This window comes from Alicycliphilus sp. T452, assembly GCF_054512775.1.
In genome coordinates, this window is the sequence record NZ_JBTNEH010000001.1 from 112697 (window position 1) to 166213 (window position 53517).

At 69.5% G+C, this 53517-nt stretch carries 57 protein-coding genes (1 of these 57 running past the window's edge); 19 read left to right on the top strand and 38 right to left on the bottom strand.

Going from position 1 to position 53517, the window contains the following annotated elements; genetic code table 11:
- Positions 1-93 precede the first annotated feature (93 nt).
- Genes ACX12L_RS00495 through ACX12L_RS00510 form a run of 4 tightly spaced genes read right to left on the bottom strand, consistent with a single transcriptional unit; the run spans position 94 to position 3594 of the window.
- A complete protein-coding gene (locus ACX12L_RS00495; protein WP_459260763.1) occupies positions 94-1392 on the bottom strand; it encodes an NAD(P)/FAD-dependent oxidoreductase in 1299 nt (432 codons plus the stop codon).
- Positions 1389-2135 (bottom strand): amino acid ABC transporter ATP-binding protein, encoded by a 747-nt coding sequence (locus tag ACX12L_RS00500; protein WP_459260765.1) that lies wholly within the window; start codon positions 2133-2135, stop codon positions 1389-1391. The genes ACX12L_RS00495 and ACX12L_RS00500 overlap by 4 nt, the downstream gene beginning before the upstream one ends.
- Positions 2132-2797, bottom strand: a complete 666-nt coding sequence (gene ehuD / locus ACX12L_RS00505) for an ectoine/hydroxyectoine ABC transporter permease subunit EhuD (RefSeq protein ID WP_459260767.1) — start codon at positions 2795-2797, stop codon at positions 2132-2134. The genes ACX12L_RS00500 and ehuD overlap by 4 nt, the downstream gene beginning before the upstream one ends.
- A gap of 26 nt (positions 2798-2823) precedes the next feature.
- Positions 2824-3594 (bottom strand): ABC transporter substrate-binding protein, encoded by a 771-nt coding sequence (locus tag ACX12L_RS00510; protein ID WP_459260769.1) that lies wholly within the window; start codon positions 3592-3594, stop codon positions 2824-2826.
- 204 nt (positions 3595-3798) lie between these two features.
- Between ACX12L_RS00510 and ACX12L_RS00515 the strand changes: the two genes are divergently transcribed.
- The 3 genes from ACX12L_RS00515 to ACX12L_RS00525 all read left to right on the top strand — a co-directional run bounded on the left by ACX12L_RS00515 (position 3799) and on the right by ACX12L_RS00525 (position 6134).
- Positions 3799-4593: an IclR family transcriptional regulator gene (locus ACX12L_RS00515; RefSeq protein ID WP_459260771.1), complete on the top strand. Its 795-nt coding sequence runs from the start codon at positions 3799-3801 to the stop codon at positions 4591-4593.
- Between the two features lie 38 nt (positions 4594-4631).
- Positions 4632-4985, top strand: coding sequence for a cupin domain-containing protein (locus ACX12L_RS00520; protein ID WP_459260773.1), 354 nt, complete (start codon positions 4632-4634; stop codon positions 4983-4985).
- 96 nt (positions 4986-5081) lie between these two features.
- A complete protein-coding gene (locus ACX12L_RS00525; RefSeq protein ID WP_459260775.1) occupies positions 5082-6134 on the top strand; it encodes an adenosine deaminase in 1053 nt (350 codons plus the stop codon).
- A 5-nt stretch (positions 6135-6139) separates the two neighbouring features.
- Here ACX12L_RS00525 and ACX12L_RS00530 read toward each other — a convergent pair whose 3' ends face one another.
- The 9 genes from ACX12L_RS00530 to ACX12L_RS00570 form a co-directional block, all read right to left on the bottom strand.
- Positions 6140-7447, bottom strand: a complete 1308-nt coding sequence (locus tag ACX12L_RS00530) for an acyl-CoA thioesterase/bile acid-CoA:amino acid N-acyltransferase family protein (protein ID WP_459260777.1) — start codon at positions 7445-7447, stop codon at positions 6140-6142.
- The gene (locus tag ACX12L_RS00535; RefSeq protein ID WP_459260779.1) at positions 7447-9015 is read right to left on the bottom strand and encodes an ABC transporter substrate-binding protein; all 1569 of its coding nucleotides are present in this window, start codon (positions 9013-9015) and stop codon (positions 7447-7449) included. The genes ACX12L_RS00530 and ACX12L_RS00535 overlap by 1 nt, the downstream gene beginning before the upstream one ends.
- A 123-nt stretch (positions 9016-9138) precedes the next feature.
- Entirely contained in the window at positions 9139-10134 is a 996-nt protein-coding gene (locus tag ACX12L_RS00540; RefSeq protein ID WP_459260781.1) for an ABC transporter ATP-binding protein, read from the bottom strand.
- Positions 10131-11105, bottom strand: coding sequence for an ABC transporter ATP-binding protein (locus tag ACX12L_RS00545; protein ID WP_459260783.1), 975 nt, complete (start codon positions 11103-11105; stop codon positions 10131-10133). The genes ACX12L_RS00540 and ACX12L_RS00545 overlap by 4 nt, the downstream gene beginning before the upstream one ends.
- A complete protein-coding gene (locus tag ACX12L_RS00550; RefSeq protein WP_459260785.1) occupies positions 11102-12001 on the bottom strand; it encodes an ABC transporter permease in 900 nt (299 codons plus the stop codon). The genes ACX12L_RS00545 and ACX12L_RS00550 overlap by 4 nt, the downstream gene beginning before the upstream one ends.
- Positions 11998-12972, bottom strand: a complete 975-nt coding sequence (locus ACX12L_RS00555; RefSeq protein ID WP_013722776.1) for an ABC transporter permease — start codon at positions 12970-12972, stop codon at positions 11998-12000. Before ACX12L_RS00555 ends, ACX12L_RS00550 begins: the two co-directional genes overlap by 4 nt.
- Positions 12969-13976, bottom strand: coding sequence for a LysR family transcriptional regulator (locus tag ACX12L_RS00560; RefSeq protein WP_459260786.1), 1008 nt, complete (start codon positions 13974-13976; stop codon positions 12969-12971). The genes ACX12L_RS00555 and ACX12L_RS00560 overlap by 4 nt, the downstream gene beginning before the upstream one ends.
- 182 nt (positions 13977-14158) lie before the next feature.
- The gene (gene kynB / locus ACX12L_RS00565) at positions 14159-14806 is read right to left on the bottom strand and encodes an arylformamidase (RefSeq protein ID WP_459260788.1); all 648 of its coding nucleotides are present in this window, start codon (positions 14804-14806) and stop codon (positions 14159-14161) included.
- Between the two features lies 1 nt (position 14807).
- A complete protein-coding gene (locus tag ACX12L_RS00570; RefSeq protein WP_459260790.1) occupies positions 14808-15131 on the bottom strand; it encodes a YkgJ family cysteine cluster protein in 324 nt (107 codons plus the stop codon).
- Between the two features lie 120 nt (positions 15132-15251).
- Between ACX12L_RS00570 and ACX12L_RS00575 the strand changes: the two genes are divergently transcribed.
- The 3 genes from ACX12L_RS00575 to ACX12L_RS00585 are packed head-to-tail and all read left to right on the top strand — an operon-like array spanning position 15252 to position 17723.
- Complete coding sequence (locus tag ACX12L_RS00575; RefSeq protein WP_459260792.1) at positions 15252-15551, top strand: FeoA family protein; 300 nt, start codon at positions 15252-15254, stop codon at positions 15549-15551.
- The gene (gene feoB, locus ACX12L_RS00580) at positions 15548-17476 is read left to right on the top strand and encodes a ferrous iron transporter B (RefSeq protein ID WP_459260794.1); all 1929 of its coding nucleotides are present in this window, start codon (positions 15548-15550) and stop codon (positions 17474-17476) included. The genes ACX12L_RS00575 and feoB overlap by 4 nt, the downstream gene beginning before the upstream one ends.
- Before the next feature lies 1 nt (position 17477).
- Positions 17478-17723 carry a hypothetical protein gene (locus ACX12L_RS00585; RefSeq protein ID WP_459260795.1) on the top strand — a complete coding sequence of 82 codons (246 nt, stop codon included), beginning with the start codon at positions 17478-17480 and terminating at the stop codon, positions 17721-17723.
- 59 nt (positions 17724-17782) lie between these two features.
- Here the strand turns inward: ACX12L_RS00585 and ACX12L_RS00590 are convergent, their stop codons facing one another.
- Positions 17783-18130, bottom strand: coding sequence for a YkgJ family cysteine cluster protein (locus ACX12L_RS00590; RefSeq protein WP_459260796.1), 348 nt, complete (start codon positions 18128-18130; stop codon positions 17783-17785).
- Between the two features lie 98 nt (positions 18131-18228).
- Between ACX12L_RS00590 and ACX12L_RS00595 the strand changes: the two genes are divergently transcribed.
- Positions 18229-18438: a hypervirulence associated TUDOR domain-containing protein gene (locus tag ACX12L_RS00595; protein WP_459260798.1), complete on the top strand. Its 210-nt coding sequence runs from the start codon at positions 18229-18231 to the stop codon at positions 18436-18438.
- Positions 18439-18444: 6 nt separating this feature from the next.
- A complete protein-coding gene (locus tag ACX12L_RS00600; RefSeq protein WP_459260800.1) occupies positions 18445-18987 on the top strand; it encodes a DUF488 domain-containing protein in 543 nt (180 codons plus the stop codon).
- A gap of 160 nt (positions 18988-19147) precedes the next feature.
- Here the strand turns inward: ACX12L_RS00600 and argF are convergent, their stop codons facing one another.
- Together argF and ACX12L_RS00610 are read right to left on the bottom strand one after the other, a co-directional pair.
- Positions 19148-20068 carry an ornithine carbamoyltransferase gene (argF, locus tag ACX12L_RS00605; protein WP_459260802.1) on the bottom strand — a complete coding sequence of 307 codons (921 nt, stop codon included), beginning with the start codon at positions 20066-20068 and terminating at the stop codon, positions 19148-19150.
- 16 nt (positions 20069-20084) lie between these two features.
- Positions 20085-21281, bottom strand: coding sequence for an acetylornithine/succinylornithine family transaminase (locus ACX12L_RS00610; RefSeq protein ID WP_459260804.1), 1197 nt, complete (start codon positions 21279-21281; stop codon positions 20085-20087).
- 237 nt (positions 21282-21518) lie between these two features.
- Between ACX12L_RS00610 and ACX12L_RS00615 the strand changes: the two genes are divergently transcribed.
- On the top strand, positions 21519-21833 hold the full coding sequence (locus tag ACX12L_RS00615; protein ID WP_201397786.1) for a DUF3579 domain-containing protein: 315 nt from the start codon (positions 21519-21521) through the stop codon (positions 21831-21833).
- A 121-nt stretch (positions 21834-21954) separates the two neighbouring features.
- Here ACX12L_RS00615 and rpsT read toward each other — a convergent pair whose 3' ends face one another.
- Positions 21955-22254: a 30S ribosomal protein S20 gene (rpsT, locus tag ACX12L_RS00620; RefSeq protein ID WP_013518273.1), complete on the bottom strand. Its 300-nt coding sequence runs from the start codon at positions 22252-22254 to the stop codon at positions 21955-21957.
- A 104-nt stretch (positions 22255-22358) separates the two neighbouring features.
- Here rpsT and murJ point away from each other — a divergent pair, with 104 nt between their 5' ends.
- Positions 22359-23924, top strand: coding sequence for a murein biosynthesis integral membrane protein MurJ (gene murJ / locus ACX12L_RS00625; protein ID WP_459260807.1), 1566 nt, complete (start codon positions 22359-22361; stop codon positions 23922-23924).
- A 16-nt stretch (positions 23925-23940) separates the two neighbouring features.
- A complete protein-coding gene (locus tag ACX12L_RS00630; RefSeq protein ID WP_459260808.1) occupies positions 23941-24789 on the top strand; it encodes a SirB1 family protein in 849 nt (282 codons plus the stop codon).
- 1 nt (position 24790) lies between these two features.
- On the opposite strand, the gene ACX12L_RS00635 is transcribed toward ACX12L_RS00630, so the two are convergent.
- From ACX12L_RS00635 to ACX12L_RS00650, 4 genes are all read right to left on the bottom strand, one after another.
- Positions 24791-25186 (bottom strand): universal stress protein, encoded by a 396-nt coding sequence (locus ACX12L_RS00635; protein ID WP_459260810.1) that lies wholly within the window; start codon positions 25184-25186, stop codon positions 24791-24793.
- A gap of 202 nt (positions 25187-25388) precedes the next feature.
- The gene (locus ACX12L_RS00640) at positions 25389-26474 is read right to left on the bottom strand and encodes an AI-2E family transporter (protein ID WP_459260812.1); all 1086 of its coding nucleotides are present in this window, start codon (positions 26472-26474) and stop codon (positions 25389-25391) included.
- Between the two features lie 21 nt (positions 26475-26495).
- Positions 26496-27536 (bottom strand): phosphoribosylformylglycinamidine cyclo-ligase, encoded by a 1041-nt coding sequence (gene purM / locus ACX12L_RS00645; RefSeq protein ID WP_459260814.1) that lies wholly within the window; start codon positions 27534-27536, stop codon positions 26496-26498.
- A gap of 153 nt (positions 27537-27689) precedes the next feature.
- Positions 27690-29642, bottom strand: coding sequence for a gamma-glutamyltransferase family protein (locus ACX12L_RS00650; protein ID WP_459260816.1), 1953 nt, complete (start codon positions 29640-29642; stop codon positions 27690-27692).
- A 331-nt stretch (positions 29643-29973) separates the two neighbouring features.
- On the opposite strand from ACX12L_RS00650, the gene hda reads away from it, so the two are divergent.
- Genes hda through folK form a run of 4 tightly spaced genes read left to right on the top strand, consistent with a single transcriptional unit; the run spans position 29974 to position 33429 of the window.
- The gene (gene hda, locus ACX12L_RS00655) at positions 29974-30672 is read left to right on the top strand and encodes a DnaA regulatory inactivator Hda (protein ID WP_459260989.1); all 699 of its coding nucleotides are present in this window, start codon (positions 29974-29976) and stop codon (positions 30670-30672) included.
- Positions 30669-31343 carry a histidinol-phosphatase gene (locus tag ACX12L_RS00660; protein WP_459260818.1) on the top strand — a complete coding sequence of 225 codons (675 nt, stop codon included), beginning with the start codon at positions 30669-30671 and terminating at the stop codon, positions 31341-31343. Before hda ends, ACX12L_RS00660 begins: the two co-directional genes overlap by 4 nt.
- Positions 31340-32914 (top strand): polynucleotide adenylyltransferase PcnB, encoded by a 1575-nt coding sequence (gene pcnB, locus ACX12L_RS00665; protein WP_459260819.1) that lies wholly within the window; start codon positions 31340-31342, stop codon positions 32912-32914. Before ACX12L_RS00660 ends, pcnB begins: the two co-directional genes overlap by 4 nt.
- Positions 32911-33429 (top strand): 2-amino-4-hydroxy-6-hydroxymethyldihydropteridine diphosphokinase, encoded by a 519-nt coding sequence (gene folK / locus ACX12L_RS00670; protein WP_459260821.1) that lies wholly within the window; start codon positions 32911-32913, stop codon positions 33427-33429. Before pcnB ends, folK begins: the two co-directional genes overlap by 4 nt.
- Positions 33430-33523: 94 nt before the next feature.
- Here the strand turns inward: folK and ACX12L_RS00675 are convergent, their stop codons facing one another.
- From ACX12L_RS00675 to ACX12L_RS00690, 4 genes are all read right to left on the bottom strand, one after another.
- Complete coding sequence (locus ACX12L_RS00675; RefSeq protein WP_459260823.1) at positions 33524-34495, bottom strand: tripartite tricarboxylate transporter substrate binding protein; 972 nt, start codon at positions 34493-34495, stop codon at positions 33524-33526.
- A gap of 49 nt (positions 34496-34544) precedes the next feature.
- On the bottom strand, positions 34545-35528 hold the full coding sequence (locus ACX12L_RS00680; protein ID WP_459260825.1) for a Bug family tripartite tricarboxylate transporter substrate binding protein: 984 nt from the start codon (positions 35526-35528) through the stop codon (positions 34545-34547).
- 57 nt (positions 35529-35585) lie between these two features.
- On the bottom strand, positions 35586-36596 hold the full coding sequence (locus ACX12L_RS00685) for a uroporphyrinogen decarboxylase family protein (RefSeq protein ID WP_459260827.1): 1011 nt from the start codon (positions 36594-36596) through the stop codon (positions 35586-35588).
- A gap of 211 nt (positions 36597-36807) precedes the next feature.
- On the bottom strand, positions 36808-37725 hold the full coding sequence (locus ACX12L_RS00690) for a LysR family transcriptional regulator (RefSeq protein ID WP_459260829.1): 918 nt from the start codon (positions 37723-37725) through the stop codon (positions 36808-36810).
- Between the two features lie 116 nt (positions 37726-37841).
- On the opposite strand from ACX12L_RS00690, the gene ACX12L_RS00695 reads away from it, so the two are divergent.
- Positions 37842-38990: a PLP-dependent cysteine synthase family protein gene (locus tag ACX12L_RS00695; protein ID WP_459260831.1), complete on the top strand. Its 1149-nt coding sequence runs from the start codon at positions 37842-37844 to the stop codon at positions 38988-38990.
- 6 nt (positions 38991-38996) lie between these two features.
- On the opposite strand, the gene ACX12L_RS00700 is transcribed toward ACX12L_RS00695, so the two are convergent.
- On the bottom strand, positions 38997-40058 hold the full coding sequence (locus ACX12L_RS00700; protein WP_459260833.1) for a CDP-6-deoxy-delta-3,4-glucoseen reductase: 1062 nt from the start codon (positions 40056-40058) through the stop codon (positions 38997-38999).
- Between the two features lie 68 nt (positions 40059-40126).
- Here ACX12L_RS00700 and ACX12L_RS00705 point away from each other — a divergent pair, with 68 nt between their 5' ends.
- The gene (locus tag ACX12L_RS00705) at positions 40127-41071 is read left to right on the top strand and encodes an NAD-dependent epimerase/dehydratase family protein (RefSeq protein ID WP_459260835.1); all 945 of its coding nucleotides are present in this window, start codon (positions 40127-40129) and stop codon (positions 41069-41071) included.
- Here ACX12L_RS00705 and ACX12L_RS00710 read toward each other — a convergent pair.
- The 5 genes from ACX12L_RS00710 to ACX12L_RS00730 all read right to left on the bottom strand — a co-directional run bounded on the left by ACX12L_RS00710 (position 41059) and on the right by ACX12L_RS00730 (position 45985).
- Positions 41059-41691 (bottom strand): DUF4124 domain-containing protein, encoded by a 633-nt coding sequence (locus ACX12L_RS00710; protein ID WP_459260837.1) that lies wholly within the window; start codon positions 41689-41691, stop codon positions 41059-41061. The two genes, ACX12L_RS00705 and ACX12L_RS00710, sit on opposite strands and share 13 nt — an antisense overlap.
- 32 nt (positions 41692-41723) lie before the next feature.
- Positions 41724-42248, bottom strand: coding sequence for a hypothetical protein (locus ACX12L_RS00715; RefSeq protein WP_459260838.1), 525 nt, complete (start codon positions 42246-42248; stop codon positions 41724-41726).
- Between the two features lie 202 nt (positions 42249-42450).
- Positions 42451-43419: a tripartite tricarboxylate transporter substrate binding protein BugE gene (locus tag ACX12L_RS00720; protein ID WP_459260839.1), complete on the bottom strand. Its 969-nt coding sequence runs from the start codon at positions 43417-43419 to the stop codon at positions 42451-42453.
- 68 nt (positions 43420-43487) lie between these two features.
- Positions 43488-44729, bottom strand: coding sequence for a CaiB/BaiF CoA transferase family protein (locus ACX12L_RS00725; protein ID WP_459260840.1), 1242 nt, complete (start codon positions 44727-44729; stop codon positions 43488-43490).
- A 59-nt stretch (positions 44730-44788) separates the two neighbouring features.
- On the bottom strand, positions 44789-45985 hold the full coding sequence (locus ACX12L_RS00730) for an acyl-CoA dehydrogenase (protein ID WP_459260841.1): 1197 nt from the start codon (positions 45983-45985) through the stop codon (positions 44789-44791).
- A gap of 171 nt (positions 45986-46156) precedes the next feature.
- Between ACX12L_RS00730 and ACX12L_RS00735 the strand changes: the two genes are divergently transcribed.
- A complete protein-coding gene (locus ACX12L_RS00735) occupies positions 46157-47107 on the top strand; it encodes a LysR substrate-binding domain-containing protein (RefSeq protein WP_459260842.1) in 951 nt (316 codons plus the stop codon).
- On the opposite strand, the gene ACX12L_RS00740 is transcribed toward ACX12L_RS00735, so the two are convergent.
- Positions 47102-47824 carry an LrgB family protein gene (locus ACX12L_RS00740; RefSeq protein ID WP_459260843.1) on the bottom strand — a complete coding sequence of 241 codons (723 nt, stop codon included), beginning with the start codon at positions 47822-47824 and terminating at the stop codon, positions 47102-47104. The genes ACX12L_RS00735 and ACX12L_RS00740 overlap by 6 nt on opposite strands.
- Positions 47824-48195, bottom strand: a complete 372-nt coding sequence (locus ACX12L_RS00745) for a CidA/LrgA family protein (RefSeq protein ID WP_459260845.1) — start codon at positions 48193-48195, stop codon at positions 47824-47826. Before ACX12L_RS00745 ends, ACX12L_RS00740 begins: the two co-directional genes overlap by 1 nt.
- Before the next feature lie 208 nt (positions 48196-48403).
- On the opposite strand from ACX12L_RS00745, the gene ACX12L_RS00750 reads away from it, so the two are divergent.
- Positions 48404-48631, top strand: coding sequence for a hypothetical protein (locus ACX12L_RS00750; RefSeq protein ID WP_459260846.1), 228 nt, complete (start codon positions 48404-48406; stop codon positions 48629-48631).
- A 164-nt stretch (positions 48632-48795) separates the two neighbouring features.
- Here ACX12L_RS00750 and ACX12L_RS00755 read toward each other — a convergent pair whose 3' ends face one another.
- The 5 genes from ACX12L_RS00755 to ACX12L_RS00775 all read right to left on the bottom strand — a co-directional run.
- The gene (locus ACX12L_RS00755; RefSeq protein ID WP_459260847.1) at positions 48796-49092 is read right to left on the bottom strand and encodes a hypothetical protein; all 297 of its coding nucleotides are present in this window, start codon (positions 49090-49092) and stop codon (positions 48796-48798) included.
- Between the two features lie 155 nt (positions 49093-49247).
- Positions 49248-49850 (bottom strand): PEP-CTERM sorting domain-containing protein, encoded by a 603-nt coding sequence (locus ACX12L_RS00760; RefSeq protein ID WP_459260848.1) that lies wholly within the window; start codon positions 49848-49850, stop codon positions 49248-49250.
- A 330-nt stretch (positions 49851-50180) separates the two neighbouring features.
- Complete coding sequence (locus ACX12L_RS00765; protein WP_459260849.1) at positions 50181-51698, bottom strand: class I adenylate-forming enzyme family protein; 1518 nt, start codon at positions 51696-51698, stop codon at positions 50181-50183.
- 211 nt (positions 51699-51909) lie between these two features.
- A complete protein-coding gene (locus ACX12L_RS00770) occupies positions 51910-53121 on the bottom strand; it encodes a CaiB/BaiF CoA transferase family protein (RefSeq protein WP_459260850.1) in 1212 nt (403 codons plus the stop codon).
- A 29-nt stretch (positions 53122-53150) separates the two neighbouring features.
- On the bottom strand, positions 53151-53517 hold the end of the coding sequence (locus ACX12L_RS00775) for a Bug family tripartite tricarboxylate transporter substrate binding protein (RefSeq protein WP_459260851.1). The gene runs 635 nt beyond the window's last position; only the last 367 of its 1002 coding nucleotides appear in the window; its start codon lies off the right edge, out of view — the gene reads right to left on this strand; its stop codon occupies positions 53151-53153.

Sequence of the window (53517 nt, forward strand, 5' to 3'; positions counted from 1 at the left end):
GCTGCTCATGCCCGTGCCTGAACTGTGCCAGTTGGCCGGCATTGCCCTTTCGGGGGGCCGTGACTCGCGCAGCGGCGGAGCGTGGGGGCATTTTCATGCGCCCAGCCGATCCAGCAGGCTGTACCAGGCCACGCCGGCCGCGATGTAGAAGCGCTGCAGCCCATGCAGGGGAATGGGTTGCACGGGCGTGACCGGGAACGGGCAGGCCGCTGCGCTGCCGCCGGCTACCAGCGCCGCTGCGTGCCTGCCCAGGCTCGTGGCCATGGCGATGCCGCGGCCGTTGTAGCCCAGCGCCATGGTGATACCCGGCGCGGGCTGGTGCAGGTGGGGCATGAAGTCGCGCGTGACGGCGATGCGGCCAGCCCAGCGGTATTCGTACTGCAAGGGGCCGAGTTGCGGGAACATCAGCGCGACCGCGCGTTCAAGGTGCGAAAAGTCCTGCGGGCCCTGCGGGTCGGCGAAATGGCCGCGCCCGCCCATGAGCAGCCGGCCCTGTGCGTCCTTGCGGAAGTACAGAAGCAGCCGCTGCGAGGTCGAGCCCGTCTCGCCGCCGGGCAGGATGCCGTCGCCCGCCGGACCGAGCGGGCGCGTGGCCACGATGAAGCTGTTGGCCGCGAGCACGGTGCGTGCCAGCCCGGGCCACAGGCCGTCGGTATAGCCGTTGGTGCCCAGCACCACCTGCTGCGCCTGCATGCGGTAGCCCTGCGCCGTGGTGGCGATCCAGTGCGTGCCCTGGCGCTCCAGCGCCACCACGGGCGAACCGCCGTGCACCTGCACGCCCAGGCCCTGGGCCGCGCGGGCGAGGCCGCGCGCATAGGCCAGCGGCTGGACGCCGCCCGCGCGGCCGTCGAGCCAGCCGCCCGCGAAGGCCGGCGTGCCGATGCGCGCGGCCACGGCGGCACGGTCGAGCATCTCCACGCGCACGCCGCGTCGCTCCCACTGGCGCGCGCGCGCATGCATGCCGTCGACGGCATGCTGCGTGTAGCCCACCTGCAGCCAGCCCGCGCGCACCGGGGCGCAGTCGATGGCGTGGCGCGCGATGAGGCCGTACACCAGGTCTGCCGAGCGGGATACGGCGTCGATCAGCGGCTCGGCGCGCTCGGCGCCGTAGAGGCGCACCAGGTCGTCGGGGTCGTACTTGAGCGTGGGGTTGACCTGCCCGCCGTTGCGCCCCGAGGCGCCCCAGCCGGGCGCGTGCGCGTCGAGCACGCACACGCGGGCGCCGCTCTCTGCCAGGTGCAGCGCGGTGGACAGTCCCGTATAGCCCGCGCCGACGACGAGCACGTCGGTGGAAACCGATGCGCCGAGCGCGGGGGTGTCTGGCGCCGCGGGCGCCGTGGCGGCCCACAGCGATGGAGCCGCGGGGTGCGATGCGATGGAGCGGGTGTTCATGCCGCACCTCCCGCCGGTGCATGCAGCACGCGGCGCAGAAAGTCCTGCGTGCGCGCATGGCGCGGCGCGCCGAGCACCTGCGCGGCGGGCCCTTCCTCAACGATGCTGCCGCTGTGCAGGAAGCACACGCGGTCGGCCACTTCGCGCGCGAAGCCCATTTCGTGCGTCACCACGATCATGGTCATGCCTTCGTCGGCGAGCTGGCGCATGACTTCGAGCACGTCGCCCACGAGCTCGGGGTCGAGCGCCGAGGTGGGTTCGTCGAACAGCATGGCCTCGGGCTTCATGGCGAGCGCCCGCGCGATGGCCACGCGCTGCTGCTGGCCGCCCGAGAGCTGTGCGGGCCAGGCCTGGGCCTTGTCGGCCAGGCCCACCTTGCGCAGCAGCTCCAGCGCCTCGGCGCGAGCCTTGGCGGGCGCCTCGCCCTTCACGTACACGGGGCCTTCCATGACGTTCTCGATCACCGTGCGGTGCGGAAACAGATTGAAGCGCTGGAACACCATGCCCATGCGGCTGCGCAGCCTGTGGATGGAAGACGCGCGGTTGTCCACGCGCTCGCCGAAGGCGCGCACCTCGCCGCCCTGGTACGACTCCAGGCCGTTGATGCAGCGCAGCACCGTGGACTTGCCCGAGCCCGAGGGGCCGATGAGGCACACGACCTCGCCGCGCTCCACGCGCAGGCTCACGCCCTGCAGCACGCGGTGCTCGCCATAGGCTTTTTCGAGGCGGTCAATCTCGATCATGGCGTCTTCCTCCCCGTACCGAAGCGGCGCTCCAGCCGCCGCAGGCCCCAGACCAGCGGCAGGCTCATGGCAAGGTAGAGCAGGGCGACCAGGGTGTACACGGTCATGTTCTGGAAGGTGGACGAGGCGATGAGCTGGCCCGCGCGCGTCATCTCGGCCACGGTGATGGTGGAGACCAGCGACGAGTCCTTGAGCATCATCACCAGCGTGTTGCCATAGGGCGGCAGCGCGATGCGGAAGGCCTGCGGCAGGATCACGCGGCGCATGAGCAGCGCGGGGCGCATGCCCATGGCGAGCGCGGCTTCGCGCTGGCCGGGGTCCACGGCCTCGATGCCGGCGCGGAAGTTCTCGGCCTGGTAGGCCGAGTAGGCGATGCCCAGCCCGATCACGCCGGCCTGGAAGGCCGTGAGCTGGATCCCGATGTCGGGCAGCACGAAGTAGATGTAGAAAAGCTGCACGATGATGGGCAGCCCGCGGATCACGTTGATGACGGTGGATGCGCACACCGAGATGGCGCGCGCGGGCGAGAGCTTGCCGAGCGCGAGCACCAGCCCGATCATGCTGGACAGCAGGAACGACAGCACGGTGACCTGCGCCGTGACCACCGCTCCCTGCAGCAGGATGGGCAGGAACTCGCGCGCATGCTGCAGGAAGGCTTGCATGGCGTGTTACGGGACGGTGGCGGGGCTCAGATGCCCCATTTCTTGACGATCTGCGCGAGCGTGCCGTCGGTCTTGATCGCGGCGATGGCCTTGTTCAGGCGTTCGAGCGTGGCCGTGTCGCCCTTGCGCACCACGAGGCACACGTCGCCCACGTTCGAGGGCTTGTAGCCCTCGGCCAGCTTCACGCCCTGGAAGGTATTCTGGCGGATCTGGTAGGCGATGATGGGCTGGTCGCCCAGGCCCGCCTTGATGCGGCCGAGCGCGAGGTCGCGCGTCATGTCGGCCACCGAGTCGTAGCTGCGCACCTCCTTGAAGATGCCCTTCTTCTGCAGCATGTCGAGGAACACCGTGCCCACCTGGGCGCCGACGATCTCGCCCTTGAGGTCGTCGAGCGTGGCGTAGGCCTTGGCATCGTCGGCCTTGACGATCAGGCCCTCGCCGTAGGAATAGACGGGGTCGCTGAAATCCACCACCTGCTGGCGCGCCGGCGTCTTGAGCATGGCGGCCGAAACGATGTCGATCTTGTTCGACGTGAGCGAGGGAATCAGCGCCGAGAACACGGTCTGCTGCACGCTCACCTGGAAACCGCCTGCCTTGGCCGCGGCCTGGATGGTGTCCACCATCATGCCCTGGATGCTGTTGGTCTTCACGTCCAGGAAGGTGAACGGAATACCCGTGGCCGTGGCGCCCACGTTGTAGGTGGCGGGCGCGGCGCCTTGCGCCGCGGCGAGCGTGACGGCGCCGGCGGCACAGAAGCCCAGGGCGATGCGATGAAGGCGGCGGATGAAGCGGTGCATGGTGTTGACTCCTGTGACGACCAAGGGGGGAAGGCCTTCCGGGGCGCCGGGGATGGGTCTCGGTGCGTTTCCGTGGGGCAAGGTGCTGCAAGAAAGCGGCAATGATCAATTCAAATAAATCTTTAATGAATAGATGAAAACCACTAAAAGATTCAATTGAATCGATATTCGATATTTGAATGTGCAAAAGCTATACTCCGGCCCATGAATACGCCTGCGCTGCCCGATGAAGAGACGAACCCCCTGTTCAACCAGTCGCTGGAAAAGGGGCTGGCGGTGCTCTGCTCCTTCAGTGCGCAGCGGCGCAGCATGACGCTGGCCGACGTGGCGTCGGCGGCGGGCATCAGCAAGAGCTCGGCGCAGCGCATGGTGTTCACGCTTGAGCAGCTCGGCTTCGTGCGCAAGCACCCGCAGACGCGGCGCTACCAGCTCACGCCGCGCGTGATGCGCATCGGCTACAACTACCTCGCGGCCAATCCGGTCATCGACCTGGCCAACCCCTATCTCTCGGAGCTCACCAACGCGACGACCGAGACCAGCTGCCTCACCGAGGCCGACGGGCTGGAGATGGTCTACGTGGCGCGATTCATCAGCGCGCAGTTCGTGCCGGTGCACATGCCCATCGGCAGCCGCATCCCCATGTACTGCACGGCCTCGGGCCGTGCCTGGCTCAGCGCATTGCCGGACGGCGAGGCGCTGGAGCTGCTGCGTGCGAGCGAGCGCGTGGCCCATACCCGCCACACCATCACCGACGAGGCCGCCATCCTGGCCGAGCTGAACCAGGCGCGCCAGCGCGGCTTTGCCGTGAATCGCGAGGAACTGTTCCTGGGCGACATGACGCTGGGCGCGCCCGTGATCGGCAGCCACGGCCGTCCGGTGGCAGCCGTGCACATCGTGGCCCCCACGAGCCGATGGACGCCCGAGGAAGCAGAGCGGCGCCTGGGCCCCGCGCTGCTGGCCTGCGCGCGGTCGCTGAGCAATTCGGTGCGCGCGCTCTGACCGCGCCGCGCTTTCATCCCCGTCGAAGGAGTCACGCCATGGGAATCCAGGTCATCGCGCAGAGCGCCACCACGCCGCAGCTGCAGGACTGGGGGCCGGTCACGGTGCCGTTGAGCACGCCCGCCTGCGCCCTGCGAGGGCTGGAGGTGCGCATGGACGGCCGGCCCGATAGCGACATGGGGCTGTGGGAATGCACGCCGGGGCGCTTCCAGCGGCAGGTGGCCTCGGGCGAGGTGATGCACATCCTCGCGGGGGCAGGGCGCTTCATGCCCGAGGCCGAGGGCGCCGCGCCGGTGGAGTTCCGCGCGGGCGACACGCTGTTCTTTCCGCCCGACACGCGCGGTGTGTGGGAAATCCGCGAGACGGTGCGCAAGCTCTACGTGATGGCCTGACACTCATAGGGTGTTGCGCCTCGCCGCCGTCAAGGCATCATCGACCTGCTGCCGCCGCCGTCGTCTGGCCGGCGGCATCACCTTCGGAGTCCGCTGATGGTCAAGCTGCCCCCCATTCCCCCCGAACGCCTGCCCGGCCTGCTGGCCGCTAGCCCCAAGGCCGAGCTGCACATCCACATCGAAGGTTCGCTCGAACCCGAAATGATCTTCGCCCTGGCCCGGCGCAACGGCGTCGCGCTGCCCTATGCCAGCGTGGAGGAACTGCGCCGTGCCTACGCCTTCACCGACCTGCAGAGCTTCCTGGACATCTACTACGCGGGCGCCAGCGTGCTGCTGCACGAGCAGGATTTCTACGACATGGCCCGCGCCTACCTTGCCCGGGCGGCTATGGACAACGTAGTGCACGCGGAGATCTTCTTCGACCCGCAGACGCACACCGCGCGCGGCGTGGCGATGGAGACGGTGATCAACGGCCTGCACCGCGCCTGCACCGATGCGCGTGCCGAGCTGGGTATCTCGGCATCGCTGATCCTGAGCTTCCTGCGCCACCTGAGCGAGGACGACGCCTTTGCCACGCTGGAGCAGGCCATGCCGTTCCTGGACCGCGTCATCGGCGTGGGCCTGGACAGCAGCGAGCTGGGCCATCCGCCCGAGAAGTTCGCGCGCGTGTTCGCGCGCTGCCGCGAACTGGGCCTGCACGTGGTCGCCCATGCGGGCGAGGAGGGGCCGCCGGCCTACATCTGGGGCGCGCTCGACGTGCTCAAGGCCGAGCGCATAGACCACGGCGTGCAGGCCGTGCACGACCCGGCGCTCATGCGCCGGCTGGCCCGGGAGCGCGTGCCGCTCACCGTGTGCCCGCTGTCCAACCAGAAGCTGTGCGTGTTTCCCGACCTGTCCCGGCACAACCTCAAGCAGCTGCTCGATGCCGGGCTCGTGGCGACGGTGAACTCCGACGACCCGGCCTATTTCGGCGGCTACGTCAACGACAACTTTGCCCAGACCTTCGCCGCGCTGCCCGCGCTCACGGCGCGCGACGCCTGGCAGCTTGCCGGCAACAGCTTCGAGGCCAGCTTTGCCCCGGCGGCCGACAAGCGCGCATGGCAGCACCGGCTGGAGGAATGCTTCGAGCGCCATGCCGAACCCGGCTGACCGGATTACGACGGCTGCGAGGCCGCCCGCGCAGCCACGGCATCGCGCAGGAACTGCAGTACGCCGGCCCACGATTGCTCGTCGGCCCGGGCGTTGTCCGCCGGGTTGCCGCCGCCGGTACTGACCTTGCCCGAGACCGGGTGCGCATAGACGAGCTGTGTGGTCGGCACGCAGGGAAAAAGAATCGCGTGCCCGGCATTCTCGAAATCGAGCCATTGCACGTCGTGCGGGTGCCGCACTTCGGCGAGCTTGTCGCGCACCATGCGCGAGAAGACGCTGGAGGGCCAGGAGCCATCGTCCGTGCCCGAGAGCAGCATGACGGGGCCCTCGATCGCCTCCACCGGAATGCGCGCACGCGCCAGCGCCCCGGGGTCCTGCAGCGCCGTGCGGATCGCGCGCTCATGGCGGTGCGGCTCGGGGCCTTCGTCGAACGGGGCCCAGCTGGCGGTGCGGTTGTTCTCCCACAGGTGCGCGAGCGGCTTGCCGTTCAGCAGCCAGGTCGGACCCTCGCGGCCGATCTTCGGGTCGCAGGCGTTCTGGCCGCTGTGCACGAAGGCGCTGGGCACATAGGCGACCACGGCGGAGACCTGCCTTGCGAAGGTCGCGCCCAGCAGCAGCACCAGCTCGCCGCCGCGCGACTGGCCGCTCACCGCGACGAAGTCGTGCAGCGGCCGCACCTCGCGGCGGATCCATTGCAGGCCCTTCTGGAAATATTCCAGCGGCGTGTTCGAGATGTAGTCGGACAGGCCCGGCGCCTTGAAGTACGCGAGCGCCAGCGCCGCGAAGCCCCGCGACGCATACAGCGCCGCGCGCGGCTCGTTGATGCCGCCGCCCGAGCCGTTCAGGACCATCACCGCCGGATGCGGGCCCGGCCCCGGCGGCAGGTACAGCGTGCCGACCAGGCCGTCCTCGCGCAGCTCGCGGCGGGTCACGCCGTCGGCGGCCAGGCGCTGCACCAGCGTGGCCCTGGCCTGCGCACCGCCCGCGCTGGCGGTGATCTCGGTCACCAGCGGCTCGGCCACCGGCTGGTTGAAGAGCTCGCGGCTCTTCGAGCCCACCGGCGCCTGCGACCAGACGAGGCCCATGCCGCTCGCGCCCGAATAGCTGCCGGACACGGGTGCGTCGCGCGCCGTGTCCACCACGCCGTCGGCGCCGGCCTCGAAGCTGGCTTCGCTGCGCCATTGCACGCCGCTGCGCCGCGTGCTGGCGGCAACCGTCACGGGCTGCCCCGGCGCCAGGCGCTCCACGCGGATGCTGCGCGGCACGTCGATCAGCGCATCCGCCGGGGTGACGCAGAGGATAGGCGCGGCCATTACTTGCCGTCCCTGGTGACCATCATCGCGGCGGTGCGGTCGCTGGTCATCGGGGTCACCTTCAGGCCCTTCTTCGCGGCCCATACGTTGCGGTAGTGGAACAGCGGGATGATGCCCGCGTCGTCCGACACCACCTTGGCCGATGCGCGCAGGATGGCCTCGCGCCTGGCCGTGTCGAACTCGGCCGTCGATTCGGCCAGCGCCTTGTCCACCGCCGGGTTGCTGTAGTGGCCCCAGTTCGATGCGCCCAGGCCCTTGGCCTTGTCCACCGTGGCGAGCACGTTCACCAGCGCGTAGCTGGCCTCGCCGGTGCCGTTGCCCCAGGCCAGCATGCTCATCGCGTATTCGTTCTTGTTGGCCCGGCCGGAGTACACCGACCACGGCACCACCTCCACCTGGGTCTTGACGCCGATGCGCGTCCAGAACTGCGCCACGGCCTGCGCGGTCTCGGGGCCCTGCGGGTAGCGGTCGTTGGGCACGTGCATGGTCAGCTTGAAGCCTTCGGGGAAGCCGGCGTCGGCCAGCAGCTTCTTGGCCTGGGCGGCGTCGAAGGCGATGTTCTTGATCTCGGGGTTGTAGCCGTAGGTGCCTTTGGGCATCCACTGGTTGGCCTCGGTGGCGGTGTCCTGCAGGATGCGGTCGGTGATGGCCTTGCGGTTGATGGCGATGCTCAGCGCCTGGCGCACGCGCTGGTCCAGCAGCGGGTTCTTCGGCAAGGGGTTGCCGGCGTTGTCGGTGAGGTAGGGGCTCTGCGCCGGGTTGAAGCTGGGTTGCAGCAGCATCACGCGCAGGCCGTCGTACGGGAATACGGTGATGTTGGATGACTGCTTGAGCCTGGCGAGGTCGGACACCGACACCTTGTCGATCACGTCCACGTCGCCCGCCAGCAGCGCGGCGGTGCGCGCGGCGGCGTTGTTGATGTAGCGGTAGTTCACCTTCTCCCAATACGGCTTGCCATCCCAGTAGGCGTCGTTGCGCGTCATCACCACGCGGTCGCCCGGCGTGTACGAGACGAACTTGTACGGCCCGGTGCCGACCACGGCCCTGCCGGCGTTGTAGTCGTCCGTCGCGGCCTTCTCGCCCACATGCTTGCTGACGATGTGCACCGAGGCCAGGTTCAGCGGCAGGTCGGGGTTGGGGATGTTGGTCTTGATGACGAGGGTGTGCGGGTCCTTGGCGGTGACCGACTCCACCGTGCGCAGGTAGCCGGCGAAGGTGGCCACGCTGCCCGGCACGTTGCGCGCGCGCTGGTACGAAAAGATCACGTCATCGGCGGTGAAGGGCTTGCCGTCGTGCCACTTGACGTCCTTGCGCAGCTTGAACTCCCAGGTCCTGGGGTCCAGGTTCTTCCAGCTCTCGGCCAGGCCGGGCTGCAGCCGGTTGGCCTTGTTCTCCACCAGCAGGTCCCAGAAATGCAGGTCCACCGAGCGGTCGCCCGCGTGGTTGTTGAGCTGCGGGTCCAGCGACGACAGCGGGTCGGCGAAGCCGATGCTCAGCGTCTGCGCGTGGGCGGCCGCGCCGGCGGCGAGCAGCGAGGCGGTCAGGGTGGAAAGAATCAAGCGTTTCATGGCGATCTCCTGGTCAGAATGCGGTCAAATCAAAAAACATAGCTGCTGGCGCTTGCCATGCAATACTTTCAATATAAAAACTGCCTGAAATCCTTTGTTGACATGCCGTAGCAGCTCACTTTTTCAGGAGCCATCGTTCAAATGGCACGCGCTGAGATGGCGGATGGCGATGCCCTTGAGCTGCGGCGCCTCCACCTTGCAGCGCGGCATGGCATGCGGGCAGCGCGGGTGAAAGTGGCAGCCCGGCGGCGGGTGCAGCGGGCTCGGTATCTCGCCCTGGATGGCGCTGTAGGCCTTGTGGCGCGCGCCCATCTTGGGTACCTCGGCCAGCAGCGCCTGGGTGTAGGGGTGGTTGGGGCGGCCGAACAGTTCCTCCACCGGCGCGGTCTCGATCACGCGGCCCAGGTACATCACCACCACGCGGTCGGACAGGTGTTCGACCACGCCCAGGTCGTGGCTGATGAACAGGTAGGTCAGGCCCAGCTCCTGGCGCAGGTCCATGAACAGGTTCAGGATCTGCGCCTGGATCGACACGTCCAGCGCCGCCACCGCCTCGTCGCAGACCAGCACCTGCGGCTGCACCGCCAGCGCGCGCGCAATGCCGATGCGCTGGCGCTGGCCGCCGCTGAACTGGTGCGGGTAGCGGTGGCGCAAGGCCGGGTCGAGCCCGGCGCGGCGCATCTGCGCGCACACGTAGTCGTCGAAGCCGGCCGCATCGACCAGGCCGTGGATGCGCGCCGCCTCGCCGACGATCTCGTCGACCCGCATGCGCGGGTTCAGGCTGGCGTACGGGTCCTGGAAGATCATCTGCACGCGCATGCGCGCCGCGTGGCGCTGGCGCGCGTCCATGTCGGCCATGCGCCGGCCGCCGACCAGCACCTCGCCGTCCGACGGCGCGAGCAGCCCCGCGGCCAGGCGCCCCAGCGTGGATTTGCCGCAGCCCGACTCGCCCACCAGGCCCACGACCTCGCCTTCGGCCACGCGCAGGTCGACGCGGTCGACGGCGCGCGTCACCGCGGGCGGCCTGGCCAGACCCAGCCTGTCCAGCAGGCCGGGCTTGCGTTCGCCAAAGCGCTTGCTGACCTGGCGCAGCTCGATGGCTGCGGGTGTCTCGGTCATGCGGCCTCCATCGGGTAGAAGCAGCGCACCAGGCGCTGCGGCCTGGGCTCCGTCAGGCCGGGCTGCTGCGCGCAGGCCTCGCCCGCGCGCGGGCAGCGCGCGGCGAAGGCGCAGCCCGCGGGCAGGTCCAGCAGGTTGGGCGTCATGCCCGGAATCTGCCTGAGGCGCTGGCCCCGGCGGTTGTTGCTCGGCAGGCTGCCGATCAGCCCCGCCGTGTAGGGGTGCAGCGGCGCGTCGAGCACCGCGTCCACCGGGCCGTGCTCGACGATGCGGCCGGCGTACATCACCGCCACCTCGTCGGCCAGGCCCGCGACCACCGACAGGTCGTGCGTGATCCAGATCAGCGCCGTGCCCTGCTGGCGCGCGAGCTTCTGCACCTCGGACAGGATCTGCGCCTGGATGGTCACGTCCAGCGCCGTCGTGGGCTCGTCGGCAATGATCAGGTCGGGCCGGTGCAGCATGGCGATGGCAATGGCCACGCGCTGGCGCATGCCGCCCGAGAGCTGGTGCGGGTAGGCCAGCAGCCGCTCGTCGGGGCTGGGGATGCCCATCAGGCCCAGCGTGTCGCGGGCGCGCTCGCGCGCGGCCGCGTGGCTCACCCGCTCGTGCGCGCGCACCGCCTCGATCATCTGCGTGTCGACGCGCAGCACGGGGTTGAGCGTCATCATCGGGTCCTGGAAGATCATCGCGATGCGGCTGCCCTGCAGCGCGCGCATCTCGCGCGGCGGCAGCTTCGTCAGGTCGCGCCCCTGGAACAGCACCTCGCCGCCCACCACGCGGCCCGGCGGATCGACCAGCCCCATGATGGAAAAGCCCGTGACCGACTTGCCCGAGCCGGACTCGCCCACCAGCCCGAGGATGCGGCCGCGCGCCAGCGTGAACGACACGCCGTCCACCGCGCGCAGCACGCCGGCGCGGGTGTGGAAATGGGTTTGCAGGTTGCGCACCTGCAGCGTGGGGACGGTCGTCATTGCCGGCGCGTCCTCGGGTTCAGCACGTCGCGCAGCCGGTCGCCCACCAGGTTGATGGCCACGATGGTGACGAGCAGCGCGATGCCGGGGTAGAAGCTGATCCAGTACTCGCCCGAGAGCATGTACTGGTAGCCGTTGGCGATCAGCAGGCCCAGCGAGGGCTCGGTCACCGGCACGCCCAGGCCCAGGAAGCTCAGCGTCGCCTCCAGCGTGATCGCGCGCGCGATCTGCAGCGTGCCGATCACGATCAGCGGCGGCAGGCAGTTGGGCAGGATGTGGCGCAGCATGATGCGCCAGCCCGGGATGTCGAGGCAGCGCGCCGCCTCCACGTACTCGCGCCGGCGCTCCACCAGCGCCTGGCCGCGCGCGGTGCGCGCGTAGTAGGCCCATTCGAGCAGCACCAGCGTCAGCACCACGTTGCCCACGCCCTTGCCCAGGTAGGCCAGGATCATCATCGCCACAAGGATCGAGGGGAAGGACAGCAGCAGATCGACCACGCGCATGATGAGCGCGTCGGTCTTGCCGCCCGCATACGCGGCCAGGAGGCCCAGCAGCGTGCCGAGCACGCCAGCGATCAGCGCCGAGCCCACGCCCACCAGCAGGCTGATGCGCAGGCCGTACAGGATGCCCGAGTACAGGTCGCGCCCCTGTCCGTCCGCGCCCAGCCAGTAGTGGAACGTGCCCTCGCCGTTGAGCGCGCCCGGCGCCAGGCGCGCGTCCATCACGTCGAGCTGGTTCAGGTCGTAGGGGTTCTGCGGCGTGATCCACGGCGCCAGCAGCGCCGCCGCGATCAGCAGCACCGCGACGCCCAGGCCCAGCACCGCGGTTTTCGACGCGAAGAACTCGCCGGCGTTGCGCCGCCAGGGCGATTCGTGCTTCAGGGCCACCGTCTTCATGCCGCGCCCTCCAGCCGCACGCGCGGATCCAGCACCTTGTACAGGATGTCCACGATCAGGTTCAGCGTGACGAACAGGCACACCACCACGACGAGGTAGGCGACGATGACGGGCCTGTCCAGTGCGTTGATGCTGTCCAGGATCAGCTTGCCCGCGCCGGGCCAGGCGAAGATGCTCTCGGTGACCACGGCGAACGCGATGGTCGAGCCCAGCTCCAGCCCCAGCACCGTCACCAGCGGGATCAGCGTGTTGCGCAGCACGTGCACCAGCACCACGCGCATCGGCGACAGGCCCTTGGCGCGCGCGAACTTGACGAACTCCATCGGCATCACCTCGCGCACGTTGGCGCGCGTGAGCCGCATCACCAGCGAGGTCTTGAACAGCGACAGGTTGATGGCAGGCAGCAGCAGGTGCCGCAGGCCGTCCAGCGTGGGCCACGACCACTGCGCGCCCAGCAGCTGCACCGTCTCGCCGCGGCCGCTGGCCGGCAGCCAGCCCAGGCCCACGCTGAAGGCCATGATCAGCATCAGCCCCACCCAGAACGTGGGCAGCGAGAAGCCGACGATGCTGCCCGCCATCAGCAGCTTGGACAACGGATGCTCGGGGAACAGCCCCGCGAACAGCCCCAGCGGCACGCCGACGGCCACCGCGATGAGCAGCGCGGCGATGGCCAGCTCCAGCGTGGCCGGCAGGCGCTGCAGTATCAGCGTGACGGCCGGCACGTTGTAGACGAAGCTCGTGCCCAGGTTGCCGTGCAGCGCGCCGTTCACGAACGCCAGGTACTGGCGCCACAGCGGCTGGTCCAGCCCCAGCTCGGCGATGATGCGCGCGCGCTCCACCTGGTCCACGTCCTGCCCGATCAGGATGTCCACCGGGTTGCCGATGGCGTGCAGGCCCGCGAAGACGATGATGGTCATCAGCACGACGACCACCGCGGCCTGGGCCAGGCGGCGCAGGAGCCAGCCGGTCATGCCGCGCCCCCCGTCTGCATGGGCGCGGCCGGCACCGGAACGCCTGGCCTGGCAAGGTCTTGCGCCGCCTGCTGCAGCAGCGCGCCATGCGCGGCGGCATCGTGCAGCACGAAGCCGGGCAGCAGCGCCGCGGCCGCATCGGCCAGCGCCGCCATCAGCGCATCCATGGAAGGCCGGGCCGGCGCGGCCTGCCGCGTGACCACGCCGAACAGAAAGGGAATATCGGTGTCGAGCGCGCGGGTGACCACGCCGGCGAGCGGCACGCCATGGGCCGTCACCGGCTCCAGCACGGCCACGCCCAGGCCCGCCCGCACCATCATCATCGCGTTCAGCGACGAATTGGTCTCGATCAGCCGCGGCATCGCGCCGCCGGCCTCGGCGAACTCGGCATCGAGCCGGTGGCGCAGCCGGTAGGGATTGGTCATGGTCACGATCTGCCGCTGCGCCAGCGCCGCCAGCGGCACCCGCTCCAGTCGCGCCAGCGGATCGGATGCGGGCAGCACCGCCACGCAGGCGGCCTGGCCTATCCAGTGCACCTGCAGGCCCCGATGCTCCAGCGGCAGGCTGGTCACGCCCAGATGCGCGGCGCCGCACAGCACGTCATGCACCACGCGTTCGGGCGCCGCGCTGCGCAGCTGTATGGCGCCCATGGCGCCGCCGTCCTCGATGCGGGCCAGCGCCTGCGGCACCAGCCCCGCGGCCAGGGCGGTCGTGGCCACCACGCGCACCGGCCGGCGCAGCCCCTGTTCGATCTCCTTGGCGCGGCGGCGTATCTGCTGCAGCCCGGTGAGCGCATGCTCCACGTCCTCGTACAGCAGAAAGCCCTGCTCTGTGGGCGTGACGCGCGGCCCGTTGCGCGCAAAGAGCTCGTAGCCGATCTCGGCCTCCAGCTCCTGCACCAGCCGGCTGACGGCCGGCTGCGAACGCCCGAGCAGCAACCCGGCAGCGGTGACGCTGCCCGTGGACATCACGGCGGCAAAGGCTTCGAGCTGGCGCAATTCCATGGCGGTCTATGCAAAGTACGCATTCTTCGCCAGGAATCATATGTTTTACAAATATTAAGTGGGCATAAGTTCATACCCTTACCCGGCCCCATGGCTGGCAGCCAGCCGCGGCGCAGAAACTATTTTTTTGATAGCTGCCAGCGCTTGATGGAAGAGCATTACGTGCCAGTTTTGCTTGAAATTCATGCCAGCGCGCGCAGCACGGCGCGCACGGGCGAGGCATCGGCCGTGGCGAGCTTGAGCGGCAGGGCGATGAGCTCGTAGTCGCCCTCGGGCACGGCGTCCAGCACCAGGTTCTCCAGTACGCGCAGGCCGCGCCGGCGCAGCACCTGGTGGCTGGGCAGCAGCCGGCTGCCGGCGGGATCGACGCTGGCCGTGTCGATGCCCACGAGCACCACGCCGGCGTCGGCCAGGCGCTCCAGGGTCTCGGGGGCGCAGGCGGTCAGGCCGGCGTCCCAGCGGTCCACGGGCATGCGCGCGTAGGTGCGCAGCAGCACGCGCGGGGGCAGGCCGGCGGTCACCGCATGAGCGATGTGGCGCCATTGCACCAGCGGGCCGCAGCCCATGGCGTGGACCACGCGGCAGGGGCCGATGAAGGCGTCCAGCGGCACGGCGCCTATGGCCGCGCCGTCGTTGTCGTAGTGCAGCGGCGCGTCCGCATGCGTGCCCACGTGCGGCGACAGCGTGAGGCAGCTCACGTTCACGGGGCTGTCCGGGCCGATGGTCGCGCTCCACTGCTGGCGGTAGGGCGCGTCGCCCGGATACACCGGGCTGGCCGCATGCACGGGCGCGGAGATGTCCCACAGCCGGGGCGGGATTGTCCGCGCCATGTCAGAGCACCGGGCCGTCGAGCGGCGGCAGCTGGTGGCGCAGGCGCGCGCGGTTGCAGGCCTCGCTGCCGGCCTCGAACTCGCGGCAGGGCGAGGGGCGCCATTCATAGATGCCGCAGGCCGCGCGCTGGCCCACCTGGCCCGTGAGCGCGGCGCAGCGCGGCCGGGCGTGGTCGGTGCCGCGCATGCGGGCGGTGTGCTCCGTCACCTCCACCGCCAGGCCCCGGGGCACGCTGCCGCCCATGTCCTCGGTCTCGTGCACCGAGAAATCGACGCGGAAACTGGCGCAGCAGGCGCCGCAGCTCAGGCAGGGGTGGAGTGTCATGGTGGCAGGGCGGGCCAAAGACCGTGATTGTGCAGGGTCACGCGCACCATGGCGGATCGGGTTCCGGGGCGGTGTTGCACTAAAATGAGAATTACTTCTATTCATTGAATCCCTAGACACATGCAACAGACAGGCAATGGCATTGCCCATGGCCAGCCGCAAGGGCTGGACACCCTGCCGCGCGGCGTGGCGGCCACCGTGGCCGGGCTGCGGCAGGCGCAGGATGCGCGTGCGCGCGCCATGGTCCTGCGCCTGATGGAGATCGGCTTCCTGCCCGGCGAGCCGGTCAGCGTGATCGCCAAGGGCTTTCCCACGGCCGATCCGCTGGCCGTGCGCGTGGGGCAGGCCACCTTCGCGCTGCGCCGCCACGAGGCGGCGCAGATCCTGGTGCATGTGGGCGCCGCGGAGGGTGCGGCATGAGCAGGACCCAGGCGGCAGCGGCTGCATCGTTCACCCACATCGCGCTGTTGGGCAACCCGAACTGCGGCAAGACGGCGCTGTTCAACGTGCTCACGGGTGCGCGCCAGAAGGTGGCGAACTACGCCGGCGTGACGGTGGAGCGCAAGGAGGGCGTGTTCACCACCGCCGGCGGGCGGCGCGTGCGCGTGCTGGACCTGCCCGGCGCCTACAGCCTGCATGCCCAGAGCCTGGACGAGGCCGTCACGCGCGACGTGGTCACCGGCCGGCGCCCCGGCGAGAGCGTGCCCGAGCTGCTGGTGTGCGTGACCGACGCCACCCACCTGCGCCTGAACCTGCGCCTGGTGCTGGAGGCGCGGGCGCTGGGCCTGCCCATGGTGCTGGTGCTGAACATGAGCGACATGGCCAGGCACCAGGGCATAGAGATCGACCGCGAGGTGCTGGCGCGCGAGCTGGCCATGCCCGTGGTGGCCACCGTGGGCGTGCGCGCCAACGGGGCCGACGAGCTGCTGCGCTGGCTGGACCAGGCCGAGCCGCCGCGCGCCGCGCCGCAGCCGGCCGCCGCAGCCGCGCAACCGGCCGCTCTGCCCCCCGTCGACGCCCTGGAGGATGACCAGCCCCAGCGCGTGCAGCGGCTGCACCAGGAGGTGCGCCGCATCATGGACCTGGCCGTGCGCGAGCCCGCGCTGCGCCTGCAGCGCGACGACCGCATCGACGCCGTGGTGCTGCACCCGCTGTGGGGCACGCTGCTGTTGGCGGTGACGCTGTTCCTGATGTTCCAGGCCGTGTTCAGCTGGGCCGAGGTGCCCATGGGCTGGATCGAGGGCGCCACGGCCGCCGCGGCCGAGTGGCTGGGCACCCACATGGCCGAAGGGCCGCTTCGCAGCCTGCTGGCCGACGGCGTGATCGCCGGCGTGGGCGGGGTGGTGGTGTTCCTGCCGCAGATCCTGATCCTGTTCTTCTTCATCCTGGCGCTGGAGGAGTCCGGCTACCTGCCGCGCGCGGCCTTCCTGCTGGACCGCGTAATGGGCGTGGTGGGCCTGTCGGGGCGCTCGTTCATCCCGCTGCTGTCGAGCTTCGCCTGCGCCGTGCCCGGCATCATGGCCACGCGCTCCATCCCCGACTGGCGCGACCGGCTCGTCACCATCCTGATCGCGCCGCTCATGACCTGCTCGGCGCGCCTGCCGGTATACGCGCTGCTGATCGCGGCCTTCATCCCCGAGCGCACCGTGGCCGGCCTGTTCAACCTGCAGGGCCTGGTGCTGTTCGGCCTGTACCTGGGCGGCATCGTGAGCGCCATGCTGGTCGCCGCCGTGGCGCGGCTGGCCCGGCGCGGCGGCGGCGCCACGCCGCTGCTCATGGAGCTGCCGGCCTATCGCTGGCCCAGCGTGCGCAACCTGGCCCTGGGCCTGTGGGAGCGCGCGGGCATCTTCCTGCGCCGCGTGGGCGGCATCATCCTGGCCGTCACCGTGCTGCTGTGGTTCCTCTCGACCTACCCGGCGCCGCCCGAGGGCGCCGTGGGCCCGGCCATCGAATACAGCCTTGCGGGGCGCCTGGGCAGCATGCTGGAGACGATCTTCGCGCCCATCGGCTTCAACTGGCAGATCAGCGTCGCCCTGGTGCCCGGCATGGCCGCGCGCGAGGTGGCGGTGAGCGCCCTGGGCACGGTCTACGCCATCGCCGCCTCGGCCGACGACACGGCCGCGCAGCTCGCGCCCATGCTGGCCAGCCAATGGTCGCTGGCCACGGCGCTGTCGCTGCTCGTGTGGTTCATCTTCGCGCCGCAGTGCGTCTCGACGATAGCGGCCGTGCGGCGCGAGACCAACAGCTGGCGCTGGCCGCTGGTGATGACGGTCTACCTGTTCGCGCTGGCCTACGGCGCCAGCTTCATCACCTACCGCATCGCGCTGGCATTCCACGGAGGCTGACATGCTGCAGGAACTCATCGTCGCGCTGATCGTCGTCGTCGCCGTGGCCTACGTGGCCTGGCGCTACCTGCCCGCCGCCTGGCGCCAGCGCCTGGGCCGCGTGCACCCAAGCCTGGCGCAGGGGCCAGGCGGCTGCGGCAGCGGCGACGGCTGCAGCAGCTGCGGCGGGTGCTCCGCGGCGCAGGGGCCGGCGGCGGAGCCGCCCGTGCCGGGCCGGGCAGAGCGCAGTTTCCACGCTTCCAAATAAGTAGCTGGAAGCGCTTGCCAGGTGGGCGCTGGAGCCCGTTTTTCTTCGAATTTCAAGCGTCACGCCGCCAGCGGGAACTCGTCCCAGGGCGTATCCAGCGGCGGCAGGCCATGGCGCTGGCGCGCCTCGTTGCAGCGCTGTGAACCCATCTCGAAGCTGCGGCAGGTGGACGAGCGCTGCGCGTAGATGCTGCAGACCGACTGTTCGCCGCAGCGCCCGACGAGCGCCACGCAGCGCACCGGGCGCTGGCCCGTGCCGTTCATGCGCCAGCGGTTGCCGCTGACCTCGTGCGCCAGCGCGTCGGGCACGCTGCCGCCCATGGATTGCAGTTCGTAGACGGGGAATTCGACGCGGTACTCGTGGCAGCAGGCGCCGCAGGTCAGGCAGGGATGCAGGGGTTCTGGCATGGTGCAAGGGCTGATGGGCGGCCCGTGGCCCCATCGGTATAGTGCGAGGGGCGGGGCGGCCTTGTGAGCAACGCATGAATGCCCCGGGAGGTGCACAAATGAGCGAGCGATTCAAGGTGGGCGACCACGTGAGCTGGAACTCGGAGGCCGGGCGCGTGTCCGGGCGCATCGTCGCGGTGCACACCAGCGACTTCGACTACAAGGGCCACACCCACCGCGCCACGCCGGACGACCCGCAGTACGAGATACGCAGCGACAAGACGGAGCACATCGCGGCCCACCGCGGCAGCGTGCTCAAGCGGCTGTGACGCGCCGTGGCGCAGCCGTTCTTCACCATAGGCCACTCGAACCGCAGCCTGGAGGACTTCATCGCCCTGCTGCGCGAGGCGCGGGTGGCGTGCCTCGTCGACATCCGCAAGATGCCGCGCTCACGCGCGCAGCCGCAATTCGATGGCGACGGCCTGGGCGCCGCGCTCGCGGGGCACGGCATCTCCTACCTGCACCTGGCCGCGCTGGGCGGGCTGCGCGGCAGGACGGCCGGTGTGCCGCCCGGGCGCAACGGCCTGTGGCGCAACCCGGGCTTCCACCGCTATGCCGACCATGCGGGCACGCCGGCGTTCCACGAGGGGCTCGGGCAATTGCTGGCGCTGGGGCAGGACCGGCGCTGTGCCCTCATGTGCGCCGAGGCCGTGTGGTGGCGCTGCCACCGGCGCATCGTGGCCGACCATCTGCTGGCCCGGAGGCAGGCCGTGTTCCACATCATGGCGCCCGGGCGGGTGGAGCCGGCGCGGCTGACGCCGGGGGCCGTTGTGGATGCGGATGGGGACGTGCGCTATCCCCCGGCCTCTTTACCGTAGCGCCTTACGCAATCCGGCCGAGCAAAAGGTACTCCATGAGTGCCTTTTGCACGTGGTTTTGGCTTCGGCGCGCGGCCTGCGGCCGCTTCACATCCGCTGCGCGGATATGAGCCTGCGCCGAAACAGGCTGCTGGCGCCTAAGGCGCCACCGGCTTGCATTTCATGCAATCCGGCCGAGCAAAAGGTACTCCATGAGTGCCTTTTGCACGTGCATCCTGTTTTCCGCCTCGTCCCAGACGACGGATTGGGGGCCGTCGATCACGTCCGCCATCACCTCCTCGCCGCGGTGGGCGGGCAGGCAGTGCATGAACAGCGCGTCGGGCTTGGCCACGGCCATCATCTCGGCGTCCACGCACCAGTCGGCGAAGGCCTTGCGGCGCGCCTCGTTCTCGGCCTCGTAGCCCATGCTGGTCCACACGTCGGTCGTCACCAGGTCGGCGTCGCGGCAGGCGTCCATGGGGTTGGCGAAGACCTTGTAGCAGCCGGGGCGGTGGGGCTTGCCGCCGAAGGCGAGCTTCTCGTCCACCTCGTAGCCGCCGGGCGTGCTCACGTGCACCGTGAAGCCCAGCAGGTCGGCCGCCTGCAGCCAGGTGTTGGCCATGTTGTTGCCGTCGCCCACCCAGGCCACGGTCTTGCCGGTGATGCTGCCGCGGTGCTCTATGTAGGTGAAGATGTCCGCCATGATCTGGCAGGGGTGGAATTCGTTGGTCAGGCCGTTGATGATGGGCACGCGCGAGAACTCGGCGAAGCGCGCGATCTTGTCCTGCCCGAAGGTGCGGATCATGACCAGGTCGGTCATGCGGCTGATGACGCGCGCGCTGTCCTCGATGGGCTCGGCGCGGCCGAGCTGGCTGTCGCCCGTGGTCAGGTGCACCACGCTGCCGCCCATCTGGTACATGCCCGCCTCGAAGCTCACGCGCGTGCGCGTGCTGGCCTTCTCGAAGATCATGGCCAGCGTGCGGTCGGCCAGAGGGTGGTACTTCTCGTAGCTCTTGAACTTGCCCTTGATGATGGCGGCGCGCGAGAACAGGTAGTTGTATTCGTCGGCGCCGAGGTCGGCAAACTGCAGGTAGTGCTTCATATGTGGTGGCTCTCTGTCATTCGGCCAGGAAGGCCTGCACCAGCGGAGTGAGCAGGGCGACGATTTCGTCCGCCTCGGCGCGCGTCAGCGTGAGGGCGGGCACCAGGCGGATCACGCGGTCGGCCGTCACCGACAGCAGCAGGCCGGCCTGCGCCGCGCGGTCGATGAGCACGCCGCAGGGGCGGTCCAGCTCCACGCCGATGATCAGGCCCTGGCCGCGCACCTCGTTCACGCCGGCGGTGGAGCCCAGCGCCTGCTGCAGCCCCGCCTTCAGGTGCGCGCCCACGTCGGCCGCGTTCTGCAGCAGCCCTTCCTCCTCCATGATGCGGATGGTCTCCACGCCGGCGCGCATGGCCAGCGGGTTGCCGCCGAAGGTGGAGCCGTGGTTGCCGGGCTTGAGGACTTCGGAGGCGGCGCCGTGCGCCAGCACCGCGCCCACGGGCACGCCCGAGCCCAGGCCCTTGGCCAGCGTCATCACGTCGGGCACGATGCCGGCCCACTGGTGGGCGAACCACTTGCCGGTGCGGCCCATGCCGGCCTGCACCTCGTCGAGCATCAGCAGCCAGCCGTTCGCGTCGCAGAGCTTGCGCACCTGCTGCAGGTATTCCACGCGCATCGGGTGCAGGCCGCCTTCGCCCTGGATGGGCTCCATCAGCACGGCGACGACGTTGGGGTTGCCCTCGGTGGCCTCCTGCAGCGCCTCGATGTCGTTGGGCGCCACGCGGATGAAGCCCTCCAGCAGCGGGCCGAAGCCGTTGCGCACCTTGGGGTTGCCCGTGGCCGTCATGGTGGCGATGGAGCGGCCGTGGAAGGCATGGTCGTAGACCACGATCACGGGCTTCTCTATCCCCTTGTCCACGCCGTACTTGCGCGCGATCTTGATGGCGCACTCGTTGGCCTCCAGCCCCGTGTTGCAGAAGAACGCGTTGGTCATGCGGGCGCGCTCGGTCAGCAGCCGGGCGAGCTCCTCCTGCCCGGGCACGTGGTAGTAGTTGGAGGTGTGGATCAGCTTGGCGATCTGCTCCTGCAGCGCGGGCACCAGCCTGGGGTGGTTGTGGCCCAGCGTGTTCACGGCGATGCCGCCCAGGCCGTCGAGGTACTGCTTGCCGTTCACGTCCCACACGCGCACGCCCTGGCCTCGTTCGAGCGCGATGGGCACGCGGCCATAGGTGTTCATCACGTGGGGCGAGGCAGCCTCGATCAATGCGGTCATGCGGACTTCTCCTGACAAGAGCGGAACAATCACGTGCCCTGGCGGGCCGGAAAAGGAAGACCCGATTCTAGGGGGTGGCCCCGCGCCCACCATTGAAGAATGCGCATCACAGTCATGCGTGCGCGGGCCCATGGGGGCAGGGCGGGCGGGGGCTTGGAGGGCCAGCTCTTATATAAGAGTTAGAATCGGCCCCACGCGAGCGCACAAGGCCCGCGCCCCCTTCACGACCCGAACCCGATGGTTGCTCCCACCTCCAAAGAAGTCTTCATCCAAGGCATTACCCACGATGGGAGAACCTTCCGGCCCAGCGACTGGGCCGAGCGGCTGGCCGGGGTCATGAGCCAGTTCCGCCCGGGCGGCGCGCGGCCCGGCAGCCACCTGAGCTATTCCCCCTGGTGCGTGCCCACGGCGATGAACGGCGTGAAATGCGTGGTGGTCAACCGCGAACTGCAGGCCTACGAGCCCATGGCATGGGACTTCGTGCTCAACTTCGCCAAGGACAACAACCTGCAGGTCGTCGAGGCCTGCCTGCTCCCCGATCCCCCGGCCTGACGCCCCTGTCCCGTGGCCCATGAACAAAAAAACCGCCCGAAGGCGGTTTTTCTGCTTTGCTGACAGCGCACCCGTTGCAAACGGCGGGCGGCGGGGCCGCCCGGGCTGTTGCCTGAAAGGGTCAGGCGGCCAGGGCCAGGGCTTTCACCTTGGCGGACAGGCGGCTCTTGTCGCGAGCGGCCTTGTTCTTGTGGAAGATGCCCTTGTCGGCGATGGTGTCCAGCACGGACTGGGCCTTGGCGAACAGTTCGGTCGCCTTGGTCTTGTCGCCGGCCAGGACGGCCTTCTCGACGTTCTTGACGGCGGTGCGGTACTTCGAGCGCAGCGAGGTGTTGGCTGCGTTCAGCTTGAGGCCTTGGCGGGCGCGCTTGCGGCCCGATGCCAGGCGGGGGTTCTTTTTCTTCGGCTTTCCAGATGCCATGGTATGTGTTCCTTGTGTCTGAGGATGTTGTCAGCAAAGCCGACCATTATAGTTCACGCTCCGTTTCAAGGCCAGGGCTGCGCCAAACGCATACACTCGCGCGGGTGTCTCTGTTCAAAGCCGCCTCCACCGTATCGCTCCTGACCCTGGCCTCGCGTGTGACGGGCCTGGTGCGCGATCTGCTCATGGCCTCGATCTTCGGGGCCAACGTTCTCACCGACGCGTTCAACGTCGCCTTCCGCATCCCCAACCTGTTTCGCCGCCTGTTCGCCGAGGGAGCCTTCAGCCAGGCCTTCGTGCCGGTGCTGGCGGCGCACAAGGCGCAGCATGGCGAGGATGCCACGCGCGACCTGGTGGACGCCGTGGCCACGGCCCTGTTCTGGGTGCTGCTCTTGACCTGCGTGCTGGGCGCGGTGGGTGCGCCCGTGCTGGTGTGGGCCCTGGCCAGCGGGCTGCGCCAGACGGCCGAGGGGTTCGACGCCGCCGTGTTCATGACGCGCTGGATGTTCCCCTACATCGGCTTCATGTCGCTGGTGGCGCTGTCGGCCGGCGTGCTCAATACCTGGCGGCGCTTTGCCGTGCCGGCGGCCACGCCCGTGCTGCTGAACCTGTGCATGATCGCGGCGGCATGGTTCGGGGCGCCGCAGCTGGAGCGGCGCGGCATCGAGCCCATCTACGCCATGGTGGGCGGCGTGATGGCGGGCGGCGTGCTGCAGCTGGCGGTGCAGCTGCCCGTGCTTTACCGCCTGGGGCTGCTGCCGCGCATCGGCATGACGTGGGGCAGGGTGCGCAGCGCCTGGCGGGACGCGGGCGTGCGCCGCATTCTCACGCTGATGGCGCCGGCGCTGCTGGGCGTGGGCGTGGCGCAGATCTCGCTCATGATCAACACCCAGATCGCGTCCTACCTGGTGCCGGGCAGCGTGACCTGGCTGTTCTATGCCGACCGGCTCATGGAGTTTCCCACCGCCCTGCTGGGCGTGGCGCTGGGCGTGGTGCTCACGCCGCAGCTGGCGGCGGCCAGGGCGGCCGGCGATGCCGAGCGCTATTCCGCCATGCTGGACTGGGGCCTGCGCATCGTGGTGCTGCTGGCCGTGCCCTGCGCCGTGGGCCTGCTGACCTTCGCCACGCCGCTGGTGGCCACGCTGTTCCACCACGGCGCGCTGCACGACGGCGACGTGGGCCAGATCGCCGTGGCCCTGGCGGGCTATGGCGTGGGCCTGCTGGGCCTGGTGGCCATCAAGGTGCTGGCGCCCGGCTACTACGCCAGCCAGGACATACGCACGCCCGTGCGCATCGCCATCGTGGTGCTGGTCGCCACCCAGGCCATGAACGTGGCGCTGGTGCCGCTGCTGGCGCACGCGGGCCTGGCGCTGTCGATAGGCCTGGGCGCGCTCATCAACGCGCTGTGGCTGCTCACCGGACTGGTGCGCCGCGGCAGCTTCCGGCCCCGGCCCGGCTGGGGCCGGCTGGCGCTGCAGGTGGTGGGGGCCGGCGCGCTGCTGGCCGTGTTCCTGGCCTGGGCGTCGCTGCATTTCGACTGGCTGGCGCTGCGTGCGCACAGCGTGCAGCGCGCCGGCCTGCTGGCGCTGCTGCTGTGCGCGTCGGCCATCCTCTACTTCGGCGCGCTGTGGGCCTGCGGGCTCAAGCTGCGCGATCTGCTGCGCCGGTAGGCGCCGGGCATGGGCGATGCCGCTGAGCTACTCCGTTCCCACGCCGCTGGAATATTTCGCCGCGCTGGTGCAAGGGGCGCAGGAGGAGGGCATCGCGCTGCTCGAGGCCGCCGCCTGCATCGCGCATGTCGAATACCCGGACGTCGACGTGCAGCAGTTCCTGGACGACATGGACAGGCTGCAGGCGCGGCTGCAGCGCCGCATGCCCGCGGACGCCACGCCCCTGCAGCGGCTCAATGCGCTGAACCGGTTCTTCTATGGCGAGCTGGGCTTCGGCGGCAACCTCAACGATTACTACGCGCCTGACAACAGCTACCTGCACATGGTGCTGCGCACGCGGCGCGGCATCCCGATCTCGCTGGCCCTGCTGTGGCTGGAGCTGGCCCAGGGGGCGGGCCTCAATGCGCAGGGGGTGTCGTTCCCGGGGCATTTCCTGGTCAAGGTGCTGATGCCGGCCGGGCAGGTGGTGCTCGACCCGATGACGGGGCATGTGCTCTCGCGCGAGGCGCTCGGCGAACGCCTGGAGCCCTTCCGGCTGCGCCAGGGCGCCGCGCAGGACGAGGTGCCGCTGGGCCTGTACCTGCAGGCCGCGCCCGCGCGCGACGTGCTGGCGCGCATGCTGCGCAACCTCAAGGAGATCCACGGCGCCCGGCAGGACTGGCGGCGCCTGGTGGCCGTGCAGGACAGGCTCGTCACGCTGCTGCCCGATGCCTGGGACGAGTGGCGCGACCGCGGCCTGGCGCATGCGGCGCTGGGCGACGCGCGGCTGGCCGCGCAGGACCTGGAGCGCTACCTGGCGCATGCCGCGGATGCCGGCGATGCGCAGGCCATCGCGCTGCGCGTGAAGGCGCTGCGCGGCTCCTGAATCAGGACGTTGCCTTGACGGCCAGCACCGGGCAGGCCACGTTGAGCAGGATCTCCTGCGCCATGCTGCCCAGCAGCAGCTTGCCCACGGGCGAGCGCTTGCGCAGGCCGATCACGAGCACGGAGACCTGCAGTGCCGAGACCATCTCCTCGATTTCCTCGATCGTGCTCTTGCCGCGCACGAACTGCTTGAATTCCGCGTCGATGGGCAGCGTGGCCAGACGCTCTTCGACACGCTCGACCTCGTAGCCGTTGACGATGTTGGGGTCGTCCTGGCGCCCCCCCGGGCCGGCGTTGACGACGACCAGGCGCTCGTTGCGCCGGGTGGCGATTTCGATTCCCTTGTCCAGCGCGGCACGGCCTTCGGGGCGAGGAACGTAGGCGACGAGAATGGTCATGCAGTGTCTTCCTTGTGTTGTGTTGACGGTATGTCTGGCGCCATGGCGCCAGCCGGCAGAATAGCCCAACCGCCCCTGCGTTGGCGAGTGCCTGCGTGGCGTCCTGGAGATATCTGGAAGATGTCCATGAAAAAAGCGTCAAACGCTTATCCAGCAAGCGCCTGCAGCTATTGAACCGGGAGTAACGGGCTGGGGCTCAGGGCTACACCAGGCGCGCCGCCTTCAATTCCTTCTTGAGGTAGGCGTAGAACAGCGGCGCCGCCACCAGCCCGGCGGGGCCGAATACCGCCTCGGCCACGAACATCACGGACAGCAGCTCCCACACGCCCATATGGGTGCGCTTGCCCACCACCTTGGCGTTGATCACGTATTCGGCCTTGTGGATCAGGATCAGGAAGGCCAGGCAGGCCACGGCGGCGATCGGCGACACCGACAGCCCCACCAGCGTGATCACCGCGTTGCACAGCAGGTTGCCCACGATGGGCACCAGGCCGGCCAGGAAGGTCAGCGTGATCAGCGCCGGCGTGTAGGGCAGCCCCAGGTCCCACAGGGGCAGCACCACCAGCAGGAACAGGGCGGTGAGCAGGGTGTTGAAGGCCGCGATCCAGAATTGCGCCGCCACGATCTGGCGGAAGGCCTCGCCCATGCGGGCGATGCGCAGCACCAGCTGCTGCGTGAGCGGCCCGCGCGCGGCGCCCATGCCGCGCACCGCGGCCAGTGCGCCGATGAGCAGGCCCACGTAGGCATAAAGCAGGCCCGTGAGCCAGGCGCGGCCGGCCATGGCCAGGGCCCCGGCCTTGGCGGCCAGGTAGGAAGCGATGGCGTGCTGGACCTCGGCGGTGCCCGCGGGCATCTGGGCGGCGATGTCGGGCGGCAGTTTCAGGCGCAGCTCCAGCACCGTGCGCGCCAGATAGTCCAGCAGCTCGCGGTACTGCTGCGGCGCATCGACGATGTAGGTGCGCGAGTGCGACAGCGCCAGCGCCAGCAGCAGCAGGGGCGAGAGCATCACCAGGGCGGCGGCCATGCTCTGGCCGCTGTGCGAAAACCCCCGGCCCCGCGGGCCCAGGCGGCGCAGCCGGACCAGGCGCGGCGCCAGCCAGCGCGTGAGCAGGAAGCCCAGGCATACGCACAGCAGGCCCGGCAGCAGGCCGCGCAGCATCACGAGCAGCAGCGCCCCGGCCATCAGCAGGTAGCTGGCGATCACCACGCCGCGGGTCGCCGGCGCCCATGCCGGCCTGTGCGCCGGCGGTGACTCTGGGGGACCTTGTGGCGGCAGTTCCGATGGCATCGTTGCTGCTGCGGCGGCGGATCAGCCCACGACGACGGCCGGGCCCGTGCCGCGCTCGGCGATGGTGCCGATGGCGTACACGGCCTCGCCCAGCGCGCGCAGCGTGGCGGCCGTGGCCTCGGCGGCGTCGGCGGGCACCACGACGACCATGCCGATGCCGTTGTTGAAGGTGCGGTTCATCTCGATGTCGTCGATGCCGGCGGTCTTCTGCAGCCAGGCGAACAGCTCGGTCCTGGGCCAGCTGCCGGCCTTCAGGCGCGCGGCCGTGCCCTCGGGCAGCACGCGCGGGATGTTCTCCAGCAGGCCGCCGCCGGTGATGTGCGCCAGGGCCTTGATCGGGTGCTGCTGCAGGGCGGCGAGCACGTTCTTCACGTACAGGCGGGTGGGCTCCATGACGGCCTGCCTGAACGGCTTGCCGTCCAGCGTGGCGGGAAGATCGGCGCCCGCGCGCCCGATGCACTTGCGCACCAGGCTGAAGCCGTTGGAATGCACGCCGCTCGACGCCAGGCCCAGCACCACGTCGCCCGCGGCCACGTCCTTGCCGGTCAGGATCCTGCTTTTCTCGACCGCGCCCACGGCGAAGCCGGCCAGGTCGTACTCGCCCGCCGGGTACATGCCGGGCATCTCGGCCGTCTCGCCGCCGATCAGCGCGCAGCCCGACAGCTCGCAGCCCCTGGCGATGCCGCCGACGACCGCGGCGGCGGTGTCCACGTCGAGCTTGCCGCAGGCGAAGTAGTCGAGGAAAAACAGCGGCTCGGCGCCCTGCACCAGCACGTCGTTGACGCTCATGGCCACCAGGTCGATGCCCACGGTGTCGTGCATGTTCCACTCGAAGGCCAGCTTGAGCTTGGTGCCCACGCCGTCGGTGCCCGAGACCAGCACGGGCTCCCGGTAGCGCTTGGGCACCTCGAACAGTGCGCCGAAGCCGCCGATGCCGGCCATCACGCCTTCGCGCAGGGTCTTCTTGGCCAGCGGCTTGATGCGCTCGACCAGCGCGTCGCCCGCGTCGATGTCGACGCCGGCGTCTTTGTACGAAATGGGAGGGGTGGCGGAGGAGCTCATGGAATTCAAGGTAGGGTTGGCAGTTCGGCCCGAACCGGCAATTTTAGGGGCGCGGACGGCTCGGGGCGCAGAGAATGCCCCCCGGCGCGGCCGGCTACCAGGAAAAAGCCCTGCCGCAGGGGCAGGGCCTGGCAGTGGAGCGTTGGAACGGGGTCAGAGAGACCCGTCGCCCAGCACGATGCCTTCGCGTCGGGGGTCGGCGCCGCCTTCCAGCAGGGCCCGGCCGTTCCTGGTCACGCGCATGATGGTCGCCACGCCGCTGGACTGGGCAGCGCTGGAGACGGTGTGGCCCTTGGCCTTGAGGCCGTCGGCCAGCGCCGCCAGGTCGAGCGTGGTGTTGGAGCCGTCCACGCCCGTGGTGGGGCTGTTGGCCGCGCCGAAGTTCACCAGCGAGGTGGCCTGCTGGGCGTCCAGGCCCCAGTCGAGCGCGCCCACCACGGTCTTCATCACGTACTGAATGATGGCGCCGCCGCCGGGCGAGCCGGTGGCCATGACGAAGTCGCCCGGGGCGCTGCCCTTGAAGACCAGCGTGGGGGCCATGGTGCTGCGCGGGCGCTTGCCGGGCGCCACGCGGTTGGCCACGGGCTGGCCGCTGCCGTCCACGGGGCTGGCGGAGAAGTCCGTCAGCTGGTTGGTCAGCAGAAAGCCCTCCACCATGTGGAAGGAGCCCATGCTCGACTCCACCGTCGTCGTCATGGAGACCACGTTGCCATAGGCATCGACCACCGAGAAATGCGTGGTGCCGTGCTCCACCGTCTTGTCCACGCCCTGGGGCACGGGGCCGAAGTCGCCCGCGGCGGCCGTGCCCATGCTCCTGTCGGGACTGATCAGGCTGGCCCGCTGCCTGAGGTAGTCGGGGCTCAGCAGCGAGGACAGGCCCTGGGCCGGCAGCGGCACGAAGTCGGTGTCGGCCACGTACTTGTCGCGGTCGGCGTAGGCCAGCCGCTCGGCCTCGGAGACCAGGTGCACGCCCATCACGCTGGGCACGCCGCCTTCGTTGGCCGGGTTCGCGGGCCCGTACTGCGCCAGGTTGAACTGGCCCAGGATGCCCAGCGACTGCGCGATCGCGATGCCGCCGGACGATGGCGGCGACATGGTGCAGACGTAGTAGGCGCTGCGGTAGCTGGCGCATACCGGGTCGCGCTTCTTGGCCTTGTAGCCGGCCAGGTCGTCCAGCGTCATCAGGCTGGGGGTGATCGGGGTCTTGGCGCCGTCGTCGCCCACGGACTGCGCGGCCTTGGCGACGATGGCCTTGGCCAGGTCGCCGGTGTAGAGCGCATCCGCGCCCTGCGTGGCCAGGGTCTTGAGGGTTCTGGCGTAGGGCAGGTTGGTCATGGTCTCGCCCGTGGTGCGCGGCGATCCGTCGGCGTGGAAGTACGCGGCCATGGCGTTGGCGTCCAGCGCCAGGTTGGCGGCGTTGCTGGCGATGGCCGCGCCCAGGCGGCCCGGGATCTGGAAGCCATCGGTCGAGAGCTTGATGCCGTAGTCGAACAGGCCGTTCCAGGCGAGCATGCCGTGCTCCCTGTGCGCCATGTCCAGCATGCGCATCACGCCGGGCACGCCGATGGAGCGGCCGCTGCGCCGCGCCGACGGCACGGGCGCGGGCGAGCCGGGGTCGCCCTGGTCCTGCCGCGAGAGGTAGTAGCCCGTGGCCGCGGCGGGCGCGGCTTCGCGCCCGTCGTAGGCCGTGACTTTCTTGCTCTTGGCGTCGTAGTACACCATGAACGCGCTGCCGGCGATCGTGCTCGACTGCGGCTCCACCAGCCCCAGCACGGCCTGCATGGCCACCGCGGCATCGACGGCCGAGCCCCCGGCCTTGAGGATGTCGCAGCCGGCCTTGGTCGCCAGGGGCGTGTTGGCCACCACCATGTATTTGCTGGAGTATTTCGCCGTCAGGCCCAGCCGGTAGCCGGAGGCGTTCTCCGGCGCGGCCGGATCGCCGCTCACGCCCGACCCGACGACGATGGGGGCGCCGCTGCCGCTGCGTACCGAGCAGCTGTCGGGGTTGCTGTCGACGATGGGGAAGCGGCCGTTGCCGCCGCCGCAGCCCGCCAGGAAAGCCGCTGCCGCCAGCGGCGCCATGATCCAGAGCATCCGTTTACGCATAGGTCACCTCGTCTGTTGCCAAACCTGTTCCCACGGCGTCGGAGGTGCGCCCGGCGCCACCATCGTTCGAGCCGGAAAGCTTAGCCATGGGCGCGGGGCGCGGCCGCTGGTAGATACCCTGGGGACCCGGGTCGAACGGGCGGCTCTGGGAGCGCGGTTGGTCCCGGCGTGCCGGCACGCCGCGCAGGCGCCGACTAAAATCGGCCGTTTACGCTCCGTTTCGCACCCTGCCGCCGCCCGCGTGCGGCAGGCGTCGCTTTCAAATGCCGCACTTTCCGCACATGTCCACATTCACCGCCAGCGCCATCGACCGGGGGCTGCCATGAGCCCCATGCGGCAGCTGGCGCTGGACATCGGCCTGTCGCCCGTGCCGACCCTGGCGCGCTTCTTCGCCGGCCCCAACGAGGCCGCGCTGCAGCATCTGCGCCTGGCGGTCGAGGGCGCCAGCGGCGGCGCGCTGCGCTCCTGCCTGCCCGTGTACCTGTGGGGCGAGGCGGGCAGCGGGAAGACGCACCTGCTCAAGGCCGTGCAGGAGGCCCTGCGCACCCAGGGCGTGCGCGTGGGATGGATGCAGGCATCCACCGACAACCCGCCCGCGTTCGACGAGGACTGGGCCGCCGTGCTGCTCGACGAGGTGCACCTGTACTCCACCGGGCAGCAGGCGGCGGCCTTCAACTGGTTCGTCAACGCCACCAGCCCGGCGACGGGCGTGCCGCGCTGGGTGCTGGCCGCCGGCGACCTGCCGCCGGCCGACCTGCCGCTGCGCGACGACCTGCGCAGCCGTCTGGGCTGGGGCCATGTGTTCCAGCTGCACCTGCTCGACGAGCCGGCCCGCCGCGCCGTGCTGCGCCAGGAGGCCGACGCGCGCGGCGTCTTCCTGGGCGAAGAGGTGATGGACTACATGCTCAAGCGCTTCTCGCGCGACCTGGGCAGCCTCGTGCAGCTGCTGGACCGGCTCGACAGCTTCGCGCTGCGCACCCAGCGGGCCATCACCATCCCGCTGCTCAAGACCATGCTGGAGACCGAATGAGACTGGCCCTGTTCGACCTCGACCACACGCTGCTGCCGCTCGATTCCGACTACGAGTGGGGCGAGTTCACCATCCGCATCGGCTGGACCGACCGTGAGGAATTCGGCCGGCGCAACAAGGCCTTCTACGACGACTACGTGGCGGGCCGGCTGGACGTGCACGACTACGTGCGCTTCGCCACCGAGGCCGTGCGCCAGCGCGGCGCAGAGGCCTCGGCCCGGGCGCACGCGCAGTTCATGCGCGACGTGATCGCGCCGGCCATCCACGACGAGGCGCGGGCGCTGCTGCAGCGCCACCGCGACGCGGGCGACGAGATCGTCATCATCACCGCCACCAACGAGTTCATCACGCGCCCCATCGCCCAGGCCCTGGGCGTGCAGCAGCTGCTGGCGCTGGAGCTCGAACGCGGCGCAGACGGCTGGATCACCGGCGGCATACGCGGCGTGCCCACCATGCGCGAGGGCAAGGTGCGCCGCATGGAACAATGGCTGGCCGAGCGCGGCCTGCGGTGGCAGGACGTGGACAGCACCTTCTACAGCGACTCCATGAACGACGTGCCCCTGCTCGAAAAGGTGGACCACCCCGTCGCCACCAACCCCGACCCGCGCCTGCGGGCGCTGGCCCGGGACCGCGGCTGGCCCATCCTGGACCTGTTTTCCTCACAACAATGATCAAGACCTTCATCGACAAACTGCTGGGCAAGGGCGCCGCCGGCGCGGGCCGCGGCGCCAGGCGCCGCTTCGGCAAGCGCGAAGAGGTGCCCGCCTCGGTGCACGGCATCAACCCCGAACTCGTGGACCGCCGCGCCACCGACGTGGTGCGCACGCTCAAGCAGGCGGGCTACGAGGCCTACATCGTCGGCGGCGCCGTGCGCGACCTGCTGCTGGGCCTCAAGCCCAAGGACTTCGACGTGGCCACCAACGCCACGCCCGAGCAGGTCAAGGGCCTGTTCCGGCGCGCCTTCATCATCGGCAAGCGCTTTCGCATCGTGCACGTGGTGCACGGGCGCGGGCGCGAGCACGAGGTGATCGAGGTCTCCACTTTCCGCGCCTACATGGACAACGCCGCCGCCGAGCAGGTCAGCGGCAACGAGAAGACCAGCAAGGCGCAGCTTTCCGGCATGCAGCACGCCGTGGACGCCAGCGGCCGCGTGCTGCGCGACAACGTCTGGGGCCCGCAGGACGAGGACGCCACGCGGCGCGACTTCACCGTCAACGCCATGTACTACGACCCCGAGACGCAGGTCGTGGTGGACTTCCACAAGGGCATAGAGGACGCCAAGCGCCGCGTGCTGCGCATGATCGGCGACCCGGCCACGCGCTACCGCGAGGACCCGGTGCGCATCATCCGCGCCGTGCGCTTCGCCGCCAAGCTCAGCCCGCTGGGCTTCGCGCTCGAGCCCAAGACGGCCAAACCCCTGCTGGCCTGCGAGCCGCTGCTGCAGGAGGTGCCGCAAAGCCGCCTGTTCGACGAGATGCTCAAGCTGCTGCAGACCGGCCATGCGCTGGCCTCCGTCGCGCAGCTCAGGGGCCTGGGGCTGGAGAAGGGCATCTACCCGCTGCTGGACGTGGTGGTGGACCGCGCGGACACGCCCTTCGTGCAGGCCGCGCTGCAGGATACCGACCGCCGCGTGGGCGAGGGCAAGACCGTGGCGCCCAGCTTCCTGCTGGCCTGCGTGCTGTGGCAGGACGTGAAGGCCGGCTGGGAGCAGCGCCTTGACGCGCAGCAGCACGCCTTCCCGGCGCTGCAGGATGCGATCGACGACGTGTTCGACAAGCGCATCGGCGACGTGTCCGGCCGCGGCAAGCTGGCGGCCGACATGCGCGAGATCTGGGTCATGCAGCCGCGCTTCGAGAAGCGCTCGGGCAGCACGCCCTTCAGCATGATCGCCCACATACGCTTTCGCGCCGGCTTCGACTTCCTGCGCCTGCGCGCCGACGTGGGCGAGGTCGAGGAAGGCCTGGCCGAGTGGTGGCAGGAATTCTCGCTGGCCGACGACGCGCGCCGCGAGGACATGATCGATCAGGTGCGCGAGGAGCAGCGCATCCGCCAGCGCAAGGCCCAGCCCGCCGCGCGGCGCCAGCCCAGGGCGGCCGATGCTGCTGCCGTGGCCGACGCGCCGGCCGAGGACGAGCTCCCCGCCGATGCCGCCGCGGCGCCCAAGAAGCGCCGCCGCCGTCGCCGCAAGAGCCCGGCCGGCGGCGCCAACGGCGGCCCGGCGCCCGCGGCCGGCGACGCGTGAACCCCGCCACCGGGGAGCCCGGTGGCGCGGCCGTGACCGCATGGATCGGCCTGGGTGCCAACCTGGGCGATGCGCGCGCCGCCCTGCGCGGCGCCGTGCGGGCCATGGAGGTGCTGCCGGACACCCGGGTGCTGCGGGTCTCCTCGCTGTACCGCAGCGCGCCCGTGGACGCGGGCGGGCCCGACTACCTCAACGCCGTGGCCGAGCTGCAGACCGGCCTGGCCCCGCTGCGCCTGCTGCGCGCGCTGCAGGCCATCGAACAGGCCGCCGGCCGCGAGCGCCCCTACCGCAACGCGCCCCGCACGCTGGACCTGGACCTGCTGCTCTATGGCGAGCAGCGCCTTGGCGGCGCCGAGCTCACCGTGCCCCACCCGCGCATGTGGGAGCGTGCCTTCGTGCTGCTGCCGCTGGCCGAGCTGCGGCCCGGCTGGGCCACGCCAGCGCAGCACGCCGCCGTGGCCGGCCAGCGCATCGAGCGCGTGGCGGCGCCGGCCGAGTGGCTGGCAGAGGAATAGAAAAAACCATAGCGGCTGGCGCTTGCTGAATAGGTGTTCACGCATGAAAACATGCGGAAACCACCAGCCATCAAGCGCGAGCCGCTCTCGTTTTTCAATCCACCTTCGCGCCCGAAGCCTTCACCACCTGCTGGTACTTGGCGCGCTCGGCGGCCATGAAGGTGTCGAACTGCTCGGGCGTGGTGGGCACGGGCTCGGCCATCAGGGCCTCGAAGCGGGTCTTGGTCTCAGGGGCCTTGAGCGCGTCGGTAAAGGCCTTGTTCAGCCTGGCGATCACCGGCTTGGGCGTGCCGGCGGGCGCCACCAGGCCCCACCAGGTGTCGATGGAGAAGCCCTTGAAGGTGCTGGAGAGCGGCGGCACGCCGGGCAGCATGGGGCTGGCCGCGAGCGACGTGACGGCCAGCGCCTTGAGCTTGCCCGCCTTGATGTTGGGCGCGGCGGCGGCCAGGTTGTCGATGTTGAAGTCCACCTCGCCGGCCAGCAGCGCCAGCTGCGCGGGGCTGGCGCCGCGGTAGGGAATGTGCAGGGCGTAGATGCCGGCCTTCTGCTTGAACATCTCGCCGGCCAGGTGGCCGGCGCTGCCGTTGCCGCCGCTGCCGTAGTTGAGCTTGCCGGGGTTGGCGCGGGCGTAGGCGATCAGGTCCTGCACGCTATGGATCTTGAGCTGCTCGGCGCGCGCGGCGTTCACCACCAGCACATTGGGCACGCGCACCATCTGCGTGATGCCGGCGAAGTCCTTGGCCGCGTCGTAGGGCATGCGGCTGTAGAGCCAGGGGTTCACGGCATGCGTGGCCGTGGCGGCGATGCCGATGGTCAGGCCGTCGGGGGCGGACTTGGCGACCAGGTCGGCGCCGATGTTGCCGCCGGCGCCGGCCTTGTTGTCCACGACGACCACGCCCAGCGAGTCGCGCACACGCTCGGCCAGGGCGCGCGCCGTGACGTCGATGGGGCCGCCCGGCGCATAGGGCACGACCAGGCGGATCGGACCGTCCTGCGCATGGCCCATGGGAGTTGCGAGTGCCGCACCGAGGGCGGCGGCCGTAAGGAGGATGCTTCTGCGGTTCATAGCCCTCCATTGTGCAAAAAACGGCCGGGCAATGCCTGGCCGGGGCGGGCTACTGGACCTGGATGCCGCTTTCCTTGACCACGCGCGCCCACTTGGACGTCTCGGCCGCCAGGTGCTCGGCCAGTGCCTGGCGCGAGCCGCCGAGCGGCGCGGCGCCCATGTCGGCCAGGCTCTTCCTGACCTCGGGGTCCTGCAGGATCTCGTTGACCTCCGTGTTGAGCCGGTCGAGGATGGCGGTCGGCGTGTCCTTGGGCGCGAGCAGCGCGAACCACGTCGACGACAGCAGCTTCGGATGGCCGAGCTCCGCGGTGGTCGGGACGTCGGCCAGCGCCTGCGAGCGCGTCGGCGACATCACGGCCAGGGCCTTGAGCCTGCCGGCCTTCACCTGCCCGACCACGCCGGGCACGAGCTGGAACATGGCCTGTATCTCGTTGGCCATCAGGTTCGTCGTGGCCTGCCCCGGCGCCGCATAGGGCACGTGCACCAGCTGCGCGCCCGTCTCGCGCTTGAAGAGCTCGCCGGCCAGGTGCATGGAGCTGCCGTTGCCCGTGGAGCCGTAGTTCAGGCGCCCCGGATTGGCCTGGGCGAAATGGACGAACTCCGCCAGGTCGCGCACCGGCAGCTCGTTGTTGACCACGAGGATGTTGGGCACGTCGGCGACGAGGGCGATGGGTACGAAGCTTTTCTGCGGGTCGAAAGGCAGGCCGCGGTACAGGCTGGGGTTCACGGCCAGTGTGCCGGCCCACGAGAACAGCAGCCTGGACCCGTCGGCCGGGGCCGCCGCCGCGGCCGACGCGCCGATGTTGCCGTTGGCGCCGCCGCGGTTGTCCACGATGACGGAGGCCTTGAGCCTCTTGCCCAGGCGGTCGGCCATCAGGCGGGCGATCGTGTCGCCCGTGCCGCCGCCGCCCGGCGCCGGGACGATGATCTGGATCGGCTTGTCGGCCGCGGGCCATTCGGCGGCCGGTGCGGGCGCGGCCAGGCCGGCGGCCAGCGTGCCGGCCAGCGCGAGGGAGAAGAGGGAATTGCGCATGGTTTGTCTCCTTGGGTCTTTGGTTGCCGATATCGCCGGCCTTGCCCGCGCCCGGCGTCAGGCGCAGGCAAGGCCTTCCTGGAATTGGTGGGTGGCGCGCACGGCGGCGCGGATGCTGGCGTCCGTGGCCGCCACCGGCAGCACGCAGCCCGGGCCGATCATCAGGCGGCGCCCCGCGGCCTGGGACAGCGCCTCGTGCACCTGGTCTTCGATGTCCCGCTCGCTGCCGCGCAGCAGCGTGCCGTGCTCGTCGATGCCGCCCACGAGCAGCCGGGGAAAGCGCTCCGCGGCCTGCGCGATCGTCGGATCGGTCAGGCGGTCGTGCCAGTTGAACATCTGCGCCGGGTAGTCCGAGAGCAGGTCGAACATGATGTCGTCGCCATGGGCGTGCAGCATGTTGAGGCGGGCCTTGCCGCGCAGCGCCTCGAAGACCATCAGGTCGTAGCGCTTGCCGAAGCGCTCGTACTCCGCCGTGCTCAGCAGCCGGTGCGATGCCTGCTGCGTCGCGAAGAACACGCCGTGGGCGCCCAGGGCCAGCGCATCCAGCGCGAAGCGGATCGTGACCTCGGTGATGACCACCAGCGCGCGCTCCAGCTCGTCGGGGAAGCACCGCAGGTCGGCGAACATCTTCTCGGTGGACATCTTGCGCGCCGTCGTCAGCGGGCTGAACACCGTCTGCAGCAGTGGCACCCGCCCCCCGAGCCCCCTGGCCGCGGCGGCCAGGGCCTCGTTCTGCCGGCCGTAGGAGCCCTGGCGCACGTCCAGGGGGGCGATGCGCCGCCAGTCCTCGGTGCGCAGGACGGCCGGCCGGACCACCTCGCGCGCGCCGTTGGCCGCCCCGCGGTACGCGCTGGCCGCGCCCCAGTCCTCGACCCCGTAGGTCCCCGAGGGCATGAATTTCACGAGGTCGAACTGCCACTTGTCCTGCCACTGCAGCGTGTGCGCCACCAGCTTGTCGGGGTGCAGGTCGTCTTCGGGGAAATGGCGCCACAGGGCGATCGGGGGGCGGTCGGTCGCTTCGCCGCCGATCGCCGCTTCGATGCGCTGCCAGTGGTTCATGGGCTGCATGGACTGTCTCCTTGGATTGCGTCGCCGGACTGCGGGCGGGGGCGCAAGGCGCCATGTCCCCGGGGGCCGGGCCTGGCCCGGGCAGTTCCGCGACGTGGTTGAGATGCAGCCAGTCTTTCACGGCGCATGCGCCGGGACAAACGAGTTAATCCAACAGTTCAGTTTGTCAAAGGCAAACGCTCATCCAGGGCGGCCCATTCGTGGCGGGTCTTCAGCCGGCCGCGGGGCCGCGATAGGCCCCGCGCAGCTGCTGCAGCAGCGCCAGGGCGTGGCTGGACAGCAGCTTCTCGTCGCTTCTGGCGCACACGCTCAGCTGGCGCACGGCCCAGGGCTCCAGCAAGGTCAGGGTTTGCACGCCCTCGTCCTGCAGGTTGCGCATCACCGAGCGCGGCACGATGGCGATCCCGGCGCCCGAGCGCACCAGCGCGACGACGGCGGAAAAGCCCGCGACCTGTATGCGCACGTCGATCGGATAGCCCAGCGCCGCGGCCTTGCCGGCGATGAAGGTGTGGATCGCCGTTCCGCTGGCCAGGGAGACGATGGGGTGTGCAAGGCACTCGACGAACCGGACCTTGCCGTCCTGCCCCAGCTCGGTCGCGGCCGGCGCCACGATGACCAGCTCGTCCTCGTGGTAGGGCCAGAACGTCACGTCGGGGTGCTCGTCGCTCCAGGTGACCACGCCGATGTCCGCCCGGCCCTCGGCCACGGCCGCGACGATCTCGTGGCTGAGCCGCTCCTCCAGCGACACGCGCACGGCGGGGTAGGCGCGCAGGAAGACCGAGAGGTCCTCCGGCAGGTAGGACGCGATCGCCGTGCTGTTGGCGAACAGCGTCACGTGGCTCTTCACGCCCTCGGCATAGGGCGCCAGGTTGGCGTGCATCTGTTCGAGCTCGGCCAGGCAGCGGCGGCAATGTTCGAGCATCACCTGGCCCGCGCGGGTCAGCGATACGCCGCGGGCCTCGCGGACGAAAAGCCGGGTGCCCAGGCTCTCCTCCAGCTGCTTGATGCGCAGGCTGGCCGAGGACGGGGCGAGAAAGCAATGCGCCGCGCCGCGCGAGACGTTGCCCGCATCGGCGACGGCGACGAAGAGCCGGATGTCGACCAGGCTGTAATGCATCAGCTTTTGCATTTGACAAATGCTGGTTGTGGGAAAGCCCGTTTGTACACCAGCCCCGGCAATGGAAGACTTTGCGCATCCGGGCACGGGGCCGTGCCCCGGACAACGACACGAAGGAATACCAGGAAATGCCATCGATTCAAGTGACGTCCAGAAGCTGGGTTCTGGAAGCAGTGCGGCGCATAGAGCGCGATTTCCAGCGCTCGTCCGACACCCATCTGCTGCAGCTCGACCTGCCCGCCATGCCGCAGGTGCGGCTCTACCTGAAGGACGAATCGACCCACCCCACGGGCAGCCTCAAGCACAGGCTTGCCAGGTCGCTGTTCCTCTATGGGCTGTGCAACGGCTGGATCCGCGAAGGCACGACCATCGTGGAGGCGTCCTCTGGAAGCACGGCCGTGTCAGAGGCCTATTTCGCGCGCCTTCTGGGCCTGCCCTTCGTCGCCGTGATGCCGCGCGGCACGTCGGCCGCCAAGATCGCGCAGATCGAGTTCTATGGCGGCCGCTGCCACTTCGTCGGCAGCTCCGCGCAGCTGTACGCCGAGGCCGAGCGGCTGGCGCGCGAGTGCAACGGCCACTACATGGACCAGTTCACCTACGCGGAGCGGGCCACCGACTGGCGCGGCAACAACAATATCGCGGAATCCATCTTCCAGCAGATGCGCGGCGAGCCGCACCCGACGCCGGCCTGGATCGTGGTCGGCGCGGGCACGGGCGGGACTTCCGCCACCATAGGCCGCTACATTCGCTACCAGGGATGCGCCACCCGGCTGTGCGTCGTGGACCCCGAGCATTCGGTGTTCCACGACTACTTCCACCACCGCGATGCCTCCATCACCAGCGCGCGCGGCTCGGACGTGGAGGGCATAGGCCGGCCGCGCGTGGAGCCATCGTTCGTGCCCGACGTCATCGACCGCATGGAGCGGGTGCCCAACGCCGCGTCCTACGCCGCCATGCGCGTGCTGCAGCGCCTGGTGGGACGCCGCTACGGGGGCTCGACCGGCACCGACTTCTACGTGGCCATGCAGCTGGCCTGCGAAATGGCGCAGCGCAACCAGGCCGGCTCCATCGTGGCCCTGGCGTGCGACTGCGGCGACCGCTACATGGACAGCTACTACGACGACGCGTGGCTGGCGTCGAACCACTACGACATCGCGCCCTACGTCGCGCAGCTCGAAGAAGCCTGGCTGCGCGGCGTCTGGCGCGACGGGGGCGGCTCCCGGCCGGCCGAACAGCCGGGCGACCACGAAGCAGCGGCGCTGGCCGCCGCCGGGTAGTCCCGCTCAGCCTGCGAGCTTGTCCGCCTCGGACGTGAAGGCGTCGGCGTAGAACTCGTACTCCGGCAGGCCGGCCTGCTGGACGAAATCCCGGCGCGCCGAGTCCACCACGATGGGCGCGCCGCAGGCATAGACCTGGTGGCTCGAGAGGTCGGCGATGTCCTCCAGGACGGCCTGGTGCACGAAGCCCGTGCGGCCCGTCCAGCCGTCCTCGGGCAAGGCGTCGGACACCACGGGCACGTAGCGCAGCTGGGGCATGGCGGCCAGGCGCTCGCGCACCCAGCCGTCCATGTACAGGTCCTGCGGGCGGCGCCCACCCCAGTACAGCGTGGCCGGGCGCGCGATGCCCTTGTGCTGCATGTGCTCGATCAGCGCCTTGATGGGCGCGAAGCCCGTGCCCGAGGCCAGGAAGACCATGGGCTTGTCCGAGTCCTCGCGCAGGAAGAAGCTGCCGAACGGCCCCTCAACGCGCAGGATCTCCTTCTCCTTCATGTCGCCGAACACATGGGTGGTGAACTTGCCGCCGGGCATGTGGCGTATGTGCAGCTCCACGCCGGGCGCGCTCTCCTGCATGTGCGGCGCGGTGGCCATGGAATAGGCGCGGCGCGCGCCGTCGCGCAATATGAATTCGATGTACTGGCCCGCGTGGTAGCGGAAGTTGTCGTTCGCCGGCAGCTGCAGGCGCACCTGCATCACGTCGTGCGATGCGCGCGTGAGCGTGGACACGCGCACGGGCAGCTTGCGGATGGGGTAGGCGCTCTCGTCCGTCACCTGGCGCGATTCGAGCACCACGTCGGTCAGGGGCTTCGCGCAGCAGGTGAGCACGTAGCCGGCTTCCTCCTCCTCGATGCTCAGCGCCTTGTGCTGGTGCTCGCCATGCACCACCGATCCGCTGAGCTTCTTGCACTTGCAGGAGCCGCAGGCGCCGTCCTTGCAGCCGTAGGGCAGGCCCACGCCGCTGCGGATGGCGGCCGTCAGGATGGGCTCGCCGGCCTGCGCCTCGAATGCGCGGCCGCTGGGCTGCACGGTGATCTGGAAGGTCGCCTCTGCGGTCTGTGCGCTCGTCATGTATGGGTATCCTTGGAGTCCTGTTTTTTTCGGGGCCATGCCCCGCTCATCGCTCGACGGAGCCGATTTTGCCCTCAAACCAAAACCCACTCGGTTCTCTGCCGGCGCGCTTTCGGCGCCAGCGCCTGCTCATCATCGGCTGCGGCGACGTGGGCCTGCGCGTGGCGCGCAGCCTGGGCGCTAGCGGTCCGCGCCCGCGCGTGCTGGCGCTGACTTCCTCGCCCGCGCGCGTGCCCATGCTGCGCGCCGCCGGCGTCACGCCGCTCGTGGGCAACCTGGACGACGCGGCCTCGCTGGCGCGCCTGGCCGGCCTGGCCACGCGCGTGCTGCACCTGGCGCCGCCGCCGGGCGAGGGCGCGGTGGGGCCGCGCTGGTGGCTGGACAGGCGCAGCACGGCGCTCGTGCGCGTGCTGCGCCGGCGCGCGCTGCCGCAGGCGCTGGTCTACGCCTCCACCAGCGGCGTGTATGGCGACTGCGCGGGCGAGTGGGTGGCCGAGTCGCGCTCCGTGGCCCCGGCCACGCCGCGCGCCCAGCGCCGGGTGAACGCCGAGCGCGCGGTGCGCCACCTGGGGCGCGCGGGCGTGCGCGCCAGCATCCTGCGCGTGCCCGGCATCTATGCCCCCGACCGCGAGGGCGGCACGCCCGAGGCGCGGCTGCGCCGCGGCACGCCCGTGCTGGCGGCGCCCGACGATGTGTATACCAACCACATCCATGCCGACGACCTGGCGCGCGCCTGCATCGCGGCCCTGTGGCGCGGGCGGCCGCAGCGCGCCTACAACGTGGCCGACGACAGCCAGCTGAAGATGGGGGATTACTTCGATCTGGCGGCCGACCTGTATGGCCTGCCGCGCCCGCCGCGCGTGGCGCGCAGCCTGGCGCAGCAGCAGCTGCCCCTGTCGCTGTTGAGCTTCATGGGGGAATCGCGCCGGCTGGTCACCACGCGCATGGCGCGCGAGCTGCGCCTGCGGCTGCGCTATCCCACGGTGCGCGAGGGGCTGGTTCAGCGCGGATAGGTGTTGCCCTGCGCGTCGTAGCAGCGGAACACGTTGCAGTGCGTGATCTCGCGCCGGGGCGCAGGTGCGGGCACGGAGGGGCGCGGCGGCACGACCACCACCGGGGGACCGTAGTAGGGCTGTGAAGGGATGGGGCGGTAGCCGCGGCTGCGCTCGGCGCGGGCGTAGTCGGCGGGGCTGAGGCAGGCCAGGTCGGCCTGGCGCTGGGCGGCGTCGAGCCTTGCCTGCTCGTCGTACATGCCCTGGCCCATGGTCGCCAGCACGTCCTGCAGGTTCTTGCGCGCGCGCTGACATTCCATCGACTGGGCGGGGTCGCTGCCCGCGGCGGGGCGGGCGGCGCGCTCGGCCTGCTGCGCCTCGCGGCGCTGCCGCGCCTCCATCTGCTGGCGCTCGTGCTTGCGCTCCAGGGCCTCGGCCGCCTGTTCGCGTTCCTGTCCTATCTCCTGCGGGCTCTTGCGCGCCTCGACCTCGCGGGCCGCCTCGCCGCGGCCGCAGTCGCCGTCGGTGTAGGTGACCTTGCCGGTGGCCGGGTCGGTGCAGCGCATGACCTGGGCCGCGGCCGGCAGCGCGCAGCACGCGGCGATCACCAGAGCCAGGGCGGGCCGGAGCGAGAGGGACATGGCGCGCTGTCGCCGGCGTGTCGTGGAAGGGGTCAGCGCCAATCGGGGCGCGGGCCGCCCGGCCGCTGGTCCATGCCCTGGTTGCGGCGCTCGCGCTCGGCCTCCATCTCGGCGCGGCGGTCGCGCTCGAACTGCTCGCGGCGTGCGCGCACGACGTTGGGGTCGGGGTGCTGCAGCAGGCGCTCTTCCTTGGCGCGGCGGTCCATCTCGCGGCGCCGGTCGGCTTCCCGGCGTTCGGCCTCGCGCCGATCGGCTTCTCGGCGGCGGTCGAACTCCCGGCGCTGCGCGTCGCGGCGCTGCTGGGCCTCGCGCCACTGGCGTTCGCGCCATGCGTCCTCGCGCCAGCCGGGCGGCGGCGGGGGATAGTCGCGCCAGCCCAGCGGGGGGGCGGTATAGATCACGCCGGGCTGCTCGTACACCGTCATGGACGACGAGCCGGAGTAGTAGCCGCCGCCGTCATAGTAGGGGTCGCCCGGCACGGCAACGCAGCCGGCAGCCAGCAGGCCAAGCATGCAGGCGGCGGCGGTGCGCGACGGGAGCGGGTGGAAAAGGGGCATGGAGGTCTCCCTGTGCAGTGGTGGCGGCTCGTGCCGGGGCTTTAGTGTCAGACGCGCGGCGGGGCTCTTTGGTTGACCCGGCGGCACCGGCTTTGCCGGGTTTTGCGCATTCTTCACCATTGTGTCGCCATGTTGCAGGGGCTCCAGCAAAAAGCCCCGCCGGGGGAGGGCGGGGCCTGCAGGCGTGCGCGAGCGAGGGAACTCAATCCATCGTGAGCTTCTGCTTGTCCACCACGTTCTTGTAGGCGGTGTACTCGGCCTTGATTTCCTGGGCGAACTTCTCGGGCGTGTCGGCGACGATCAGCGAGCCCGTGTCCTCGATGCGCTTGCGGATTGCCGGGTCCGTGAGCACCTTGCGCACGGCGGCGTTCACCTTGTCCACGATGTCCTTGGGCAGGCCCTTGGGGCCGACGATGCCGTAGTACGCCATGCGGTTCACGTTGGGCGCGCCCACTTCGGCCAGCGTGGGCACGTCCGGCAGCACGGCCAGGCGCCGGGGCGCGGCCACCACGAGGGCAGTGAGGCGCTTTTCCTTGATGAAAGGCAGGGCCGAGGGCAGGTTGTCGAAGATCAGCGGGATCTGGCCGGCCACGGCGTCGTTGAGGGCGGGGCCGGAGCCGCGGTAGGGCACGTGGATCATTTGCGCGCCCGTTTCCAGCATGAACATTTCCATCATCAGATGGCCGATGCTGCCGGTGCCGGGCGAGCCGAACGAGTACTTGCCGGGGTTCTTCTTGACCTCTGCGAGGAAGCTCTTGTAGTCCTTGCCGGCGAACTGGGGGTTGGCGGCAATGACGTTGGGCGTGGCCGCGATGTTCACGACGGGCGTGAAGTCCGTGAACACGTTGTAGGGGATCTTGGGGTTGATGGCCGGGTTGGTGGCCGTGGTGGAGACGGTGGCCATGCCCAGGTTGTAGCCGTCGGGCGCGGCGCGGGCGGTTTCGGCCGCGCCGATGGCGCCGCCGCCGCCGCCCTTGTTCTCCACCACCACGGGCTGGCCGAGCTCGCGGCCCAGCGGGTCGGCCACCACGCGGGCGATGAGGTCGGTGGTGCCGCCCGCGGCGAAGGGCACGAGCAGGCGGATGGGCTTGGCAGGGTAGCCGGACTGGGCGTGGGCCGTGGTGCCCAGCAGGGCGAGCATGCCCAGGGTGAGGGCGGTGCGACGGATCATGTGCTTATCTCCTTTTTTGGAATCTGCAAGCAATGCGATGCCAGTGATGGCGGGGGTGGGTGAAAAAATCAGACGGCCCTGCTTTCCCTGAGGGCCGCGATGGCCGGCGCGTCCAGGCCCAGCTCGCGCAGGACCTCGTCGGTGTGCTGGCCCAGCGCGGGCGGGGCGTTGCGGTAGGCCACGGGCGTGGCGGACAGGCGCATGGGGTTGGCGACGGTGGCCACGCTGGCGATGCCGTCGCCGGCATCGCGCGGCAGGTCCACGCGGGTGCCGCGCGCGCGCACCTGCGGGTCGTCGAAGGCCTGGGCGATGGTGTTGATCGGGCCGCAGGGAACGGCCTTGTCCTCCAGCAGCGCGATCCACTCGGCCGTGCTGCGCTGGCGCATCAGTGGCGCCAGCTGCTCCAGCAGCGCGGCGCGGTGGCGCACGCGCGCGGTGTTGGTCGCGAAGCGCTCGTCCTGCGCCCAGGCGTCATGGCCCACGGCGGCGCAGAAGCGCGCGAACTGCCCGTCGTTGCCGATGGCCAGCAGCACGTCGCCGTCGCGCGTCTGGAAGTCCTGGTAGGGCGCCAGGCTCGGGTGGATGTTGCCGGCGCGGCCCGGGGCCTGGCCGGTGGCCAGGAACCCCGCGGCCTGGTTGGCCAGCACGGCCATGCCCACGTCCAGCAGCGCCATGTCGATGTGCTGGCCCTCGCCGCTGGCGTTGCGGGCGTTGAGCGCGGCCAGGATGGCGTTGCTGGCGTACAGGCCGGTGAACACGTCGATCACGGCCACGCCCACCTTCAGCGGGCCGCCGCCGGGCTCGCCGTCGGCGTGGCCCGTGATGCTCATGAGGCCGCAGGCGGCCTGCACCATCAGGTCGTAGCCGGCGCGCCCGGCGTACGGCCCCGTCTGGCCGAAGCCGGTGATGGAGCAGTAGACCAGGCGCGGGTTCAGCGCCTTGAGGCTGTCGTAGTCCAGGCCGTATTGCGCCAGGCCGCCGACCTTGAAGTTCTCCACCACCACGTCGGCCCGTTGCGCCATGCGGCGCAGCAGGGCCTGGCCTGCGGGGTGGGCCATGTCCACGGTGATGCTGCGCTTGTTGCGGTTGCAGGCGGTGAAGTAGCTGGCCTCGCGCGTGTCGCGGCCGGCGCCGTCCTGCAGGAACGGCGGGCCCCAGTGGCGCGTGTCGTCGCCGGCCGCGGGGCGTTCGACCTTGACCACGTCCGCACCCAGGTCGGCCAGCATCTGCGTGCACCAGGGGCCGGCCAGCACGCGCGACAGGTCCAGCACCTTGATGCCGGCCAGGGCGCCCGGGGTGGGTATGCTCATTTTTTGAAGAAAAGTGCCCCCAGCGCTTGCCCAGCAAGCGCCGGCAGCTATGGTTTTCGTTAGTTTGCGAACGCCGCAATGCCGGTCTGCGCACGGCCCAGGATGAGCGCGTGCACGTCGTGCGTGCCCTCGTAGGTGTTGACCACCTCCAGGTTCACCAGGTGGCGCGCCACGCCGAACTCGTCGCTGATGCCGTTGCCGCCCATCATGTCGCGCGCCAGGCGGGCGATGTCCAGGGCCTTGCCGCAGTTGTTGCGCTTGATGAGGGAGGTGATCTCCACCACGTTCTGGTGCTCGTCCTTCATGCGGCCCACCCGCAGCGCGGCCTGCAGGCCCAGGGTGATCTCGGTCTGCATGTCGGCCAGCTTCTTCTGGATGAGCTGGTTGGCGGCCAGCGGGCGGCCGAACTGCTTGCGGTCCAGCGTGTACTGGCGCGCGGTGTGCCAGCAGAACTCGGCCGCGCCCATGGCGCCCCAGGCGATGCCGAAGCGCGCGCTGTTCAGGCAGGTGAAGGGGCCCTTGAGGCCGCGGATCTCGGGGAAGGCGTTTTCCTCGGGCACGAACACGTCGTCCATCACGATCTCGCCGGTGATCGAGGCGCGCAGGCCCACCTTGCCGTGGATGGCGGGGGCCGACAGGCCCTTCATGCCCTTGTCCAGGATGAAGCCGCGGATCTGGCCCACGGCGCCCGAGGGCTCCACCTCCTTGGCCCAGACCACGAACACGTCGGCCACCGGGCTGTTGGTGATCCACATCTTGTTGCCCTTGAGGCGGTAGCCGCCATCGACCTTGTAGGCGCGCGTGGCCATGCTGCCGGGGTCGGAGCCGTGGTCGGGCTCGGTCAGGCCGAAGCAGCCGATGAACTCGCCGCTGGCCAGCCTGGGCAGGTATTTCTGCTTCTGCGCCTCGGAGCCGAACTCGTTGATCGGCACCATCACCAGCGACGACTGCACGCTGGCCATGGAGCGGTAGCCCGAGTCCACGCGCTCGATCTCGCGCGCCACCAGGCCGTAGCTCACGTAGTTCAGGCCGGCGCCGCCGTACTGCGCGGGAATGGTCGGGCCCAGCAGGCCCAGCTCACCCATCTCGCGGAAGATGCCCACGTCGGTCTTCTCGTGGCGGAACATGTCCAGCACGCGCGGCGCCAGCTTGTCCTGGCAGTAGGCGCGGGCGGCGTCACGGATGGCGCGCTCGTCCTCGGTGAGCTGCTGGTCGAGTTGGAAGGGATCGTCCCATTGGAAGGCGGCGCGGGTCATGGTGTCTCCTGTGAAAAACGCGGTGAACGTGGTGGGTGGGTAGATCCATGCATGCGAAGGCGGCATGGAAAGAAGTAGCGGAAGTGATCGTATCTCCGCAGCTGCGCCCGCCGCAAGCGAGTTATTCGCATCCAGAAATGAGTATTCAGAATATTTAACTAAGATGCGTCCATGCGACGACATCTGCCATCCACCCAGGCGCTGGCCTGTTTCGAGGCCGCTGCGCGGCACGAGAGCTATACCCGCGCCGCGCAGGAGCTGGCGCTCACGCAAAGCGCCGTCTCGCGCCAGATCCTGGCACTCGAAGACCAGCTCGGCGTGCAGCTGTTCCGCCGCACGCGCCACGGCGTGGTGCTCACGCCCGCGGGGCGGCACTACGGGCGCCAGGTGGCGCGCTGGCTGCAGGGGCTGGAGCAGGACACGCTGGACGTGATGGCGCACCAGGGCCACGGAGGGGCGCTGTCGCTGGCGGCCGTGGCCACCTTCGCCACGCGCTGGCTGATCCCGCGCCTGCCGCTGCTGGCCGAGCGCCACCCGGAGATCGTGGTCCACATAGAGACCCAGACCCGCCCCTTCCTGTTCACCGACACCGGCTTCGATGCCGCGCTCTACGCAGGCACGCCCGAACAGGTGGCCAACTGGCCCGGCGTGCAGGCGCAGCTGCTGATGCCCGAGGACGTGGTGCCGGTGTGCAGCCCGCGCCTGCTGGAGGCGGCCGCGCAGCAGTCGGGCATGCCGCGCGGCACCGGGCGCGCGCACCAGGGCGTGCCGCCGCAGGTGCTGGCGCGGCTGCCGCTGATCCAGCAAAGCACGCGGCCCCATGGCTGGCGGCAGTGGTTCGACGCCATGGGCGTGCAGGACGCGCCGCGCGCGCTCGACGGGCCGCGCTACGAGCTCTTCTCCATGACGGCCGTGGCAGCGGCCCATGGGCTGGGCGTGGCGCTGATGCCGCCCATGCTCATCGAGGCCGAGATGGTGCGCGGCGAGCTCGTCGTGGCCTGCCCCCAGCCGCTGCGCGGCGAGCGCGGCTACTACCTCGTCAGCCCCGCACAGCACCAGCCGCCGGTGCTGGCGGCCTTCGCGCAGTGGCTCGGGGAAATGGCCGCGGCCGGGGCTTCATAGCCAGCCCAGCAGCGCCACGCACACAGGCACCAGCACCGCCGTGGCCACGCCGTTCAGCCCCATGGCCAGGGCCGCGAAGGCGCCGGCGGTGGGGTGCACCTGCAGCTCGCGCGCCGTGCCGATGGCGTGCGCCGTCAGGCCGATGGCGAAGCCCCTCACCGCCGGGTCGCGCACGTGCAGCAGGCGCAGCAGCGGCCCTGCCATCACCGCCCCCGCAATGCCCGTGATGGCCACGGCCACGGCCGTGAGCGAGGGCAGGCCGCCGGTGCGCCCGGCCACGGGCAGGGCAAAGGGCATGGAGGCCGACTTGGGCGCGAGCGACAGCAGCGTCTCGCGCGTGCCGCCCAGCGCCCAGGCCAGCAGCAGCGCCGAGACGATCGCCACCACGCAGCCCACGAGCAATGCCACGCCGATCGGGCGCCAGAGCTTGCGGATGCGCCCGCGCTGCGCGAACAGGGGCACGGCCAGCGCCACGGTGGCCGGCCCGATCATGAAATTGAGCAGTTCCACGCCCTGGCGGTAGGTGGCGTAGGGCGTGCCCGAGAGCATCAGCAGGGCCACGATGGCGGCCACCGCCGTCAGCACCGGAATCAGCAGCGGATGCGCGCCGCTGCGCCGGTACAGCGCCAGCGCCAGCGCGTAGGCCACCAGCGTCAGCACCAGCCAGGGCAGGGGCGAGGCGGCCAGCCAGGGCGCGAGAGTGCGCAGGGCGTCCATCAGGGCCGCTCCTGGTCATCGGGGCGTTCGCTCTGCGAGCCGCTCAGCAGCCAGTGCAGCGTCCCTGCGGTTGCCGCCAGCGTGATGGCCGCGCCCGCCACGCCGGCCACGAGAAAGGGCCGCCATTCCTGCGCGATGCGGTCGAAGTGCAGCATCACACCGGTGATCGCCGGAATGAACAGTAGCATCATGTGCTGCAGCAACCCACCGGCGGCGCGCTCCAGCGCCTGGGGCACGCGGCCCAGCGCCAGCAGCCCCGCCAGCAACAGCAGCATGCCCGCCACCGCGCCGGGCAGGGGCAGGCCCAGCAGTTGGACGAGAACCTCCCCCAGCAGTTGAAAGGCCAGAAGCGCGGTGAGGGCGTAGAGCATGGGGCGGGGAAGGATCTGGGCGGGTTCGACGTGGCGCGATCATCACCGATGGCGCAAGACCCGTGCACCCACTTGGGTGATTGGCCGATTGCGCGCCGCGCCCGGCCGCAATACCCTGGTGCGCACGCGGCGCCGGGTATGGCCGAATCCCGGCGGAACGGATCCGGCGCCGCGTGATCCAATCCCCATCGGAAAAGGAGAGCACATCATGGCCACAGCCCAGCCCCTGTACCACGCCCCCACGTTCGAACCCACGGTGGACGAGATCGCCACGCTCAAGCAGCTCGAGATGGGGGAGGCCATCGCCGTGCCCGACGCGCTCAAGCACCACCTGTCGGGGCGCCTGCTCGAATGGGGCTACATCGGCAAGTCGCCGGCCGGGATCTTCCACATCACCGACACGGGGCGCAAGCTCATCAAGCGCCAGAACAATTGAGGCGCGGCGCGAGAAAGAGGAGGCCGCAGGCCATGATCCCGCGCATCGCACACACGCACCGCGAACCGGCGGACCAGCCCGTCGAGCCGGACATTCCTGCGCCACCGCCCGAGCCAGCGGACACGCCGCCCCACGCGGCCCGCTGAAATCCACTCACCGGGGGGTCAGCCGGCAGCGCCTTGCGTCAGGTATGCGGGCTGCCGCTGCCCCGTCTCCTTGTGCTTCTTGAGCGCCGCGATGTGCGGCATTGGCGCCGCGGGCTGGGCAACCAGGGAGGCTTGCCGGTCTTCGGGGGCCAGTTCCGCCTCCAGCCGTGCAACGCGGTGGCGGTACATCCTGGCCAGGGCCATATGGTGCTCCGCGGCGTTTTCATGCTCCAGCGCGGCCATGCGGGCTTCGTCCAGGCAACTTTGGACGCGGCGGGCATAGATGGTTGCGGGATCAAAGAATCGCTTGAGCATGATCGTCCTCCTGGGATGATGAGGCCATGCGCTTCGGATTGGGGCCAGGCCAAAGCGCTTGCGTCCGGCCGACGGAGGCAGTATCAATTCTTCATTGACGCAAGGCAACGCATGCACGCCGCGCGAGCACGGTGTCGCGTACTTGTCCTACACGGTCAGGTCGAAGCCGCGACTGCAGTGGTGCGCCGGCGCTGGTGCACGCCGATCATCCCGACGAGGCCCACGCCCAGCAGGGCAAGGGCACCGGGTTCCGGCACTGCATACCAGACACCGGAATAGATCGGGCGATTGTCCGGGGTGGTCGGTCCACGATCCGAATTCAGGTACCCGGACCATAGATCGGATCCGTTCGTGGACATGAAAGTGTCGGCGAACGTCGTACTGAGCGTCCCGATGCTTCCCTGAAGATACCCGCCGTTCGTTTGCAGGCTTGCCACCATCTCGCACAGGACCCGGGACTCGCAACGCCCTTCCTGCATGTTCACGAAAATATCGAGGGCTGCGAAATCGACGGCGACGATGTTGGAGTTGTAGTACTGCGTGCTCTCGATGGGGGTTCCCCAATCGACCGTCCTCACGTTCAGCGCACCCATGGGCGCAGACATGCTGATCGTCAAGGAATTGAGTTCGCTGCTCCAGTCTTCGCAGTGCGACCCCGAGCACTCCATCGAAGTCACTTGAAACTGGTAGACGATCGTGGCGTTGGCCCCTGTCATCATGCACCCAGCCATTGCAATGGCACCGAGAATCTTGCGCATATGCTTTGTCTCCATATTGCTGACAAGGAATCCATCAAGGCGGCAAAAGTATTGCATGTTGACTGCTCGGTGCCAAGAGCCCGAAGGGGCTCGCATCGTTGTCAAAAGGCGGCAACAGGTGGCGATTGAGCTCCTTCTTCTTGGCATTCATGATGTTGGGCAGTGTGAGGAGGCCACTTTGCGGGGGGCCTCGGCTTTCCCATCGGCGAATTCGGTCTTGGAGTCGAAGGTGGCTTGCGGCAGATCGGCCAGCCGAAAGCGGTGGCAGCAGATGCGGACCGGGTCATGCAGTGCCCTGGGGACTGGAAACGGTCCTGGCGTCGTCCCGAACTACCGCTGGTCGGTCAAGACGCCAGGAATTTCGAACAAGGCGCGCTTGAGAATCTTGCCGCTGGAAGTCATGGGCATGGCATCCACGGTCACGATGCGGCCTGGTCGCTTGTACGACGTGAGGTGATCCCTCAGATAGCGGTCCAACGCCGGTTTGTCGAGGAGCGTGCGATCCACGGTTTCAATGAAGGCCCAGATTTCTTCGTTGCCATCGTCTTCCTTGCGTCCGACGACCGCCGCATTGCGTACGGCCGGGCAGCGAAGCAGCACAGCCTCGACCTCTGCCGGATAGACATTGAAGCCAGAACGGATGATCATTTCCTTGAGCCGGCCAACGATGAAGAAGTTGCCTTCGTGGTCTTGCAGGCCAATGTCGCCAGTGGCATACCAACCACCTGGCCGCATGACGTCGGCAGTCGCCTTTTCATCGCGGAAATAACCGGGCATCAGACCAACGCCGCGCAGCCAGATCTCCCCACGCTCGCCTTGTGGCACATCGCGTCCATCGGGGTCGACGATGCGCATTTCCGCCCCATCCAGCACTGCGCCTGTCGAAATGTCATCGCGTATCTGGCCCATAGGCACCATGGTGGCACCGCCCGCATATTCGGACATGCCATAACCGTGATAGACGGGCTGACCGAAACGCTTTTCGATCTCCCGCTTGAGCGACAGATCGAGAGGAGCAGTCGCGCAATGCATGTACCGCAATGATGGGCATGCCGGGTGCTGGATGCCCTGCTCATCAAGCCAGGCAATCAAGCGGCTGAACATGGCCGGAGGACCCTGGAGGACGGAAATGCCGTGATGCGCCAGGGCATCAAACGCATCTGCTGGTTCGAATTGCGGGCGAAGGACCAGACTGCTGCCGGCTTGAAGCGAAGCCATCAACATGGCGCCCAGGCCGAAGATGTGCGTCATCGGAAGAAATGCGTACGAACGGTCCTGCGGTGTCATCTTCCGGAAACGGACCGCCATGTTTCCGTAATGCATGAGACCCGCATGCGTGATCATCACGCCTTTGGGCGCGCCGGTCGTTCCGGAGGTGAATATGATGGCCACCACTTCCTCCGCCAGCGGCGAAGGGGCTGCTTGCGCCTCCGTACGCACCGGGCTTCGCGACAGGCTTGGCACCACGGAAGCCATCGCCTCCATTCTTTGCGCGTGAGCTCGCGCCGCATTCGATGCCTCGCTGGTGAAATACACCACTCGCGCGTCTGCCTTTTGCTGAAAGAGGTCGACTTCCGCTGGTGCCATCCGTGCATTGACACTACAGGCCCAGGCGCCAACGCGGCTGCAAGCCAGGATCAGTGCCATATGTTCCGGACAATTCTCTGCCACCATGAACACCCGGTCGCCGGTTCCGACTTCGAGTCGGCGCAGCTCTTCCTCCAGCCGATCGACCAGCCGCCCCAGGTCCGCATAGGTCAAAGGTCCGGCCAGGGTGTGAAGATAGACCTGATCCGGAGCGGTCTTCAGACGCCGATCGAACGATTCATGAATTCGCGTTGTTTGCACGTTGCTCCTCTATACCGCAGTCAACCGACTGGCACGAAATATCTGGAAAGGGCGCTACCCAACAGGCGCCTGCGTTGGATTGATGCCTTCAGGTCTTTTCTTCCTCGATAGGTGAGCCCCGGAATCCGGGCAGTCCGTTCCGCCGCAGGCATCAAGGCACGTATTCAGTGTTAGCTGAGGCGATGGACCGGCGCGTCGCGCCGGACTCCGTTCAGATGACCCCCTGCTCGCGAAGCCGGGCCAGCTCGGCTTCATGGAGGCCCAGTTCCTCGCGCAGCACTTCACCGGTGTGTTCTCCCAAGCGGGGGCACGCCAGGTGGTGAACAGGGGTGTCCGAGAAGCGCAGGGGGCTGCTCACCACCGGGCAACTGCCGCCATCGGGCAGCGTCACGGTCTGGGCGATGCCGCGATGCCGCACTTGCGAGTCGGCGAAGACGTCGGCCATGTCGTTGATTGGCCCGCAGGGAACGCCTGCCTGCGCCAGACGTTCCACCACCTGCTGGCGGGTATATCCAGCGAGAGCGCGAGTCACAGCGTCGTTGAGCGCAGCGGCATGGGCCACTCTGACCGAGTTGTTCGCGAAGCGCTCGTCTCGTGACAGTTCCGGCATTCCGAGCGCTTCGCACAAGGCCTTAAATTGCTGGTCGTTGCCCGCTGCGACAATCACGGAACCGTCGCGGCAGGGATAGACTGCGGATGGTGCGGCGATGGGGTTGGTATTCCCGGCGCGTTGCGGCACTGGTGCCCCCATGAGGTACCCCTGGGCCAGATGGCCGTTGAAGGCCACGGCGCAGTCCATCAGCGTGGCTTCGACGTACTGCCCTTGTCCGGTGCGCTCGCGGTGGTACAGGGCGCTGACGATGGCCAGCGCGGCATAGTGCCCGGTGATCAGGTCGATCATGGGAACCGACGTGCGCATCGGCGCGCCGTCCGCTTCGCCGCAGGTACTCATGAGGCCAAACGCCCCCTGTGCGATGAAGTCGTACGCCGGGCGGCTGGCATAAGGCCCATCCTGGCCAAACCCCGTCACAGAGCAGTACACCAGCCGCGGGTTTTCGGCGCGCAGCCGCTGCGCATCGAGTCCGTACCGCTTCAGAGTGCCCGCCTTGTAGTTCTCGAGCAGCACATCGCAGCGGCGCGCCAGCTGGCGAACGAGTTCCGCGCCACGGTCGCTCGCGATGTCGATGGTGATGCTGCGCTTGCCCCGGTTGTAGGCATGGAAGGCCGCCGATTCCTTGGCATCGCCAGCATCGGCGTAGGGCGATTTCACGTATGGGCCGAGGCGGCGCAATTCGTCACCTTCGCCGGGTCGCTCCACCTTGTAGACGGTCGCCCCCATGTCCGACAGCATCTGGGCGGCGCTGGGGCCCGCTACCGCCCGGGTCAAATCCAGCACCTTGATATGAGAAAAGATCGCGGGCATTTGCTGCTCCTGCTCGCACCCGGTGCGACCTATTCCGTCCTGATGTTCTTTTCTCGAATCACTTTCGTGAAGCGTTCCATGTCGCTCTTCATGAGCGCAGCCAACTGTTCCGGGGTGCTGCCGCGCAGCGAAATGCCATATTCCGCCATGCGATTGTTGAGGTCCGGATTGGCCAACACCTGGTTGAGGCCCTGGTTGAACTTTTGCACGATGGCAGGCGACGTCTTGGCGGGCAGCAACATGCCGAACCAGCTCATGGGCTCGAATCCCTTGTAGCCGGCTTCACCAAAGGTCGGCGTGTCGGGCAGCTGCCTGGCTCGGGTGGGCCCGTTTACCGCGAGTGGAACCAGCTTGCCGGCTTTCACATAGGATACGGAGCCTGGCACCGACAGGATG

What these genes read in the sequence shown, in the direction of transcription:
- ACX12L_RS00495 (WP_459260763.1), bottom strand. Translation starts at nt 1,392, where the DNA reads ATGAACACCCGCTCCATCGCATCGCACCCCGCGGCTCCATCGCTGTGG.
- ACX12L_RS00500 (WP_459260765.1), bottom strand. Translation starts at nt 2,135, where the DNA reads ATGATCGAGATTGACCGCCTCGAAAAAGCCTATGGCGAGCACCGCGTG.
- ehuD (WP_459260767.1), bottom strand. Translation starts at nt 2,797, where the DNA reads ATGCAAGCCTTCCTGCAGCATGCGCGCGAGTTCCTGCCCATCCTGCTG.
- ACX12L_RS00510 (WP_459260769.1), bottom strand. Translation starts at nt 3,594, where the DNA reads ATGCACCGCTTCATCCGCCGCCTTCATCGCATCGCCCTGGGCTTCTGT.
- ACX12L_RS00515 (WP_459260771.1), top strand. Translation starts at nt 3,799, where the DNA reads ATGAATACGCCTGCGCTGCCCGATGAAGAGACGAACCCCCTGTTCAAC.
- ACX12L_RS00520 (WP_459260773.1), top strand. Translation starts at nt 4,632, where the DNA reads ATGGGAATCCAGGTCATCGCGCAGAGCGCCACCACGCCGCAGCTGCAG.
- ACX12L_RS00525 (WP_459260775.1), top strand. Translation starts at nt 5,082, where the DNA reads ATGGTCAAGCTGCCCCCCATTCCCCCCGAACGCCTGCCCGGCCTGCTG.
- ACX12L_RS00530 (WP_459260777.1), bottom strand. Translation starts at nt 7,447, where the DNA reads ATGGCCGCGCCTATCCTCTGCGTCACCCCGGCGGATGCGCTGATCGAC.
- ACX12L_RS00535 (WP_459260779.1), bottom strand. Translation starts at nt 9,015, where the DNA reads ATGAAACGCTTGATTCTTTCCACCCTGACCGCCTCGCTGCTCGCCGCC.
- ACX12L_RS00540 (WP_459260781.1), bottom strand. Translation starts at nt 10,134, where the DNA reads ATGACCGAGACACCCGCAGCCATCGAGCTGCGCCAGGTCAGCAAGCGC.
- ACX12L_RS00545 (WP_459260783.1), bottom strand. Translation starts at nt 11,105, where the DNA reads ATGACGACCGTCCCCACGCTGCAGGTGCGCAACCTGCAAACCCATTTC.
- ACX12L_RS00550 (WP_459260785.1), bottom strand. Translation starts at nt 12,001, where the DNA reads ATGAAGACGGTGGCCCTGAAGCACGAATCGCCCTGGCGGCGCAACGCC.
- ACX12L_RS00555 (WP_013722776.1), bottom strand. Translation starts at nt 12,972, where the DNA reads ATGACCGGCTGGCTCCTGCGCCGCCTGGCCCAGGCCGCGGTGGTCGTC.
- ACX12L_RS00560 (WP_459260786.1), bottom strand. Translation starts at nt 13,976, where the DNA reads ATGGAATTGCGCCAGCTCGAAGCCTTTGCCGCCGTGATGTCCACGGGC.
- kynB (WP_459260788.1), bottom strand. Translation starts at nt 14,806, where the DNA reads ATGGCGCGGACAATCCCGCCCCGGCTGTGGGACATCTCCGCGCCCGTG.
- ACX12L_RS00570 (WP_459260790.1), bottom strand. Translation starts at nt 15,131, where the DNA reads ATGACACTCCACCCCTGCCTGAGCTGCGGCGCCTGCTGCGCCAGTTTC.
- ACX12L_RS00575 (WP_459260792.1), top strand. Translation starts at nt 15,252, where the DNA reads ATGCAACAGACAGGCAATGGCATTGCCCATGGCCAGCCGCAAGGGCTG.
- feoB (WP_459260794.1), top strand. Translation starts at nt 15,548, where the DNA reads ATGAGCAGGACCCAGGCGGCAGCGGCTGCATCGTTCACCCACATCGCG.
- ACX12L_RS00585 (WP_459260795.1), top strand. Translation starts at nt 17,478, where the DNA reads ATGCTGCAGGAACTCATCGTCGCGCTGATCGTCGTCGTCGCCGTGGCC.
- ACX12L_RS00590 (WP_459260796.1), bottom strand. Translation starts at nt 18,130, where the DNA reads ATGCCAGAACCCCTGCATCCCTGCCTGACCTGCGGCGCCTGCTGCCAC.
- ACX12L_RS00595 (WP_459260798.1), top strand. Translation starts at nt 18,229, where the DNA reads ATGAGCGAGCGATTCAAGGTGGGCGACCACGTGAGCTGGAACTCGGAG.
- argF (WP_459260802.1), bottom strand. Translation starts at nt 20,068, where the DNA reads ATGAAGCACTACCTGCAGTTTGCCGACCTCGGCGCCGACGAATACAAC.
- ACX12L_RS00610 (WP_459260804.1), bottom strand. Translation starts at nt 21,281, where the DNA reads ATGACCGCATTGATCGAGGCTGCCTCGCCCCACGTGATGAACACCTAT.
- ACX12L_RS00615 (WP_201397786.1), top strand. Translation starts at nt 21,519, where the DNA reads ATGGTTGCTCCCACCTCCAAAGAAGTCTTCATCCAAGGCATTACCCAC.
- rpsT (WP_013518273.1), bottom strand. Translation starts at nt 22,254, where the DNA reads ATGGCATCTGGAAAGCCGAAGAAAAAGAACCCCCGCCTGGCATCGGGC.
- ACX12L_RS00630 (WP_459260808.1), top strand. Translation starts at nt 23,941, where the DNA reads ATGCCGCTGAGCTACTCCGTTCCCACGCCGCTGGAATATTTCGCCGCG.
- ACX12L_RS00635 (WP_459260810.1), bottom strand. Translation starts at nt 25,186, where the DNA reads ATGACCATTCTCGTCGCCTACGTTCCTCGCCCCGAAGGCCGTGCCGCG.
- ACX12L_RS00640 (WP_459260812.1), bottom strand. Translation starts at nt 26,474, where the DNA reads ATGCCATCGGAACTGCCGCCACAAGGTCCCCCAGAGTCACCGCCGGCG.
- purM (WP_459260814.1), bottom strand. Translation starts at nt 27,536, where the DNA reads ATGAGCTCCTCCGCCACCCCTCCCATTTCGTACAAAGACGCCGGCGTC.
- ACX12L_RS00650 (WP_459260816.1), bottom strand. Translation starts at nt 29,642, where the DNA reads ATGCGTAAACGGATGCTCTGGATCATGGCGCCGCTGGCGGCAGCGGCT.
- hda (WP_459260989.1), top strand. Translation starts at nt 29,974, where the DNA reads ATGCGGCAGCTGGCGCTGGACATCGGCCTGTCGCCCGTGCCGACCCTG.
- ACX12L_RS00660 (WP_459260818.1), top strand. Translation starts at nt 30,669, where the DNA reads ATGAGACTGGCCCTGTTCGACCTCGACCACACGCTGCTGCCGCTCGAT.
- pcnB (WP_459260819.1), top strand. Translation starts at nt 31,340, where the DNA reads ATGATCAAGACCTTCATCGACAAACTGCTGGGCAAGGGCGCCGCCGGC.
- ACX12L_RS00675 (WP_459260823.1), bottom strand. Translation starts at nt 34,495, where the DNA reads ATGAACCGCAGAAGCATCCTCCTTACGGCCGCCGCCCTCGGTGCGGCA.
- ACX12L_RS00680 (WP_459260825.1), bottom strand. Translation starts at nt 35,528, where the DNA reads ATGCGCAATTCCCTCTTCTCCCTCGCGCTGGCCGGCACGCTGGCCGCC.
- ACX12L_RS00685 (WP_459260827.1), bottom strand. Translation starts at nt 36,596, where the DNA reads ATGCAGCCCATGAACCACTGGCAGCGCATCGAAGCGGCGATCGGCGGC.
- ACX12L_RS00690 (WP_459260829.1), bottom strand. Translation starts at nt 37,725, where the DNA reads ATGCAAAAGCTGATGCATTACAGCCTGGTCGACATCCGGCTCTTCGTC.
- ACX12L_RS00695 (WP_459260831.1), top strand. Translation starts at nt 37,842, where the DNA reads ATGCCATCGATTCAAGTGACGTCCAGAAGCTGGGTTCTGGAAGCAGTG.
- ACX12L_RS00700 (WP_459260833.1), bottom strand. Translation starts at nt 40,058, where the DNA reads ATGACGAGCGCACAGACCGCAGAGGCGACCTTCCAGATCACCGTGCAG.
- ACX12L_RS00710 (WP_459260837.1), bottom strand. Translation starts at nt 41,691, where the DNA reads ATGTCCCTCTCGCTCCGGCCCGCCCTGGCTCTGGTGATCGCCGCGTGC.
- ACX12L_RS00715 (WP_459260838.1), bottom strand. Translation starts at nt 42,248, where the DNA reads ATGCCCCTTTTCCACCCGCTCCCGTCGCGCACCGCCGCCGCCTGCATG.
- ACX12L_RS00720 (WP_459260839.1), bottom strand. Translation starts at nt 43,419, where the DNA reads ATGATCCGTCGCACCGCCCTCACCCTGGGCATGCTCGCCCTGCTGGGC.
- ACX12L_RS00725 (WP_459260840.1), bottom strand. Translation starts at nt 44,729, where the DNA reads ATGAGCATACCCACCCCGGGCGCCCTGGCCGGCATCAAGGTGCTGGAC.
- ACX12L_RS00730 (WP_459260841.1), bottom strand. Translation starts at nt 45,985, where the DNA reads ATGACCCGCGCCGCCTTCCAATGGGACGATCCCTTCCAACTCGACCAG.
- ACX12L_RS00735 (WP_459260842.1), top strand. Translation starts at nt 46,157, where the DNA reads ATGCGACGACATCTGCCATCCACCCAGGCGCTGGCCTGTTTCGAGGCC.
- ACX12L_RS00740 (WP_459260843.1), bottom strand. Translation starts at nt 47,824, where the DNA reads ATGGACGCCCTGCGCACTCTCGCGCCCTGGCTGGCCGCCTCGCCCCTG.
- ACX12L_RS00745 (WP_459260845.1), bottom strand. Translation starts at nt 48,195, where the DNA reads ATGCTCTACGCCCTCACCGCGCTTCTGGCCTTTCAACTGCTGGGGGAG.
- ACX12L_RS00750 (WP_459260846.1), top strand. Translation starts at nt 48,404, where the DNA reads ATGGCCACAGCCCAGCCCCTGTACCACGCCCCCACGTTCGAACCCACG.
- ACX12L_RS00755 (WP_459260847.1), bottom strand. Translation starts at nt 49,092, where the DNA reads ATGCTCAAGCGATTCTTTGATCCCGCAACCATCTATGCCCGCCGCGTC.
- ACX12L_RS00760 (WP_459260848.1), bottom strand. Translation starts at nt 49,850, where the DNA reads ATGCGCAAGATTCTCGGTGCCATTGCAATGGCTGGGTGCATGATGACA.
- ACX12L_RS00770 (WP_459260850.1), bottom strand. Translation starts at nt 53,121, where the DNA reads ATGCCCGCGATCTTTTCTCATATCAAGGTGCTGGATTTGACCCGGGCG.